This window comes from Andreprevotia lacus DSM 23236 (genome assembly GCF_900176275.1).
Taxonomy (GTDB): domain Bacteria; phylum Pseudomonadota; class Gammaproteobacteria; order Burkholderiales; family Chitinibacteraceae; genus Andreprevotia; species Andreprevotia lacus.
The window spans coordinates 1-46412 of the sequence record NZ_FWXD01000029.1; the positions used below are offsets into that span (position 1 = coordinate 1).

General features: G+C 63.6%; 56 protein-coding genes. 21 read left to right on the forward strand and 35 right to left on the reverse strand.

The features are described from left to right. Positions 1 to 77: 77 nt before the first annotated feature. The 13 genes from B9A19_RS17860 to B9A19_RS17920 form a co-directional block, all read right to left on the reverse strand. Positions 78 to 1268 carry a hypothetical protein gene (locus tag B9A19_RS17860; protein ID WP_084092522.1) on the reverse strand — a complete coding sequence of 397 codons (1191 nt, stop codon included), beginning with the start codon at positions 1266 to 1268 and terminating at the stop codon, positions 78 to 80. Then, positions 1265 to 2488 carry a hypothetical protein gene (locus tag B9A19_RS17865; protein WP_139798947.1) on the reverse strand — a complete coding sequence of 408 codons (1224 nt, stop codon included), beginning with the start codon at positions 2486 to 2488 and terminating at the stop codon, positions 1265 to 1267. Before B9A19_RS17865 ends, B9A19_RS17860 begins: the two co-directional genes overlap by 4 nt. After that, positions 2485 to 3693 (reverse strand): hypothetical protein, encoded by a 1209-nt coding sequence (locus tag B9A19_RS17870; protein WP_084092524.1) that lies wholly within the window; start codon positions 3691 to 3693, stop codon positions 2485 to 2487. Before B9A19_RS17870 ends, B9A19_RS17865 begins: the two co-directional genes overlap by 4 nt. Positions 3694 to 3716: 23 nt before the next feature. Continuing rightward, positions 3717 to 3986, reverse strand: coding sequence for a hypothetical protein (locus B9A19_RS17875; protein ID WP_139798948.1), 270 nt, complete (start codon positions 3984 to 3986; stop codon positions 3717 to 3719). Positions 3987 to 4018: 32 nt separating this feature from the next. After that, the gene (locus tag B9A19_RS17880) at positions 4019 to 5209 is read right to left on the reverse strand and encodes a hypothetical protein (protein ID WP_084092526.1); all 1191 of its coding nucleotides are present in this window, start codon (positions 5207 to 5209) and stop codon (positions 4019 to 4021) included. 70 nt (positions 5210 to 5279) lie between these two features. Beyond that, entirely contained in the window at positions 5280 to 5852 is a 573-nt protein-coding gene (locus B9A19_RS17885) for a hypothetical protein (protein WP_139798949.1), read from the reverse strand. After that, positions 5849 to 7042, reverse strand: coding sequence for a hypothetical protein (locus tag B9A19_RS17890; protein ID WP_139798950.1), 1194 nt, complete (start codon positions 7040 to 7042; stop codon positions 5849 to 5851). Before B9A19_RS17890 ends, B9A19_RS17885 begins: the two co-directional genes overlap by 4 nt. Positions 7043 to 7106: 64 nt before the next feature. Further along, positions 7107 to 7949, reverse strand: a complete 843-nt coding sequence (locus B9A19_RS17895; RefSeq protein ID WP_176217006.1) for an ADP-ribosylglycohydrolase family protein — start codon at positions 7947 to 7949, stop codon at positions 7107 to 7109. 39 nt (positions 7950 to 7988) lie between these two features. Then, positions 7989 to 8411, reverse strand: a complete 423-nt coding sequence (locus B9A19_RS17900; protein WP_084092530.1) for a hypothetical protein — start codon at positions 8409 to 8411, stop codon at positions 7989 to 7991. A 147-nt stretch (positions 8412 to 8558) separates the two neighbouring features. Beyond that, positions 8559 to 9683: a hypothetical protein gene (locus B9A19_RS17905; RefSeq protein ID WP_139798951.1), complete on the reverse strand. Its 1125-nt coding sequence runs from the start codon at positions 9681 to 9683 to the stop codon at positions 8559 to 8561. Next, positions 9680 to 11584, reverse strand: a complete 1905-nt coding sequence (locus tag B9A19_RS17910; protein ID WP_139798952.1) for a hypothetical protein — start codon at positions 11582 to 11584, stop codon at positions 9680 to 9682. Before B9A19_RS17910 ends, B9A19_RS17905 begins: the two co-directional genes overlap by 4 nt. A 141-nt stretch (positions 11585 to 11725) precedes the next feature. Beyond that, entirely contained in the window at positions 11726 to 12277 is a 552-nt protein-coding gene (locus B9A19_RS17915) for a PH domain-containing protein (RefSeq protein WP_084092533.1), read from the reverse strand. An 82-nt stretch (positions 12278 to 12359) separates the two neighbouring features. Then, positions 12360 to 13115: a type 1 glutamine amidotransferase gene (locus tag B9A19_RS17920; protein ID WP_084092574.1), complete on the reverse strand. Its 756-nt coding sequence runs from the start codon at positions 13113 to 13115 to the stop codon at positions 12360 to 12362. 184 nt (positions 13116 to 13299) lie between these two features. On the opposite strand from B9A19_RS17920, the gene B9A19_RS17925 reads away from it, so the two are divergent. Then, the gene (locus B9A19_RS17925; protein ID WP_084092534.1) at positions 13300 to 13794 is read left to right on the forward strand and encodes a hypothetical protein; all 495 of its coding nucleotides are present in this window, start codon (positions 13300 to 13302) and stop codon (positions 13792 to 13794) included. On the opposite strand, the gene B9A19_RS17930 is transcribed toward B9A19_RS17925, so the two are convergent. The 5 genes from B9A19_RS17930 to B9A19_RS17950 all read right to left on the reverse strand — a co-directional run bounded on the left by B9A19_RS17930 (position 13773) and on the right by B9A19_RS17950 (position 18097). After that, positions 13773 to 15257 carry a hypothetical protein gene (locus tag B9A19_RS17930; RefSeq protein WP_139798953.1) on the reverse strand — a complete coding sequence of 495 codons (1485 nt, stop codon included), beginning with the start codon at positions 15255 to 15257 and terminating at the stop codon, positions 13773 to 13775. The genes B9A19_RS17925 and B9A19_RS17930 overlap by 22 nt on opposite strands. A 152-nt stretch (positions 15258 to 15409) precedes the next feature. After that, complete coding sequence (locus tag B9A19_RS17935) at positions 15410 to 16192, reverse strand: hypothetical protein (RefSeq protein WP_139798954.1); 783 nt, start codon at positions 16190 to 16192, stop codon at positions 15410 to 15412. 45 nt (positions 16193 to 16237) lie between these two features. Further along, positions 16238 to 16972 carry a hypothetical protein gene (locus B9A19_RS22815; RefSeq protein ID WP_217807109.1) on the reverse strand — a complete coding sequence of 245 codons (735 nt, stop codon included), beginning with the start codon at positions 16970 to 16972 and terminating at the stop codon, positions 16238 to 16240. Positions 16973 to 17166: 194 nt separating this feature from the next. Then, positions 17167 to 17610: an SRPBCC family protein gene (locus B9A19_RS17945; protein WP_084092537.1), complete on the reverse strand. Its 444-nt coding sequence runs from the start codon at positions 17608 to 17610 to the stop codon at positions 17167 to 17169. 127 nt (positions 17611 to 17737) lie between these two features. Next, positions 17738 to 18097, reverse strand: coding sequence for a VOC family protein (locus B9A19_RS17950; protein ID WP_084092538.1), 360 nt, complete (start codon positions 18095 to 18097; stop codon positions 17738 to 17740). Positions 18098 to 18342: 245 nt separating this feature from the next. Between B9A19_RS17950 and B9A19_RS17955 the strand changes: the two genes are divergently transcribed. Next, on the forward strand, positions 18343 to 19065 hold the full coding sequence (locus tag B9A19_RS17955) for a hypothetical protein (RefSeq protein WP_139798955.1): 723 nt from the start codon (positions 18343 to 18345) through the stop codon (positions 19063 to 19065). Here the strand turns inward: B9A19_RS17955 and B9A19_RS22260 are convergent. Further along, positions 19059 to 19307, reverse strand: a complete 249-nt coding sequence (locus B9A19_RS22260) for a hypothetical protein (protein ID WP_139798956.1) — start codon at positions 19305 to 19307, stop codon at positions 19059 to 19061. The genes B9A19_RS17955 and B9A19_RS22260 overlap by 7 nt on opposite strands. Here B9A19_RS22260 and B9A19_RS17960 point away from each other — a divergent pair. Both B9A19_RS17960 and B9A19_RS17965 read left to right on the forward strand, forming a co-directional pair. Then, entirely contained in the window at positions 19306 to 20037 is a 732-nt protein-coding gene (locus B9A19_RS17960) for a hypothetical protein (RefSeq protein WP_084092540.1), read from the forward strand. The genes B9A19_RS22260 and B9A19_RS17960 overlap by 2 nt on opposite strands. A gap of 269 nt (positions 20038 to 20306) precedes the next feature. Next, on the forward strand, positions 20307 to 20873 hold the full coding sequence (locus B9A19_RS17965; RefSeq protein ID WP_084092541.1) for a YdeI/OmpD-associated family protein: 567 nt from the start codon (positions 20307 to 20309) through the stop codon (positions 20871 to 20873). A gap of 70 nt (positions 20874 to 20943) precedes the next feature. On the opposite strand, the gene B9A19_RS17970 is transcribed toward B9A19_RS17965, so the two are convergent. From B9A19_RS17970 to B9A19_RS17985, 4 genes are all read right to left on the reverse strand, one after another. Further along, complete coding sequence (locus B9A19_RS17970) at positions 20944 to 21315, reverse strand: hypothetical protein (RefSeq protein ID WP_084092542.1); 372 nt, start codon at positions 21313 to 21315, stop codon at positions 20944 to 20946. A gap of 47 nt (positions 21316 to 21362) precedes the next feature. Next, positions 21363 to 22085, reverse strand: coding sequence for a hypothetical protein (locus tag B9A19_RS17975; RefSeq protein WP_084092543.1), 723 nt, complete (start codon positions 22083 to 22085; stop codon positions 21363 to 21365). Positions 22086 to 22220: 135 nt separating this feature from the next. Beyond that, positions 22221 to 23084, reverse strand: a complete 864-nt coding sequence (locus B9A19_RS17980; RefSeq protein ID WP_139798957.1) for a hypothetical protein — start codon at positions 23082 to 23084, stop codon at positions 22221 to 22223. Further along, a complete protein-coding gene (locus tag B9A19_RS17985; protein ID WP_084092545.1) occupies positions 23081 to 23386 on the reverse strand; it encodes a hypothetical protein in 306 nt (101 codons plus the stop codon). The genes B9A19_RS17980 and B9A19_RS17985 overlap by 4 nt, the downstream gene beginning before the upstream one ends. 214 nt (positions 23387 to 23600) lie before the next feature. Between B9A19_RS17985 and B9A19_RS17990 the strand changes: the two genes are divergently transcribed. The 5 genes from B9A19_RS17990 (at position 23601) to B9A19_RS18010 (ending at position 25466) form a co-directional block, all read left to right on the forward strand. Continuing rightward, positions 23601 to 23990: a VOC family protein gene (locus B9A19_RS17990; RefSeq protein WP_084092546.1), complete on the forward strand. Its 390-nt coding sequence runs from the start codon at positions 23601 to 23603 to the stop codon at positions 23988 to 23990. A gap of 81 nt (positions 23991 to 24071) precedes the next feature. Continuing rightward, a complete protein-coding gene (locus B9A19_RS17995; protein WP_084092547.1) occupies positions 24072 to 24272 on the forward strand; it encodes a hypothetical protein in 201 nt (66 codons plus the stop codon). A 5-nt stretch (positions 24273 to 24277) separates the two neighbouring features. Next, positions 24278 to 24586: a ferredoxin gene (locus tag B9A19_RS18000; RefSeq protein WP_084092548.1), complete on the forward strand. Its 309-nt coding sequence runs from the start codon at positions 24278 to 24280 to the stop codon at positions 24584 to 24586. A gap of 15 nt (positions 24587 to 24601) precedes the next feature. Beyond that, a complete protein-coding gene (locus B9A19_RS18005) occupies positions 24602 to 25144 on the forward strand; it encodes a DUF6985 domain-containing protein (protein WP_084092549.1) in 543 nt (180 codons plus the stop codon). Further along, positions 25137 to 25466 carry a hypothetical protein gene (locus tag B9A19_RS18010; RefSeq protein WP_084092550.1) on the forward strand — a complete coding sequence of 110 codons (330 nt, stop codon included), beginning with the start codon at positions 25137 to 25139 and terminating at the stop codon, positions 25464 to 25466. Before B9A19_RS18005 ends, B9A19_RS18010 begins: the two co-directional genes overlap by 8 nt. Here the strand turns inward: B9A19_RS18010 and B9A19_RS18015 are convergent. The 6 genes from B9A19_RS18015 to B9A19_RS18040 form a co-directional block, all read right to left on the reverse strand. Continuing rightward, on the reverse strand, positions 25429 to 25956 hold the full coding sequence (locus tag B9A19_RS18015) for a hypothetical protein (protein WP_084092551.1): 528 nt from the start codon (positions 25954 to 25956) through the stop codon (positions 25429 to 25431). The two genes, B9A19_RS18010 and B9A19_RS18015, sit on opposite strands and share 38 nt — an antisense overlap. Before the next feature lie 12 nt (positions 25957 to 25968). Then, positions 25969 to 26319 carry a ribonuclease E inhibitor RraB gene (locus B9A19_RS18020; protein WP_084092552.1) on the reverse strand — a complete coding sequence of 117 codons (351 nt, stop codon included), beginning with the start codon at positions 26317 to 26319 and terminating at the stop codon, positions 25969 to 25971. An 85-nt stretch (positions 26320 to 26404) separates the two neighbouring features. After that, positions 26405 to 26893: an HIT domain-containing protein gene (locus tag B9A19_RS18025; protein WP_245804379.1), complete on the reverse strand. Its 489-nt coding sequence runs from the start codon at positions 26891 to 26893 to the stop codon at positions 26405 to 26407. Between the two features lie 68 nt (positions 26894 to 26961). Then, positions 26962 to 27876, reverse strand: coding sequence for a leucine-rich repeat domain-containing protein (locus B9A19_RS18030; protein WP_084092554.1), 915 nt, complete (start codon positions 27874 to 27876; stop codon positions 26962 to 26964). 172 nt (positions 27877 to 28048) lie between these two features. Next, positions 28049 to 28543, reverse strand: a complete 495-nt coding sequence (locus B9A19_RS18035; RefSeq protein ID WP_139798958.1) for a T6SS amidase immunity protein Tai4 family protein — start codon at positions 28541 to 28543, stop codon at positions 28049 to 28051. Positions 28544 to 28574: 31 nt separating this feature from the next. Continuing rightward, positions 28575 to 29669, reverse strand: coding sequence for a serine hydrolase domain-containing protein (locus B9A19_RS18040; protein ID WP_176217007.1), 1095 nt, complete (start codon positions 29667 to 29669; stop codon positions 28575 to 28577). Positions 29670 to 29793: 124 nt separating this feature from the next. Between B9A19_RS18040 and B9A19_RS18045 the strand changes: the two genes are divergently transcribed. The 3 genes from B9A19_RS18045 (at position 29794) to B9A19_RS18055 (ending at position 31839) form a co-directional block, all read left to right on the forward strand. After that, positions 29794 to 30006, forward strand: coding sequence for a hypothetical protein (locus B9A19_RS18045; RefSeq protein WP_139798959.1), 213 nt, complete (start codon positions 29794 to 29796; stop codon positions 30004 to 30006). After that, positions 30003 to 31181, forward strand: a complete 1179-nt coding sequence (locus tag B9A19_RS18050) for a hypothetical protein (protein WP_084092558.1) — start codon at positions 30003 to 30005, stop codon at positions 31179 to 31181. Before B9A19_RS18045 ends, B9A19_RS18050 begins: the two co-directional genes overlap by 4 nt. Positions 31182 to 31374: 193 nt before the next feature. Further along, positions 31375 to 31839 (forward strand): hypothetical protein, encoded by a 465-nt coding sequence (locus tag B9A19_RS18055; RefSeq protein WP_084092559.1) that lies wholly within the window; start codon positions 31375 to 31377, stop codon positions 31837 to 31839. Positions 31840 to 31987: 148 nt separating this feature from the next. On the opposite strand, the gene B9A19_RS18060 is transcribed toward B9A19_RS18055, so the two are convergent. From B9A19_RS18060 to B9A19_RS18070, 3 genes are all read right to left on the reverse strand, one after another. After that, positions 31988 to 32476, reverse strand: a complete 489-nt coding sequence (locus B9A19_RS18060; protein ID WP_139798960.1) for a hypothetical protein — start codon at positions 32474 to 32476, stop codon at positions 31988 to 31990. A gap of 157 nt (positions 32477 to 32633) precedes the next feature. After that, positions 32634 to 33518: an SMI1/KNR4 family protein gene (locus B9A19_RS18065; protein WP_084092560.1), complete on the reverse strand. Its 885-nt coding sequence runs from the start codon at positions 33516 to 33518 to the stop codon at positions 32634 to 32636. Continuing rightward, positions 33515 to 34357, reverse strand: a complete 843-nt coding sequence (locus tag B9A19_RS18070) for an SMI1/KNR4 family protein (RefSeq protein WP_139798961.1) — start codon at positions 34355 to 34357, stop codon at positions 33515 to 33517. Before B9A19_RS18070 ends, B9A19_RS18065 begins: the two co-directional genes overlap by 4 nt. 440 nt (positions 34358 to 34797) lie before the next feature. On the opposite strand from B9A19_RS18070, the gene B9A19_RS18075 reads away from it, so the two are divergent. Further along, positions 34798 to 36501 carry a hypothetical protein gene (locus B9A19_RS18075; RefSeq protein ID WP_139798962.1) on the forward strand — a complete coding sequence of 568 codons (1704 nt, stop codon included), beginning with the start codon at positions 34798 to 34800 and terminating at the stop codon, positions 36499 to 36501. Between the two features lie 65 nt (positions 36502 to 36566). Here the strand turns inward: B9A19_RS18075 and B9A19_RS18080 are convergent, their stop codons facing one another. Beyond that, positions 36567 to 37037 (reverse strand): hypothetical protein, encoded by a 471-nt coding sequence (locus B9A19_RS18080; RefSeq protein WP_139798963.1) that lies wholly within the window; start codon positions 37035 to 37037, stop codon positions 36567 to 36569. Between the two features lie 112 nt (positions 37038 to 37149). Here B9A19_RS18080 and B9A19_RS18085 point away from each other — a divergent pair, with 112 nt between their 5' ends. The 8 genes from B9A19_RS18085 to B9A19_RS18120 all read left to right on the forward strand — a co-directional run bounded on the left by B9A19_RS18085 (position 37150) and on the right by B9A19_RS18120 (position 44043). After that, positions 37150 to 37950, forward strand: coding sequence for a DUF4261 domain-containing protein (locus B9A19_RS18085; RefSeq protein ID WP_084092564.1), 801 nt, complete (start codon positions 37150 to 37152; stop codon positions 37948 to 37950). 148 nt (positions 37951 to 38098) lie between these two features. After that, complete coding sequence (locus B9A19_RS18090; protein ID WP_139798964.1) at positions 38099 to 38728, forward strand: hypothetical protein; 630 nt, start codon at positions 38099 to 38101, stop codon at positions 38726 to 38728. 245 nt (positions 38729 to 38973) lie between these two features. Then, the gene (locus B9A19_RS18095) at positions 38974 to 40554 is read left to right on the forward strand and encodes a hypothetical protein (RefSeq protein WP_084092566.1); all 1581 of its coding nucleotides are present in this window, start codon (positions 38974 to 38976) and stop codon (positions 40552 to 40554) included. Between the two features lie 70 nt (positions 40555 to 40624). Then, positions 40625 to 41026 carry a hypothetical protein gene (locus B9A19_RS18100; RefSeq protein ID WP_084092567.1) on the forward strand — a complete coding sequence of 134 codons (402 nt, stop codon included), beginning with the start codon at positions 40625 to 40627 and terminating at the stop codon, positions 41024 to 41026. 72 nt (positions 41027 to 41098) lie between these two features. After that, positions 41099 to 42091 (forward strand): lysozyme inhibitor LprI family protein, encoded by a 993-nt coding sequence (locus B9A19_RS18105; protein WP_176217008.1) that lies wholly within the window; start codon positions 41099 to 41101, stop codon positions 42089 to 42091. Between the two features lie 87 nt (positions 42092 to 42178). Further along, entirely contained in the window at positions 42179 to 42739 is a 561-nt protein-coding gene (locus B9A19_RS18110; protein ID WP_084092569.1) for a hypothetical protein, read from the forward strand. A 274-nt stretch (positions 42740 to 43013) separates the two neighbouring features. Then, a complete protein-coding gene (locus B9A19_RS18115) occupies positions 43014 to 43481 on the forward strand; it encodes a hypothetical protein (RefSeq protein WP_084092570.1) in 468 nt (155 codons plus the stop codon). A gap of 28 nt (positions 43482 to 43509) precedes the next feature. After that, positions 43510 to 44043 carry a hypothetical protein gene (locus B9A19_RS18120; RefSeq protein WP_084092571.1) on the forward strand — a complete coding sequence of 178 codons (534 nt, stop codon included), beginning with the start codon at positions 43510 to 43512 and terminating at the stop codon, positions 44041 to 44043. Between the two features lie 31 nt (positions 44044 to 44074). Here B9A19_RS18120 and B9A19_RS18125 read toward each other — a convergent pair whose 3' ends face one another. Both B9A19_RS18125 and B9A19_RS18130 read right to left on the reverse strand, forming a co-directional pair. Next, positions 44075 to 45004, reverse strand: coding sequence for a GFA family protein (locus B9A19_RS18125; RefSeq protein WP_084092572.1), 930 nt, complete (start codon positions 45002 to 45004; stop codon positions 44075 to 44077). Positions 45005 to 45178: 174 nt separating this feature from the next. Continuing rightward, the gene (locus B9A19_RS18130) at positions 45179 to 46159 is read right to left on the reverse strand and encodes a ribonuclease T2 family protein (protein ID WP_084092573.1); all 981 of its coding nucleotides are present in this window, start codon (positions 46157 to 46159) and stop codon (positions 45179 to 45181) included. Between the last annotated feature and the right edge of the window lie 253 nt (positions 46160 to 46412).

The following is a 46412-nucleotide window of genomic DNA, read 5'->3' on the forward strand; positions in this document are numbered from 1 at the left end:
GTAAACGATCGTCGGGTATTGTTCATCGTGACACCTGTGTGCGGTGGTGTGAGGACCACCTTAGTTGGTGTCCAGAATCATTGAACCACATCAAACCCGCATTCCCCCGCCGGCCTTACCTCATACCACTTCATCCCCAGCATGGTGCGATGTTGCTGCACGCAGGCCGTTTGCCCGGCCGCCAGCCGCTGGTTGGCGGGGTTAAGCAGGGTGACGGTGACGGGGCCGGTGGGCAGGTTGAGCGTCACCTTGGGGCAACGGGTGGCTGCGCATGGTAAGGCCAGGGCGCCGATGCTGATGACTTGTGGTGCCGCTGCGGGGGTGGCTGCAAGCTGCGGGGTCAGTTGCAGCAGCATGCCGCCGCTCACCATGCTCAGGACCAGCCACAAGCCGGCCAGCCGCAACATGCGCGTGCTGCGGCTGGCATCGGGCCAGCAGCGTAACTGGGCTGGGGCGAGCAGCACACAGCCGAGCAGGCCAAGCGTGAAGGCGCACAGCAGCGTGGGCAGCCAGTCGAACAGCACGGGTGGTTTGAGCGGACTGAGGATGATCAGGAAGGTGGCACACGCCATGAGCAGTTGCAGGGTCTGCCTTTGCAGCGGCGGGCTGTTTTTCTGGTCGGCAGCGCTGCTCCAGCCAAGCTGCAGCATGGCCAACTGTACCAAGATCAGCGGCGCCACCAGCAGCCACAGCCATTCGGGCAGAAACAGTCCGGCCAGCGCCACCAGTAAATACGCAATACGCAGCCCCAGGTCCAGCCGCTGCGCGCGTAGCAGGGTATGCACGCGTGCGGCGGTGTCGCTGCCCAGCCGGCGGTCCTCGGCCACGTCCGGATGCAGTTCGGGCAGGCCTTGCTGCACGGGCAGCTCGCCCAGCCAGCCGGGCAAGGGCTGCTGGCTGGCGCCGGGCAGTTTGACTTCAGCCAGCAGTTTTTCGGCTGCATCGAGCAATTGCAGGCGACGTCCGGCCACATCGGGTTGGCTGCGCAGTGCGTGCACTTGCTCGCGCGCCAGCCAGCGGAAGCGGCCCAACCCGGTACGCAGCTGCAGGCCGTCATCCAGCAAGCGCAACTGTGGCGTGCGCACCATCAGCCACAACATGCCGCCAGCCAGTGCCAGGAACAGCACTGCAACCACCTCGCCACCGGCCGACCAGGATGACAGCCAGCCGACCACCCACGCGGCAGTGATTGCAAGTACGGCAATGAACAGCAGCACCAGCCGGTCGCCCAATGGCAGGGGCAGGGTACGGCGGGGTGTGGTGCTCATGGTTTGCTCGCAGAAGAATCGGGTGGTGCATGGCCAGCGTTGGCAGGATGCGTGCCTACGCAGTCATAGCGCGGCACGGCCTCCAGCCAGTCCATGCCCAGCCCGCCCGGATGGTGGCGCAGGCATAGGCCATGCTGCGTCAGCAGCGGCCCGGCTTGCGTGGCGACCAGGCGCCGGCTGCTGCCGTCGGCCAGCGTGATGCACTGGGCCAGCAGGCAATCGCGCGCCTCGCCCTGCGTGGCATGCAACACGGGCGCGGCGGGGCGGTCCAGTATGGTGTTCAGCGCCAGCGCGGCAGCGCCGCCGTGCAAGGCCAGCAACAGTGCCAGCCCGGCCAGCTTGCGCTGCTGTTCGTCGGCGTCTGGCCAGCGGCGTTGCGCGCCGCCGCGCAGCCCCAGCCAGGCAGCACCGCCTGCCAGCAGGGTGGCCAGCAGCGCCGGCCACAGCGTGTGCAGCGCCGGCAGCGCAAGAAGCGGGTAGATCAGCAGTGACAGCAGATTGATCAGCCCCAGCAAAGTCAGATCAATCCGCCCGCCGCGTGCCAGTACCTGCGCCTCGTCATTGATGAAAGAGTTGAATGGCGCATGCAGCAGATCCAGCCAGCCGCGCCGCCATAGCCACAGCAGCGGCAAGGGCAGCAGCAGCCGCGCGGCCAGCTGGGCGTGCTGCGTATATGGTAGGCCGAATGCAGGGCGCGCATAAATCAGCCATGCCAGCAGTGCAACGCAACACAGTGTCCAGAAATAACGCCGCCGCAACAGGCGCAGCTGCTCGGTGCGGCTGCGGCCGGGTGGCAGGTCTTCAGTACGCACCCACTGCATGGGGCGGACTTCGGGCAGGCCGGCCAACCAGTCCAGCAGCGCAGCGCGCGCGGCCCCCTGCAGCCGCAGCGTCAGCAGCGGGCGGCCGCTGTCCGGCGGCAGCGCCGCATACAGGGCAATGGCGCCGCCGGCACCGTGCGCAAAGCAGGCAATGTTGATACGCGCAATGCGCTTGCGGCGCAGCAGGCTGGTGTCGCAAATGGCGTGTTCATCCAGCAGCAGCGCTGGCGGCCACCACGGCGCGGTCAGCAGCAACAAGCCCGGCAGCATGAACAGCAGTGCCGCAACGGTGTGCTGCTCCAGCAGGGCCAGCCCCGGCAGGGTCAGCAGCAGCCCCAGCAGCGCGGCCACCCAGTGCTGGCCGCGTGAATGCGGATAGCGCTGCGACGTGGTGCTCACGCGCTCGGCTCTGGCTTGCTGCTGCCGCACTCTGCTGCGGGCACGGCTTGCAGCCAGTCCATGCCCAGCATGCCGTGGTGCGCCTGCAGGCAATAGCGCGTGGTGTCGCTTGGCACGCCGAGCAACATGGCGCGCGCGCTGGCTGGCGTCAGCCCGTCGTTGAAGTGCAGGGTGCACACGCCGCCGATCCAGCAATCGTCGGATGCCTGCGTGCTGCGCCATTGCGGCGGCGCGCTGCCAGCCAGCAGGCGGTTGATTTCCACCGCGCCACCCAACCCGTACAGTGCCAGCAGCAAGGCCAGCCCACCCAGCCGCAACGCGCGACCAACGGGGCCGATGTGCTGCCAGGTTTGCCGCAGCGCCGGTGCCAGCCAGCCGGTGATGCTGGCCGAAAACATCAGCCCCAGCACGGCCGCCGGCCACCAGCTTGCCAGCGTGCCGATATGCAATGCCGCTAGCACCATCAGGATCAGCGCACAGTTCAGCAGCAAGAGCGACGCATCCGGGCGGCCGGCCTCCAGCCAGGCTTTGTTCTCGAACAGGGTGGCCCAGCCGCTGCGCAGCAACAGCAAAGGTAGCGGCATGAGCAGCAGCGCCAGCACGATTTGCACGGTGACGAACGCACTGCCCAGTTGCATCCATTGTGGGCTCAGCAGCAGGAAACTCAGCATGGATACGGCATACACCACCCGGCGTAGACGCTTGAGTGTGCGTTCGCGCACGGCAGTGTCGCCACCCAGGCGCGGGTCATCCACCGTGGCGGCATCCAACAGGGTGGCCTGCTCGATGCGCGGCACGCCCTCCAGCCAGCGCAACAGCGCGGGCCGCAAGGCCGGCTCGACCATCAGGGTGAGCAAGGGCTTGCCATTGGCCGGCTGCAACGCGCCATACAGGCTGAAGCGCACCTCATGCGCCTGCTGGTAGCAGACCACACTGCTGCGCGCCACCGTGCGCGTGCCCAGCACGTGGCCGGTATCGTAGATCAGGCTGTCACTGAACTTGAGCTTTGCCGCCCGCCGCGCATGCAGCACCAGCGCCAGCCCGGCCACCAGCAACGGCAACCCCAGCAAGGCCAGCGGCACCGGGCCGAGGGTAATGAACATCGCTGTCGCCAGCCCCAGCGGCAGCAAGGCCACCAGCACCATGGCAATGCGCATGCCGGGGGCGATGGGGTAGATACGCAGCGTCGGGTCGGTATGGGTCATGATTGCTTGTCGATGGAAGTGGTTCAGATATCTGGCTGGTCGGGTTTTTTGAACGCGACGATGTGCTCCACAGCACGCATCACTGCACGCATCACTGCACGCATCACAGCACGCATCATAAGCAGCCAGATCAGGTTGACGATCAATGCCCCTACCGCATCGTTCACCCAAGCCTGCGGCCCCATGCAGAAACATTGCGGCCTCAGCCACAGGGTGATCAGCACCGCCAGGCCCGCCGCCGGCCAGGCCCACACCCGCCGCCGGCCCAGTTGCAGCAGGGCGGCCAGCAGCATTGGCGTGGCCAGCCAGATCAGGTCAGCGGGCTTCACGGCCGCGCTCCAGCGCTTGGGGCGCAGGCGCTGCCCGGTTTCAGCTCGAACCAGTCCATGCCCAGCGCGCCGTAATGCGCCTGGATGCAGACCGGCTCGTCGGGGGCCAGATGGTAAGGCGGGCGGGCAATCAACAGCAGCGCACCTTGCGGGGCAGGGGCAGCAAACTGCACCAGCAGTTGCCCGTCATCATGGTTCACGCTGCGCACTTGCCAATAGGCGGGGGCCGGGCTGTGGGCGAAGTAGGCGTTGTAATTGAAGGTCATCTGGAAGCCGATCTCCTCTAGTAAAACGGTCAACAACGCCAGTTGGCCCAGCCGCTGCCAGATGGGGGCCGCTGGCCAGCTCAACCAAAGCGGGCGGGCCAGCAGCGCCAGCCCGAGCAACGCCAATGCGACGCCGGCATACCGGCTGGGTTGCCCATGCAGCACATCCATCATGCGCAGGGGTTTGCTCAGCACCAGCCCTTGAAGGAGCATCAACAGCAGCACGCCGCCCGTAATCCGCCTTACCGTAATCGTTTTGCTGGTGGTAAAGAGGTCTGCCCAGCCGCGTTGCAGCAGCCACAACAACACGGCGAGGATCAGCGCGGCCGGGATCACCGTCCACGCCGGCTGGAAAAATGAGGCAATCCACATGCCCAGCATGCCGCCATAGACCAACAAACCAGACCAGCGCGTTACGCGCCGCAAGCCTGCCAGCCGCTGTGCGGGCGAAGCGCCCAGCCGCGCGTCCAGCAGCGGCGAATCTGCCGGCAGCGCCGGGTCGGGCCGGCGCGGAATGTCGCCCAGCCAGTGCAGCAGCAGCGGCTGTTCGCGCTCGCCCAGCGGCAGGTTGAGCAGCTCCGCGCCATCGCGGCCATACAGCGTCAGGCACTCGGGACTGAATTCCGGCCACAGGCTCCAGCCTGCGACCTCGGCGCGTTGCAGTTGCACCCGGGGCATGGTATCGGCGTGCAAACGGTCGCCGCGCAGCGTCAGCTGCGTATTGGTCCAGCCCACCCACACCAGCGCGGCCCCGATGGCGCCAAACAGCAGCGTAAAGGCGACGCCCAGCAAGTTCCAATGGCCCAGATGTTGCAAGCTCAATGGCCAGAACAGCATGACCGCCAGGCCAAGGCCGGCGACCACCAGACGCCACGTCAGCGGGTAGAGCAAGCGATGTTCTGCAGGGGCGGTGGCTGTCATTGTGGCTTGGGTCGGGTCAGGGTTTCGAAAGGCAGGATAGCATGGTGCATGAGACTTGCCGCTGGCAAGGCTATGCAGTCCAGATGGCAAACCAATCGGTGTCCCAGGCAATCAGGCCTGCCTTGGCATCGTCATACAGGCCATAGCTGAATTCATTGAACAGCGTGTCGAGGTCGAGCAGCGGCTGGTTCTCGATTTCATACCAGCCTATGGCCTGCAGCATGGCTGTGGCCTGCTTGCGGCATTCGGCCAGTGTTTTTACCCAATCCAGCGGCGCGTTGGCGAGCAGGGCGGTGCGCAAGGTGGTGTCGTCTCCTTCCGGCCACAACGTTTGCAGCATGTCGTGGATGGCGGTAAATCCCTCTTTTATTCCGGGCAGGTCTTCACTGGGCAGGCAGAATTCGTCCCAACACCGGCCTGGACTGATGCAACTGCGGCAGACGCCTAGCCAAGCGTGCATCGAAGTTGAGACCAGCACACATCCCCCAAATTCAAACGGAATGGTGGGGAAGGGCGGCGGCAGGGCCGTCACCAGCGCAGCCGGGCTGAGCGCCAGCCACTGCAGGCCGGCAATGGCGTAGTCATACGGCCAGGGATCGTAGCCATCGCCGCCGCAATGAACCGGTTCGCGTGAGTAGCTCAACGCGGCGGGCACTCCGGCCCCGGCGTGGCGGCATACCATGCCATGCCCAGCACACCGCGCCGCTGCGTCAGGCAGACGGGCTGGCCAACCTGCAGTGGATAGCGCCAGTTTGTGTAGGCATACAGCGGCTGGGCGATGCCTTCCACCGTCAGGCGGTTGCAGTGCTCCGCACCGCAATTGGCCTCTACCTGCAAGGTATGGCGCTGCGCACTGACGATCTCGGCTGGCCATTGCAGATTGATCTGGAAGGCCAGCTGCAGCAGAAACGCGGGCAGCGCAAACAGGGGCAACACGGCATTGAAGTCGGCGTCCAGATCCAGGTTTTCGCCATTGCGGCGGCGGCTGCGCCAGGCCAGCAGCACCAGCGGCAGCGTGCCGACCAGCGCCAGCAGCATGGCGGGCCACCAGCTATCCAGCAAGATGGGGGACACCGGCTGCAGCATGAACTGCATGAACACTGCCGCGTAGAGCAGCAGGCCCACACTGGGCCGCGCCACGCCGGGCAACGGCGTAGCCATGCCAGCCCGGCCGCGCCACAGCATGCCCAGCGCGACGAGTACCATCAGCAGCGGCGGTAGCCACAGCCAGGCACGGGCCGCAATCAGGAAAAACAAGTTCGCTGGCATTGCCAGTCCAACCAGAAAGGTCATCAGCCACGTGGCGCGCAGCACCGTGCGCTCGCGCTCGGCCGGCGTGGCGCCCAGGCGCGCATCGGCGCTGACCGTCGGGTCCACGGCCGGTGGCCCGGCTTGCTCCGGCAGGCCATCCAGCCAGGAGCGGACCGCCGGCAGGTGCTCTGCCTCCAGCAGCACGCTGATCACCGGCTTGATCAGCCCCTTGCTTTCATTCTGCAAGCGGTAAGCGATGTGCAGCTGCAGCAAGGCGCCGCTGGCGCAGGGCGACAGGCTGTAAGCGGTGATATCCGCGCGCCGGATGCGCCCGCGTGCACCAGCTGTAACCGCGATCTGCGAGCCATCCTGCCACAGCGTCAGCACGGCATGTCGCCGCCAGCTCCATGCGGCCATCAGGCCGCACAGCAACGTGATGGGCAGCTGCCACAGCGCGTTGTCTGCCAGGCTGCCGGGCACCAGCCAGCACAGCGCCGCGATGGCGAGCAGCAGCGCCATCAGCACGCCGCGTGTTGCGCGGGGGTGGAGCAGGCGTTGCGGTTTGGGGGCGTTGATCGCCAAGTTCATGCTCCTGCTGTAATGCTGCGGCTAGGGCAGGTGCGGGCCCGCACGATGATTGGTGTGCTCATCGTTCCTCCGCTGCCCTAATCTGCTCGTCCAGCCCGGCCAGATAGCTGCGGCCATAGTGGCCATCCTCCAGCCCCTCGATCAGCAAGGGTGGCAGGTCGTTGCGGATGGCAGGCGTGAGCGAGGCCAGCCCCAGCGCAATCGCCGCCACGCTGTCCACATCGCCGCCAAACGCGACCGCATCGCGCAGCAGCGCCGTCATCGATCTATTGCGCAGCAGCACCGTGGCCACTGCGTGCACCGTCTGCAGGCCGTCGCACTCTACCCAGCCGGCCCAGTCACGCTTGATGCTCAGTCCGGCCAGCTGCTCGGCACGCGCCACTGCATCGGGCAGCGGCAGTGCGTGGCGCAGCAGAAAATGGCTGACCAGCGCCACAAAGGCGGCCGAGCCCAATCCCTCCGGCGTGTTATGCGTGACCGAGGCCTGAGCATGCGCCGCCGCCAGTACATGCTGCGTATCGCCATCCAGCAGGCCCAGCGGCACCGCACGCATGGCCGCGCCATTGCGCGTGCTGTCGTTGCGGATGCGCGCCAGCAGCTCGGCGCCGCTCTGGCACTCGTCCAGCAGGGCACGGAAACCCTTGGCATAGCCGGGGCGCGCATCGCGCCGATAGCAGCGCACAAAGGCCTCGGCATACGCCGCGCGCGAGCCGGCCTCGCCCGCCAGCACCACCTCCAGCACCGCCAGGCTCATCTGCGTATCGTCGGTATAACAGCCCGCCGGCACGCCGTTATCACTGGCCGGATAGCCGTTGGCGTGATTGAGCGCCGCCACCTTCTCGGCGCTGGAAAACTCGAAACACGAACCATAGGCATCGCCCAGGGCAATTTCGATCAGCAAATTGATACTCCTTCATGGTATTCAGCCCCAAAGCAGGGGTCAGTGCGTTGCTTGGTGCTGCACCGTGGGTGCTTGGGTGAACGCAGCAGCAACAGCTGGCCAATCTTGGTCCGGGTGCAGGCCGATTCGTGTCAGGAAACCAGACATCTCGCCGTAGAGGGCCTCGGGTTCGGGCCCCAGGTCATTGCGCCAGATGAGTTGGCTGCAAATGAAGCAGATGACCAGTTTGCTGTGCAATTGATTGCCACGGTAGAAGTGCAGTGTATGGTGCGGGTTGATCACGCAAGCTGCAGCCATGTGGGCCGTGCCATCCGGCATGGCTTCGATGCTGGCGAGCAGGTCTGCCTGCTGCGCGGTGCTGAGTGTCACGGTACGGTACACGGGTAAATCGGAAGATTTCTTTTCCAGGGGATAGAAGTCTTCTGCGCTGGCGTGTTCGCTGACTTCGATACGGCTGGCCAACCGTATTTCCTCTGCCAGCGAGCGCCGATATGCTGAGCCACTACGCTCAAGCAGCAATACAGCAACGACAAGGAGTAACAACACGGCGGCTAGCCAGCGGATGCGGCGCGATTTCAGTAAAGGCATAAGATAAGTTGACAAGGAAGTTCAGCGTTTGAAGGTCTGCTCCGCCAGCGCCTGCCAATTGCGCTCCGGATGCAGTCCGAGTTGCGGCAGCATCTGCGCTACCGCATCGAAAAAGCCAGTTGGCGGGCTACCGGGACTGTTGCCCCAATCCACGCCTACGCAGCTCAGGCAGACATCAATGCTGCTGTGCAGCGTATTGCCGCGATAAAAATCGATGCGGTGATGCGGGTTGAAGCAGCCTGCCACTGCGTCGGGCGGGGTGGTAGGCATGGCGTCGATCAGCGCTTGCCATTGCGTGCGCTGCACCGGGGTGAGGGGCACGCTGGCGTAGTCCGGGCGTTTGATCGGTTGTTCCGGCAGATCATCCGGACCGATATGCTCGCTGATGATGATGCGTGTGGCCAGGCGGGATTCTTCCTGCATGGCTTGCTTGAAGGCTACTGCAGCTGAATGTTCCGCAGCCCAGTGCGGATTGCACGCTGCAACGGGCGCCACCGCATCCCAATCCAGCCCCAGCAAGCCGTGCTGGCGCTGCAAACAGAGCAGCTCGCCGGTATGCACTGACGGATATTTGGCCAAGGCGAGCGTGGCACTTGTTTGCGTATCTTGCTGCAGTGTTACTTCTTGCCAGCGCCCCCAGATGCCGGGTTCCACACTGATGACCTGCGCGATGCGGGCATTGGTGGGCGCGCCGGCAAAACCGGTGTTCAGCCATGCCAGCACGCTGAGGAAGGCCAGCCCCAGCAGCAGGGCGGTGGCGGTCAGGTTGGCGCCACGGCGCAGGCGGCTGCCGGGCCACTCGTTGCGCAGCGCGGGTAGCAGATAGCAGGTGGCCAGCACGCCACACAGCAGCGACAGCAAGGGGAGTACGGCTGCACGGTGCAACAGCGGGTAGTTGGCGATATTGCCGGTATTGGCAATCCACAGCAGCAACATCAACAAGGCCAGCGCAACCGGTGCTGCCTTGCCGCGTGCCGGCTTGTATTCCAGCCGCAGCCAGCCCCGCCGCACCAGCCACAGATTGAGCAGCAGCAACAGCAGGGTGGGTACGCTCAGCCAGGCCGGCAACAGCGCCATGCAGCCGGCGGACAAAAAGGTAAGCAGATAGATCGCAGTGATCGCCTTCTGCACGCGGATGTGCATCACCGCCGGCCTCCCAAGCCCAGCCAGCCCAGCAGCTGTTGCCACCATGGGCTGGCGGGCGCATAAATGCCGCCATTGGCGCGTACTTTCAACAGTTGCTGCTGGATTTCCGCCTTGATCAGGCGCGAAAACGCCGCATGGTGCCGCACGTGCATGCCCAGCACCTCGTCCTCGGTGATGCCGTCCTGCTCATAGGCGCGTTGCTTGTTGCGCTGCATCTGGTTTTCCAGCTCGGCCAGCCGGGCCAGACCGTCAATTGGCGTGACCTGCAGCTGCGGGTCTTGCGCCAGCTGCACGGCCAGGTGGGCGCGGTGCAGCGCCAGCATGCTGGTGGTGCTCATTTCACGCGGGGTGGTGATCAGTGCCGTGCCGTGGCCTGCCCGCCAGAATCCGCGCCCGGCCGTATCGGCGGTCAGCAGCAGGGTGCCGTCGCTGAGCTGGCTGAAGATACGCCGCAGTCGGTTCTGCGTGCCGACGGCGGTATCCAGCGTCAGCGCACAGCGCTGCGTCGGCTCCAGCCACAGTTCGCTCTGGCTTTGTTTGCCCAGTGCCTTGTTGGTCCACAGGTTCTCGAAAAACACATTGCGCTGCAGGCCCAGCGCCAGCAACTCTGCCGCATGCTCGGCAAACCAGGGCAGCGGGCCATCGGGCGCGCTGGCGGGGTCCAGTGGCCGCAGCACTACTTCCGGCGTGAAAATCACACTGAGTGTGTTGCCGGCCAGGCGCCGGGCAGTTTTGCGCAGCGTGGCCAGCTCCTCCGCATTGGGGCCTTGCAGGCGTTGCGCCACTTCCTTGCGCAGAGTGACGGCCAGATCGGCCATCGATTGATCGAGATCGTGCGTCAGCGCGCCATCCAGCGTTTCTGCGCCGGGGGCGTCGCCCACTTTGCTCCAGCTCGACAAGTCTGCCGTGAAGCGGGCCATGCTGGCCTGCATGGCCTCGATGCTGGCTTGCATTTGCGCCAGGTGCAGGTTAGCCACGCCTTCCAGCCCGCGCTGGCAGGCTGCGGCTTGAGTGCGCAGGCGGATGATGCGTTCTTGCTGAACCTCGGCTGCGTCTGCATCGGCCGGGTCGGTCGGCTGGCTGCCCAGCCAGTCGGCATGGCGGCTGCGCAGTGCGGCGGCGGCCGGGTAATCGCTGGTGGTTTCCAGCAGATCGCCCAGCGTGTCGAACAATTCGTCATCGCCCTGCTCGTCCAGCAGCGCCTCGATCAGCTCGCGTACTTCGGCCAGCTTGAGTGCACTCCAGCGTGCGCCGGAATAGGTTTCCAGATAGCCGGCCGGGGCTGTATCGCCGTCACCGCCGCCTTCGCCCGCCAGCTCGTAGCGCTGCAATGCCTCGGCCTTGCGCAGTGCAAAATCGCGCGGGTGATGCGATCGCGCGTTCAGGATCTGCGTATAGCGCTGCCAGCCGTCACGCGCGGTGAGCGGCCATTGCGCCAGCACGTCCTGCACAAAGGCCGGGTCGTTGCTGTGCGCGGCCAGCAGGGCTTCCAGCCGGGCCAGTGCATCCTGCTTCAACCAGTTTTCGCCATCGGCCCTGTGCTGCGGCCAGTCCAGCAGCGTGGCCATTTGCTGCCAGCGCGCATGGGCATCGGGATTATTGAAGGTCTCGGGGCTGGCATCCAGCGCCGTCACCAGCCGGAAGGCCCACTGGTACTGGTTCAGCGCCAGCTCCAACGCTGCTGTGCGGTCGGTGGGCGTGAGGGCCAGCAATTGATACAGGTCGCGCCAGGCAGCCGGAGCCTTGCCGATGCCCTGCAGCAGCTTGATCCGCAGCCGATACCATTGCGGGTCATCCGGGGCCTGCCTGATTTGCGCAGTGAGTGCGGCCAGCGTGCCTTGCACATCGGCTTCGTCGCGCAGGGCGAGCTCGGTTTGTTCGTACAAGGGGTGCTGGCTCATGGTCGCATCCTGATCGGGGCAAGGTGGGGCAGCAATGATGGCAGGCAATTGCTGAATGCAAATGAAAGCATTTGCCATGCCCATCAGGCAACCCGGCTTGCTACTGCGTTGCGGATATGCCGCGCAGCGCGCCCCGCCTGCTCAGTGCTGCACCGGCCGCTGCACATCCTGGATCAGGTTGTACACCCGCCGTGCATCGGCAATCAGCTCAAAACCGGGCGTTTGTTGCTGGCCAGGCCAGCCGGCCATGCCGTTGAAGCGGGTGGCTGGCGCGGGGCCGAAGTTGATGCTGCCTTCGTCGCGGCGGCCTTCGGTCAGGATCAGGTCGGGCAGGCGGGTAAGGGGCAGCGAGCGCACCTCGCGCTTGAACAGGCCGGAGACGATGAGCACGCGCTGGTCGGTGACGGCATAGCGGGTGTGGGCGCGCAGACGGGCATCGACAAAAAAGCGGCCGATGATGATGTACAGCCCTACCAGCACAAAGGGGATGCCCCACAGCACGAAGAACGGTGGTGCATTGGTGGCGATCACGCTGCTCTCCCAGAACAGCGCGAAACCGCCCCACAGCAGACTGAACGGTATGGCATAGGCATCGGAGGCGCGCAGCAGCAGGCCCTGGCGCGGCTGACCGCTCCACAGCAAGTGTTCGTCGGCAGCCAGCTGGCTTTTGATATCGGGGGCGTGGGTATGCATGGTGGACTTTCCTCAAACAGGCGCGTACGCGCCGGCCGGGTTGCAGCCGGCGCCGATGGGAAAGGGGGGCGCTGACAGGCGATCAGCCCGACAGCGCCATGCCCCAGCCGGGGCCGCCTTGTGGGCGTGTGGCGGCCAGCGCGGGGCTGAGCGCCTGTATCCAGCGCGTGTACACGCGGTCGGCCAGTTGGTGCAGCAGCGCCAGCCGTTCGTCCAGCCGGTGCATGATCTGCGCCTCGGTCTGCACCGACGGGCCGGCATGATCCAGCAGCTCGTGCCCGTCCAGCGCACACCAGTCGCGGATGCTCTCGGCCGTTACTTCCAGGTGCGATTGCAGCCCCAGATGCGGGCCATAGGCAAAGCCCTTGTTCAGGCAGTAGTGGCCAAACAGCACGCGGGTGGCGCGGCGCGGAATGCCGAAGGTATCGAAGTGCCAGTGAAACAGCGCCAGCTCGCGCAGCGGGCCAAACCAGCGTTTGGCATCGGCATGCTGGGTGACCTGCACCTTGCCCCAGCCGATCTGCGGCACCGGGTTGCGCCGCACCGGCGCGCCCAGCACATGCGCCAGCAACTGCCCGCCAAAGCAATGCCCCAGCACCGGCTTGTTGCGCTCCAGCGCATCCTGCACCAGTAGCGCCTCGCGCCTGATCCAGCTGGCGCCATCGTTCACGCTGGCCGGCGAGCCAAGGATGACCACTCCGCTATAGTCCTGCATGCCGGTGGGCGTGCCGTCCTCCAGCCGGAACAGCCGCCACGGCAGCGCCCGCTGGTTGAGGAAATCAAGCAGATACCCCGGCCCCTGGGCGGGGTGATGCTGGCAGATGGCAATGGGTTTCATACGGGCCTTGCAAGTGATGAACACCATGCAAATCTAGTCTTGCCCTCATCAAAACCCGGTAAAAAGCGCAGCTGGCGGCATAAAGAAGGTATAAAAACGCCTTTGCCCTGATACAGGCCCCACGACGCGTGTCAGCTAACGCGGGGCAGGGCCGATTGATTCCAGCTGAGGAGCGCAGACCAGCATGACCATCAACCCCTACGAGGCCACGGCCGTCGCCGGCATTGCCCCCCTCGACGTGCCGGCCGAAAAAGCCCGCCGGCCGATTTCGGTGTGGTTGCTGGAGGCGCTGCTGCTTGTGGTGTTGGTACTGACGACGATAGGTCTGCTGCAGAGCTTGCGCATGGCTATTCTCTACCCCGCCATTGCCAGGCAGGTGCTTGGGGTGTTTGTTGCAGAAACTGTTGCGCGCTTTGCGATCGGTACCGCACAGCTGCTGGCGCTTCGGTCTATCCATCTGCGCAAGCCGGGTGGCCGCTGGCTGGGCATGCTGTTCTTGCTGGTGCTGGTGGTGCTGGTGTTCATGCTGCCGGACACCACTACCTTTGCCAGCGACGCCGAGCGGGGTGGTGGCTGGTTAGCCCGTCATGTTTTTATTCCGGGGCTGCTGCTGTGGTGGTGCTACGCCGCCACTTTTTCACGCAAGGCCAGGCGCTATTACGGCACCACAGCCGGTTGAGCCACACCGCGTGGTGCGTGCTGGGGCTGGTCCAGGCCAAGCACGCCACCGCTTAGCGTCAGCACGCCGCCTTTGCCGGCTACCTGCAGCAGCGTGCCGTGTGCATGCATGGTGGTGGGGGCAAAACCGGACACATCGCTGAAGCGGATGAGCTGCTGCATGATGGGGCGATCATGCAGCGGCCACAGCTCGTATACGCCATCCGGGCCGAGCACCTGCAGGCTGTCGCCACTGGCCGTGGCCTGCAGGGGCGGGAAGGGCAGCAGCGTGATCAACGCCGGCACGTGCTGGTGGCGATAGTCGACAATGCGGTAGATGCTGCCATGTGACGATGACAGGTGGCTCAGCCCGCAGAGCACATACAAATCATCGCCCACTACCAGCAACTGACGAATGTTTTCCTCAAGCAGCCGGGTGCTTTGCCCGGCCTGCTGCCATACCAGCCCATGGCCGAATTCGCCGCGATCAGTGGCAACATAGCTGCCATTGCCGGTACGCAGCCACTGGTAGCTGTGATCCGGCAGACATTGATTTTCGGTGTTTCCAAGCTCAGAGACTACGCCACTGGCCGAAATGCAATACCAGCTTGCGTACTCATGCACCTTGAGCAGCGCTGGGACGGGTGTCGCAGCGGGCTCGACGCTGCCGGACGCCGTGTAAAGCACCGTGTCATCCCCCGTCATGCGTATATTGGCATAGTGGCGTGATACCAGCGCCACCCCGCCCCGGCCACCCACCAGCCATTGCTCGCCCACCTGCTGCAGGGTGGCCGCCTTGAAGCCGGGCAAGTCATCCAGATCGTAAAACCGTTGCAGATCGACTTCGCCATTGTATTCACCCAGCAAATAAATGCCCCAAGGCGCGAGCAGCCGCAGCCCGAATTTTTCGACAATGGCATCACGTGGCATATAGGGCAGCAGGGTGATCAGCTCAGGCTCGTGCGCATGGCGGTAATCGGCAATGCGATACACCTTGCCCCAGTCCAGCTTGCCTTGCGCCTGTCCCACCAGCACCCACAGCGCGCCTGCCTGCGGCAGCAGAAAACGCACCGGCTCGCTCAGCAAACGGGTGTGCTCGCTGCCTTGCTGCCAATCCAGCCCGCCATCGGCGGCCAGCACGAACTGCCCGTCTTTCCCCGCCAGCGGTGTCACCGTGGGTAGGGCGCAGGGCGTTGTTGCCACGGTCAGCTGGTCGCCACGCAGGCAATACCACGGTGCCGCCTCAGCAACCCGTGACGCTGCGGCAACCGGCGCCAGCCCCAGCTTCTTCAATCGCTGCTTGGCCGTGGGGGCTGCTTCGTCCAGCGTATAGACCGGGCTTTGCCCTGTTCGCATCACCCGTGGCGCAATCGGCAAGGGCTTGCCAGTCGGCGCCGGATCAGGCGTGCCCGCCCATGTCAGGCCAGGCAGCAGGCAGACCAGCACCAGCCAGTGCGCCAGACGATGCAGCAGGGACATACGCATGGGGTAGCCCACCAGATGAAGGGGAATGCTGGCAGTGTAATGAGGGCGGTGGGCTGCTGCAGGGCATGGGTGATGCGCGTCACGCTGTCGGCGTGGTGTTCTGTTTGCGTCGGGTTTTCAGTTGGCTGGTGGTAATACCGGCACTGGCAGCTTCATTGCGACCACTCAGCCAGCGTCCCGGCATGCGGATAAAACTTCACCACTTCTGCGCAGCTACCATCGCAAGATGGGAGTTGCAGCAGTTCCGGTACCCCGTCGCCATCCAGATCGTCCAGCAGGTAAAGGTGGTCGGTGCGGCTTGTAAAAACACGTTGGGGTTTGCCGTTGTGCTCAAGAAAGACCCCGTAATACAGCTCGTCGCAATATTCGCCATCCGGGGCACAGCCCCGATCGTGTATGTAAACATAAGGCAGGATCACGAATTTGCGTTGGGGCTGAGTGGTCTCTACCACCGTGACATGGCGCCGGATCAGCTCGGCCTTGCGGATTTTGCCCTGCAATCTGGACCAGCTGCTGTAACGCGCGAACTCTTCCGGGCTGGCCATGTGCGACTGCCAATGCTGGGCCGGCAGCGGTTGCGTGCTGATCACCCCCCAGAAACTGTCTGCATGCGAGTAGCGCGCGGAAGAAGGTTGCTGTGGTCGCGGGGGTTGAAAGTGGATGATGAGGTGCGTGTAGGCTTCGTCACCTTTGCTCTGGCTGCGGCAATTGAACGCACGTGCGATGCCATGTATCCAGAACTGGCCATGAGTACGGCATAACTGCTGCCAATAGTGCTGGTCTTCCGCGTTGAGTTGCTCGAGCACAAACTCGTTATTCGGATCGGTGTCAAAGTTACGTACCAGGTACAGGTTGCTCGGTGCTGCGTTTGCCGCGAGCTGGGTGAATATCAGCCCGCCAAGCAAAATGGCCATCAGGCGCTGGTTTAATCGCATGGGGTTCTCGTCCGAGTTGGCATGGGATTGCCGCCTGTGCGGCATCTACTCGCGCGCATCCGTTTCTGCTGCTGGCTCTGCCTGCACGGCACCCGCCGCCAGCAGCGCCTTGCGGCGCCACAGGAACACGATGGCGCCCAGCGGCAGCGCTACGGTCAGGATCACCGGCGAATAGGGGCTGGCGCGGACGAAGCCGGCGCCCAGCAGCTGCAGGAACAAGGGCTGGAAGGCCCATCCGCCGGTGCTCCAGTTCAGCTGCAGCTGCATCAGACCCAGCGCGATGAACAGCAGCCAGGCCCATTTGCGGCGCAGCGGCGTGCGGATGCAGCGCACCAGCGCATAGATGATGAGCAGCGGCACCAGCATGGCCAGCGCCAGTACCAGATAATGCAGCGCCGGTTTGCCGGTCAGCTCAAAGCGGTTGCTGTCCTGCAGTGCCGCGGGTAGGCGTTGTACCTGCAAGCCCTGCAACACCAGCTTGTCTTGCTCGCGGCGCAGGTTCACCGATGCCAGCAGCCAGTGGCCGGGGTAGCTGTATTGATAGGTGAGCGCATAGTTGCCCACGCCGTTGATGATGTTGGTGTGCGCACCCACTACCTCGATCTTGGGTTCGCCGGCCGGAAACAGCTTGCCCAGCTGCTGCAGCATGCTCAGCGATTGCGGCGTGCGCAGTGGCTGCTCCAGCTCGGCCCATACCGTCTGCGCATCGCCATGCGCCAGCGATGCCAGCAATTGTCTGGCGTGTGCCGACTCGGCTTGCGGCGTCAGTTTGTCGATCATGGCCTGCTGGTCGCAAGCACAAAGCAGCAAGGCGAAAACAAGGGCAAACAGCGAGCGCATGGTAATCCGACAGCGATGATCAGGCTGCCAGTGTAGTCCTGCCCCCCGGTGCGGGGCACGCCGGGCTGTGGCCGGCGTTGTGCGCAACCGACGCCCCCGCATTGCGGTCTGCAGGGGGCTGCAGGCAAGCCGAATTACTCGCGAATCTCCGGCTCTACCAGCTGCGCCAGCTGCAGCAGCGATTCCTGCCAGCCCAGATAGCACATCTCCAGCGGAATCACATCCGGCAGACCGGCCTGTTCGATGCGCAGCTCGGTGCCGCACAGCACCGGTTTCAGCTGCACGGTTACTTCGATCACGCCGGGCAGATTGGGGTCGTCAAACTGGTCGGTGTAGCGGATCAGCGTATCGGGCACCAGCTCGAGGTACTCACCGCCAAAGTGGTGTTGCTCACCGGTGGTGAAGTTGGTGAACGACATCCTGAAACGCCCGCCCACATGCGCCTCCAGCTGCTGCACGCTGGCAGTAAAGCCGTAGGGCGGCAGCCATTTGGCCAGCGCGCCGGCATCAAGAAAGGCGCGGTAGAGCTTGTCCGGCGTGGTGCGCAGCACGCGATGCAGATGAACGGTATTGGGCATGATGGTGGCTCCGGTCACGGCGGATTTGCCCGCCAGGTTTGGATGATGGCGGTGGAAGTTGCCGCCGACGCATTTTGCTGATTGCTTTGCCGCAGCGGGTGGCGCGGCGCCTGACTGTACTGCCGGCTCAGTGGCTCCGGACCGGGTCGAGGTCGGCCCGGTCCGGCTGGCTGGGCACATAGAACATCCAGGTGAAGAATTCCTTCGGTTTGCCGTTCTCCAGTTGCGGCTGGTAGTGCTTGCGCAGCACTTGCGCTTTTGCGGCTGCCACATATTCTGCCGGCAGCGGTATGTTCAGGATGGTTCGGTTTTTATCGCGTGGGTCCATCACCCCGGTTGCCCGAAACCCGACAAGATTGCCCGATGCATCAATGGTGATGCCGAAAGTCGCTGCATAGAACTGTTCGGCCGCGTAGAGCGGCGCTGCAAACAACATCGTGCTGAGCAGCAAAGCGGTACGCACCAAGCGTTGGCACTGCGTGGTCATGTCTTTCTCCATGGTATAGAGGGGGGTGAACCGGCATGTGCCGTTGCGACGAAGGCGCCAGGGCCCCGCAGAAAAATATAGCAAATTGCCTCAATACACTGACAATACTTTGCTTTATATTTCGCCCTAATATTTCACATCAAGAAAGATGTTTGTCGAAGACGCAGGCAGGGTCGCAAGGACGCCTTGCTTGCCAGTTTGCTGAGTCGGCAGGCGATACTTGCGGATAGACAGGAGAACACTGCATGGCAGCAAGGACATGGGGCTGGATCGCAACCGGCGTGATCGCGTTTTTTCCCGCCAACTGGTTGCGTTTGCTGTTGATCAACCAGCTGCCCTACGGTGCCAGCAAATCGGGTTTCGTGATCAATATCCTGATCGGCTTTTCGGTGGTGGCCCTGTTGGTGAAATGGCTGTTGTGGCTGGGCCGGCGCGAGCGCGAGCGCTTGCAACACCGCGCTGCCGCACTGCAAGCCGAAATGGCGCAACCGCTGCAGCCCATCAATGCCGGGCGGCTGATGCGGCAGGACGGCGAAGAGGTGTATGCCGTGTTGCCCGCGCAATTGATGAGCCTGCGCACCACTGGCCATCGCACCAGCAGCAGTACCAGCAGCCATCGGCATGACCACATATTCAGCGATGACGAAGTGCACCGCACCACCACCAGCAGTACCACGGCCATTCAGAACTGGGTGCCGGTTGCCAATGGCGAGCTGGCACTCACCAACGAACGTGTGGTGTTTGCCGGCGATGCCGATTCCTTTGCCATTGCGCTCGACAAGCTGCTCAACATTACGCCCTATGCCAACAGTTTTGGCTTTAATGATCAGCACAACAACTACATGGTGAATACCGGTGGCGGCAATGACCACGCGCGCTTCCATATCGCGTTGTGCAAACTGCTGCGTGAGCGCATGCCCGGCCTGCCGGGGCCTGATCTGAATACACTGGGTGTGCTGGATCACTGAGTGCGGGCAAGGCCACCCTGTTTGTCAGTAAATAATGGCTGCACACAGCGATATCGTATGGCGCTGGTCTTTTTCTTACAAAAAATTGAAATTGGCAAATTGTTTATTTCATACGGAGAAAGATTGTTGCTAAAAACGCTGGCATAATCGCCCTGCCGCACCAGCCCTGCCTGCCTGTGTGCCGGCTTGGGTTGGCTGTCGCCGTGGTGGTGCTGGCGCCCGTCACTGGGAGTATGCGGCATGTTCAAACCACTCAAGACACTGGCAGCGCTGGCTGTCGCCGGACTGCTGGCCTCGCCGCTGGCCTACGCCGCGCCTGAATCGGGCTGGTGGTGGAATGCCGCAGAAGGCGGCCGTGGTTTTGCGATTGAAGTGCAGAACGGCAAGATGTTCATCGCCGGCTTCATGTATGACGATGCCGGCCGGGCCACCTGGCATGTTTCCGGCCCCACGCCCATGGTCAACGACACCACCTACCAGGGCAACTGGATGCAGTACGGCGGCGGCCAGACCCTGACCGGCTCCTTCAAGCCGGCCAACGTGGTCAACAACAATACCGGCAGCCTCACCATCAAGTTCCCCACGCCCACCACGGCGACCATGACGCTGCCCAACGGCAACCAGATTGCGCTGACCCGCTTCGCCTTCGGCGGTGCATCCAACACGGTCGGCAATGTTTGCACTCCCGCCAACCTCACCGCACAGCATTACGATGCCATTGCCTATGGCATGACCATGGCACAGGTCAAGCAAACCATCGGGTGTGATTACGATCCGACCGCCACGCTGATGCTCAACAACGGCGCCATGTCGTACTACACCTGGCGCGTGCTGATCCCCGGCACCAGTGCCTCGTATTACGTGATCAACGTCTTTTTTGACCCCAGCGGCAGCATCGTGAGCGATGTGTATGGCGGCAAGTACCCGGGCAAGGAGTACTTCAAGACCTCGTCGCTGAATCTGGTGCGCTGAGCGCGTCTGCCAACCGCTGGCGATCGCTGCGGATGATGCAGTCACAAGACCCCGGGCTATCCGGGGTCTTGTTGCTTCTGCTGGCGACGGCTGCATTAGGCTCGCAGTGTAGCCACGCGCCCAGGTTGCCCAGCCGCGTGGGCTACGCGGCAGCGACCGAGTCGCACGAACGAAGGCTGGATCAGCGACTTCCCATGGTGGCAGCAGCCAAGCGGCTTGACCCACCACCACAGCGGCCACAGACTGCCCACAACACGCGGAGGGCGCCCATGGACGAGCAGATACTCACCTTTGCCACAGAGACCGACTGGGCAAGCTGGCTGATGCAGCACGGCACCGGCAACAACGGCATCTGGCTGCGGCTGGCCAAGCAGGGCGCGCCGCACGCCACGCTCAGCTATGCTCAGGCGCTGGAGGTGGCGCTGTGCCACGGCTGGATCGACGGGCAAAAGCGCGCCGACGATGCCCACCACTGGCTGCAGCGCTTCACCCCGCGCCGCGCGCGCAGCGTGTGGTCACAAATCAACCGCGACAAGGCCCAGGCGCTGATCGACAGCGGCCGCATGCAGCCCGCCGGGCTGCAGCAGGTGCACGCCGCGCAGCAGGACGGCCGCTGGGACGCCGCCTATGCCCCGGCCAGCAAAGCCACCGTGCCGGACGACCTGCAAGCCGCGCTCGACGCCACCCCGCAGGCAGCTGCCTTCTTCGCCACCCTCAGCAGCGCCAACCGCTACGCCATCCTCTACCGCCTGCAGCAATGCAAAACCCCGCAGAAACGCGCCGAGAAACTGGCGCTGATGCTGGGCATGTTGCTGCGGGGGGAGACGTTTCACTGACTCGCGGATCAATCCAGTCTGCTTTGCCCTATCAGGGCCGGCGCACGCAGGCGGTTCATGAGGGCAAAGACTACGCCGGTGCGACGCTTGCCCGGCCGCGATGGAAGTGCCAGCACAGCACATAGCCCGGAAAATAGAGGGCACTAAAGCCAACTAGCAGCAGTAGTTCGAATAGCGACCGCCCGGGCTCCAGCCACCATATGCCAAATCCGCATACGCAAGTCGCTGCCAAAGCCAGCACCAGGGTCAGCAACGCGCGCCGCCGCCACTGCCGCCGCGCGCCGCTGGCCCGCTGAAATACCCATAGATAGGGCAGCAACTGCAGGAAAATGGCCAGCCCGATATAGCCCCATTGCGTCATGCTCATGGGGCTTTCGTCAATACATCCGCAGGCAAAGGATGGCGTGACGATCAGAATCAGCAGTGCGAGCAGGAGTGGCATGTCTTCAATCCAGGCAGGTATGGGGTGGGGGTGGATTGATAAAGCCGCTATGCCGCCGCAATGGCCGCCGGCACCGCAATGTCCGCGCCACAGTCCGGGCAGCTGGTGTGTCCGAACAGATGCAGCAGCCAGTTGGCGATCTGCGGGTGTTGCCGCGATTGCGCATACAGCCATTGCCCTGTGCCATCCAGCGTGGCGACATCTGCGGGCAGGATGGGCGTGCGTGCCACCTCGGGCCGGTTGCTCCAGTCTTCGCTGGTGGCAAAGCAGCCATACTCGCCAATGGCCAGATACAGCTCGGTGTCGCAGGCCGGGCAGATGCCGCTGAACTCGCCCTCCAGCAAACGGCCCAGCGTGTTGCCCCACAGCGGGTCGCCACGCAGCGCCAGTGCGGCTTCCAGCATATAAACGTGGTCGTTTTCATTCAGCAGACCGCTGGCAAGCGTGTCGGCTGCCAGCGCCTGCAGTTGCGCCACGGTGCCGCCCAACGCCTCCAGCGCAGCGGCCTGCCCCTGCGCGTGCGCGCCGATCACGATGCAGCCAGCCAGGCAGAGCGGCATGCTTCGTTGCGCGGCCGGCCAGCTCGCCGCCAGCGCCTGCAGTATGGGCAGGGCAGGGAAGCTGGCGCTGTACACCGTGCCCTGATGGCAGATGCGCGACCAGACGTCGCCCCAGACCCCGGCTTCGGGGTCTGGCGTCAGCGCCTGCAACAGTGCCGGCAGGTCATCGGCCGGGCCATAGGCGTGTTCAAGATCATGCCATGCGGTCATGGGTGGCTCCGTTGCGCAAGAGGGCAGACAGTGAGTCTCATCACGTCGCCGGATGGTATGAACGGCGTTTAAATCCGCTGAGCCCCTCGCAGCCAGAACGTAAACAGGTTCTCAGCCATTGTGGTGCATGGCTGCCTATTTCTGACCAGCCTCGGCGGCTTTGCGCAGCAAGCTGGCGACATGGTCATCGCAGCGTGCTTCCTCTGCGATGGCCTGCAGTGTCGCCACTGTGGCCTGGTCATACCGCTGATAGTCGGTGTTGGTATAATGCATATATGCGCCGATTGGATCGTAGCTGAACTTGCCGCTGGTACTGCCACCTGACCGCAGCAACTGTGCAAGCATGCCTGCACGGCAGTAGTGCACTGCATTTGCCAGTGCCTCCTGGTCGGCTCTGGCGCCGTTGCGCAACAACGTCTGCACCAGCTTTTGCTCTCCGTTGTAGACGTTGTTCGCCGACAGAATCAACAGGTGCTGACGCTGGGCTGGCGACATTTGCTGAACTTGCAATGCCAGTACCTTCCAGGCCTTTTTCTCAATGCTCTTGTCTACCCGCTCTGCATTTGCATTTTCATAGTTGCAGCGCGCTGCACAGCGGTCGATGCCGTCTGCATAGGCCTCCGGATCATCTTGTTCCATGGCCCGGTAGGCGGCATTGCTTCCTCGCTCTTCGCGGCTGGGCATCGCCGCCAGCACAAGCAGCAAAAACGGCAGGACCAAAAACAGCAGCACTTTTACAATCAATCGTGCTTTGGCGCTAAAGCGATGCAGATTTTCGAGCGCGCCAACATAAACGCTGAGCAAGCCCCCGGCTCCCAGTGCCTGCCACCACATCCCGCCGAATTCCCGGTAGGTGTTTTCGGGGCGCATGCCGACTACGCCGCTAACATAGACGGTGACAAAGCCGATAAGCAGCAACAGCAGCAAAATCGCAGCAAACAGCGCCATCGCGCCCTTGAAACGCAATTCGCGTAGTGGCGGGAAGTCGCGATCTGTCACATCAACTCCGGGTGTTTCGTCGTTCTGGCCTTGCCCTCCGCACTGCACCTGCCATGGTTCAGCATCGCTTTGTCCGATATATGCCATTTCCTGTTGGCAAAATGCGGATACTGCAAGGGCTGACCACGGGTACCGGTCGCGGTGCTACCGCTGATCAAGGGCCGTGTGACGGCCTGTGCTACTCCGCTCAGCGCGATGGCATCGACGCGCGTGATCACCAGCCCATTGCCTCGGCCGTTGCCGCCCGGCAGCACCGCTTCCATCAATACGCCCGGCGCTCGTTTGCATTGCACGGTGATCATGCCGCTTTTGTCTCCATGAGGTGGCCAAGCTGACCGCCAGAAACACGATTATATTTGAAAGATTTTTGTCATTGAATTGTGTGTTGTAATTTTGCTATTTCAGTGATAGCCATGCAATTCCTTTCTTGAAGGTTGTTTTATTGTTTCTGGGCTAGTTGGCAATGCCCGCCGGTGGTATAAACGGCAACATCCCCACCCGCGCCCGGAGCCCGCCATGGCCAGCTACAAACCCGCCCAGCACAACGCCGTCTCGCCCTATCTCGTCGTCAACGACGCCCCCGCCACGCTGGCCTTTCTGGCCAATGTGTTCGAGGGTATCGAGCGCTACCGCATGGAAGACGAGCACGGCAGCATCCGCCATGCCGAGGTGCAGATCGACGACTCCATCATCATGGTGTGCGAGCGCCCGGGCGGCGAGATTGCCACCGTCGGCTCGGTGCACGTCTACGTGCCCGACGTCGATGCCTGTTACGCCCGCGCGCTGGCTGCCGGTGCCACCAGCCTGGTCGAGCCGCAAGACCAGCACTATGGCGACCGCAGCGCCGGCGTGCAGGACGCGCAAGGCAATGTGTGGTGGCTGGGTACGCATCTGAATCTGAGCTGATCTGCCCAGACCCGCGTGGTGCGCCCGGCCGCAACGGGCGGCGCCACGCCACCTTGTGCCATGCCCGCGTCGCGGTGTTCAATGACGGCCACCGCCATCGTGAGCGGCAAGACCGGAGCCAACCCCATGTCACAATTCGGCAGCAGCCGTCTGCGCCAGCAGGCCAGCGAACAAGTCGCACAACTGGAACGCGAGGTCGAACAGGCCCGCAACACACTGGCCGAGCTGGAAACCGCACTGCGCGAAGCGCGCGAGCGGCTGGAGATACTGGGCGGCGAATAGGCACCATGCGCAAGACCATCCCCATTCATCCCCACCCGCTCAACGCCCCCGGCGATTTCTATGTGCAGGATGGCTGCCGCATCACTTGCACGGTGCCCATGGACAGCGCCCCCGGCCTGTTGGTGTTCGACGATGCCGTTGGCCACTGCCATGTACAGCGCCAGCCCGCCAACCCCGCCGAGCAGCAGCAAATGATCGAAGCCATGCAGGTGGCCGAGGTCAACTGCATCCACTATCGCGGGCAGGATGCAGCGGTGGTCAGGGCACTGCGTGCCTGTGGCGAGCTGGCGCAGTGGGATGGAACAAATCATTAGTCATAGGGACACCCCATGGATTTCCCCCTGCTGGGCGAGCTGGAATACGACGAAGGCCATGAGGCCTGGGTGAGCGATGCGCTGCCGCTGCCACTGTGCCAAGGCAGTGAGTGCAGCTTGGTGCTGATGGAGTATGAGGACGACGCGCAGCCGGCCGATTTTCACGTGGCGGTCGCCAATCTGCTGGCCGCACCGTTTGCCGTACTGCAGGCGGTCGAAGCGGATATCTATCGCTACTACCAGGACATCCACAGCTATTGGGAGCCGGGTGAGGAGGGCTATCTGGCCATCGCCAGCCCGGCCGATGTCTGGCAGCACATTACGTTTGGCTACGAGCCGGTGGTGGAGCGCCGCCATGACGGCGATCAAGCCGTCTATGTTTCGCTCACCTGCAATTGCGACTGGGACAGAGAGCACGGCCTGCAGATCGTGCTGCGCAATGGTGAACAGGTGGTGAAGATCGGCCCCTACGACGGCCACCTCACTCACGGTGATGCCTATGACGACCCGACACTGGAAGCGGTGATTTACCCCGGCAGGGCAGCAAGCAATGCCTGATCGTAAGGACGAGCCGCTGCACTATCCGCTGCCTTCCCATCGCAACGGCCGTTTCTATCCTGCCAAGGGCTGCGGCTGGTGTGGCTGCGGGCTGGACGGACGCTTTGTGACGCTCAATTTTACGGCACGGGCGTCAGCCGGGGGCGCCGCAAGCGTGGCCGCCGAGGTGCAAACCAGTTGGAGCCTGCTCGATCACGGCGTGACCGCCAGCGGCCGCCCGTTGATCATTTTCCAGGACGTGGAGGACGCCTATTTCTGCTCCCCCGCCTGCTTGCGGGCATTCTTCAATCAAGTGGTGACGGATTTTGAGCAGGCAAGCTGAGTAAAGTGCCTTGCCCGGCCACTGTCGCCAGCGGGTTGCCCGGGCAGCGCTTTGCCACCTGCTGGGCATCGAACATGGGCAGGCTGAACAGCAAATAAAACAACCACGGCGTGATCAGCAGCATCAGCGCGGCGCCGCTGGCTTGCTTCCATGCCTGCCAGCGGATTTCCGGCCAGCCTTTGACCCGGGTGGGGCGCAGCAGCCAGTTGCCGCGCAGCGGCCAGCGGCGGTGGCGGAACATCAGCCAGGCACTGTGGGCCAGCGAGAGCGAGAACAGCAGGGGCATGCAGACTGGCAGCAACAGCAAGCCCTGCGCCCAGAGCAGTTGCCGGCAAACGGGCAGCGTGCCCAGCCGGGCCAGTAGCGGCTGGCGGGCCAGGGCCAGCACGGTGACCAAGGCCACGCCCAGCAGCAGCAAGGCCCAGTTGCGCCAGCGCTGGCGCGGCGTGGGGGCCAGCCAGGTGTCCTGTGCGCTGCCGGGGTCAGCCATGGCGGCCTGCGTTCAAACTGCGGCTACCGGCTGCACCAGCGCGCCACAGCCTTCAAAGCGCAGCTCGTGCTCGGTGGCGAGGGCGGTATAGCTCAGGCATTGCGCGTCCAGCTCGGCCAGTGTCCACAGCCGGTGCAGGGTGGCCTTGACCACCCAGCCCTTGAAAATGATCAGCGTGCGCTCGGACTTTTTCTCCACCGCCGCGCCCAGCTCGCGCAGCCGCGCCTCCAGGCGTTCTGCATCGCGCTGGTTGACCGCGTAAAAGCGGAAATCCACCGCAAACGGCTGGCTGCTGTCCAGGCCCAGCTTCAGCCAGACCGCCCACAAATCGGCATTGCGCGTCGGGTCCACGTTCTGGCTCATGGCCTCTCCTTGTTGATGATTTGTGTAGGCAAGGAGTTAGTATAGCGTAAAGTTATTTGTTGTGCTGGTTACAGTGATGTACTGCTCACTGTTGCCATGGCGCAGTGCAATACGGTACCGCCAGCGTGCGCAAGCGGGTAATTTCCGCCGCCTGTGCGGCGGCTTCGGCGGGGCTGAGGTCGCGCTCGCAATACGCGCGGCTGAGGTAAAGGATGGCGTCGTTGCCATCCGGTGTATCGCTATAGGCCGGGTGGGCGACGATGGCGTGCAGCAGCGCCTCGGTCACCGGCACGACGTGAAAGTGGCAGTGAAAGCCGCTGCTGAACCCCAGCTTGTAGTGCATCACCTTGCACGGCGCATATGCCGCCTGCAGCAAGCGCTCTGCTGTTTGCAATGCCGGGCCGAGTGCCGCCAGTGCGGCTGCATCCAGTTCATGCAGATCGGCCACCGGCTGCCGCGCGGCCAGCAGCAGATAACCGGGGTAACGCGCATCGCGCCGGTAGCGCAGCTGCCAGTGCCGGGTGTGGGCGATCAGGTGGGGGTCGAGGTCGAACATGGCGTCAGGGGTGGTCAAAATCAAAGTGATCGAAAAACGCGATGTAGACCCACAGCGGCAGCTTGTGGGTTCTAAGCGCAGCGCGGTTATTGAGGTGTTGACTCGCCAACCCCCTGCCGCGCCTGCGTCGCCGCCACCACCGCATCAAACTTCGCCACATGCTGCGCCAGTTTGTCGGCCTGGCAGTGGCTGCACAGGTCGCGGCCGCTGCCCTTGCCGGTGAGCATGACCATGGTTTTTTGCTGGCAGCGTTTGCACAGGCCCAGCTCGCCGTTGCCCCAGTCGACATAGCGCCAGTAGGGGTGCAGCCAGCGGCATTGCACCTTGGGTAGCAGGGCGGCCAGCTCGGCGTAGTCGGCCATCGGGCGGATGTTGTTGAGGGTCAGCTCGGCCAGTTGCGGCAGGGCGGCCAGCGGCAGCAGGCTGTCCACATGGCTGACGTCGAGCAGCAGCTCGCGCAGCTTTTCCAGCCGGGTAAACGCTTGCAGGCTGCCGGGGGCGTCGGCGCTGTACATCTCGCAGGCCAGCCACAGCGATTCCAGCTCGCTCAGCTCGGCCAGCGGGGTGTAGTCGCGTATCTGCTTGAACTCGGTCAGCTTCAGGTGGCGCAGCTGCGCCAGCGTGGCAAGCGGCGCTATGGCTTCGACCTTGCCGGAGGTACCGATGTCCAGATAGCGCAAGCGCTGCAGCCGGCTGATCGGCCCCAGCTGTTGTACCGTGCTGTATTTGATCTGCAGGCATTCCAGCTGCGGCAGCTCGCACAGCGCCTCGAACAACGGCGGCGCGGTGCGTGACCACACGCTCAGCCAGCGCAGCTGGGTCAGCCCGGGCAGGCGTGCACACCACGTCTTGATGACCGCTTTGCGTTCCTGGTCGCTGTTGGCGCCGAAGTCCCACTCCAGCACCAGCCGGTCGCTGCCGTCGTAGTCATCCGGGTGCAGGATGGCGCGCGGCCAGTTGGCGCGGTGGAAGGGGTTGGGGTGGGCCAGGGGGCTGGTCATGACGGGGCTCGCAGATGGGGAGGCTGATGCGCAGTGCGAAAAACGATGGCCAAGTGTGCAACAGATATGCGCGCATCGACCATCCGCGATAGGCAATGTAACCGGGCTGGATGCAGGTTCCAAAGCGAAAGCCGACTCAATGGCAGCTTCATGGTTTTACGCCGGATCAAGCTTATCTATCCCTACTGCTGGGCGGCACATGCTTCTTGACGATCCGATCCAGCTCGGCACTGTGATACAGGTCGATGCACTTCATCGTGTTCCATTCGCCCTCGACGGATCCGCTGTATTCAAGATGTGCGTACTTGATGGCCAACTGGCGCACCTGGTCAAATGCCGCATCAGGCGCGTTGCTGAATTCGAAATAGCCGCTGGCCGAGATGCCGGCATCATCTGCAGCTGCTTGTGCTTGCGGGCGCTTGTCCCATGCTGCGCCAAGGCAAACCGACAGCGCCCAGTTCTTCAGTAGCTGGCGCTGCGTGTAATGTTCAACCGGTTGCGCCTTGCCCTTGGCCGCTGCAGCGGTGCCCATTGCCAGCAACATCACCAGCGCGCAGCAGATCACCTGTAACAGCCCGGGCCTGCCAGTGTGGTGGTGTCGGGACCAAATGGCGCACGGCCAGTTGGCGCGGTGGCAGGGGTTGGGTTGGGCCAGCAAGGCGGTCATGCTGGCGTCCAGCAATCAGGGGGCGTGTTCATCAACGCAGCATCCAGAAATCAAACACGCGGTGGGTATCGGGCAGGATATGGTTGGCTAGCGGTTCGACCAGGCGCAGGCCGTTTTCGCTGTTGGTCAGCAGCACGAAGCCGTCACCGCTGGCCGGGGCGAGCATGACGAAGGCGCGGTAGCCGGGGTTGTTGCCGGGCTGCCACAGATAGCTGGCGTGCGCGGTCTTTTCTATGCCCCAGCCCTGGCCCCAGCTCAGGCCGAGGGTGTCGTCCACCCGCCCCGGCGCATCGCTGATGCGCGCCAGCGTGTCGGCGTCGTTCAACAGCGTGGCAAGAAAGCGGGCGTAGTCGCTGGCGCTGGTGTACAGCGTGCCGGCGGCCAGCGGCACGGCCTGCACCACGCCGCGCGGGCTGCCGTCGGCCGCCTGGCCGGCCTGCAGCGTGGCATCCAGCTGCGGCTGCCAGACAAAGCTGCTGTGCAGCATGCCCAGTGACGGCAGCACTTGCCCGGCCATCCACTGATCCAGCGGCTGGCCGGTGATGCGCTCCACCGCGCGTTGCAGCAGCACATAGCCCTCGCCCGAGTAACGCCAGCCGCTGCCGGGCGCAGCGCTGAAGGTCAGCGGCCCGCGCGCCCACAGCGGCAGCCCGCTACGGTGCGACAGCGCCATGCGCACGGTGACGGCGGCCAGCTGCGGATCGCTCACCCGCTCGGTCGGGCCGTCGGCGGCAAAGGGGTTGAGGCGGCGCACATAGCCCTCGGGCAGATAGCGCATGATCGGCGCATCCAGCGCCAGTTTACCCTGCGCCACCAGCTTGAGCACGCCATAGGCAAACAGCGGCTTGCTGAGCGATGCTGCCTGGAACAGGCTGTCACCATTCAACGGTGGCGCGCCCTTGCAGCCGGGCGTGGTCAGAATGCGCTCGACCTTGCGCTGCCGGATCACCGCCAGCGCAGCAGCACACACATCGCGCTGGCGTGCGGTTTGTTCCAGCAGGGTTTGCAGCCGGTCTGCCGCAGCCGGTGCCGAGGCCGCCGCGCTGGCGGCGGGTGGGGCGGCTGCCTGAATGGTGATGCTGGCCAGCAGACAGGCAAGGGCGGCGAGGGCGGCAAGGCGCGGCATGGTGGCACTCCGGGGCGATGGCTGCATCATGCTTGCAACAGACTGACTTTTCAAACAATGCCGTGCGGGTGTGGCGCGACTGGCGCGCTGCTATGCTGAAAGCCCCAATCCTGCCGGAGCCGGCATGCGTAGTTTGTTACTCTTGCTGCTGGCGCTGGGCGCCAGTGCCCACGCCGAAACCGAACGCGAGGCGTGCATACGCCGCGTGCACAACACCGAGAAATACGCCTATCACGGCAAGGCCGGCATCGAGCGCGGCATTCAGGAGCAATGCGGTGACGCCCCCGCCAGCGCCCCTGCCAGCGCGCCGGCCAGTGCACCGGTCGAACAGCCGTGAGCGGCGGCTGGGGGCCGGCGCAGGAGGATGCTGCCGACTGGCAGGCCGCGCTGCCAAGGCGTTATGGGCCGTCGGTTGCCATGCAGGTCGTGCAGGTGCTGCTTGCGGTGGCCAGCGGGCTTGTCGCATTGGGGGCACTGCTGCTGTGCATTGTGCCGGTCGGGGCCACCAGTCCGGCCAGTTCGGCAGGTTATTTGATCCTGTACGCTGTGGCTGCACTGGCTTTGGCATGGCGCTGCTGCAACGATGCGGTTTATTCGCAGGTCACCTTGCTGCCGCAGGGCATCTGCCAGCGTACCTTCCGTGGCGAGCGTCAGCTTGATTGCCGGGATATAGCCGGGTTTCGCTACGTAACCGGTAAAGGCCGCTGGCTGGAACTATATGCCCCCACCGGCAAGGTGTTGATGACCATTCCGATCACATTCAAGCCCGATGCAACATTCGAGCAATGGCTGGCTGCGTTGCCGTCTGGCATGCCGATCGCCAAGCCAATCACGGATACATCGCTGCTGGTGGCCCTGCTGATCTACCTGCTGCCCGCGCTGGGCGTTGCCGCAGCGTTTTCGTCCGTACTAATGCAGCAGCTGCTGTTCGCGCCGCTGGCGCTGTTACCCGGCGTAGCGCTGTTGCTGGCGCGGTGCTGGCCAGTGCATTTCCAGCTGGCCGGCAGGGAAGGCAGCGGCCGGGCCGAGCTGGCGCCCGCCATGCTGTTGTCCGGCGGGCTGGCCTGCACCCTGCTTTTGGTGACCCCCTATCCCGGCCTGGCCTGGTACTGGCTGGCTGCCGCCGCACTGCTGCCCACGCTGCTGTTGATTGCGCTGGCCGCCGCGCTGTTGCCCGAAGTGCGCCGCATCGGTGGCATTGCACTGCTGCTGGCCAGCTTGCTGCCGTATTGCACTGCATTGCTGATCCAGGCCAACGTGATCTTTGCCAGTGGCACGCCGCAGCTTTACCCGGTGACGGTGGACAATACCTATCTGCAGCACAGCCGGGGCGTGCATGTGCGCCTGGTGCTCGGCGCGTGGGGCAGTGAGCCAGCCGGCGACGATCTGGCCATGCCGCGCGAGCTGATCGGCAATGTCGGGCCGGGCGACAAGCTGTGCGTGGCGCAATATCAGGGCGCGCTGGGGCTGGGCTGGTATGAGGCAGGGCGCGTTTGCGCCAGTGACCGTTAGCCGCTGCACTACCGTTGCAGTGTGTTGTGCGGCAACACGGTGCCGCTTGGGCCTGATCTTCTGCCCTGCGCAGGGAGCGGCCCTGCACGGCGGGGGCGTTGCAATTTCATTGATTTTGTTACGCTTTCTTGCGCCGGTCGGCGCAGATGAAATTTATATTGCAGCCTACGATCACCGGCACACAGGATAACGCATGGATGGCTCGATCAACGTCATTGCCGGCACGGCCATTTATGGTGCGGCCAAGGTGCTGGGCTACAGCTGGTGGTGCCATGTTGGTCTGGCCCGGCTCCGCACAGATCTGCCACCCGAACAGCGCACCCCGCTCGCCATCAAACTGGGGCTGATCCGCCTTGGCATCGGCTTTGTGGTCGGCATTCCCATGGCGCTGGTGTTCGGGCTGATTGCCAGCATCACGTGGTTTTTCCCGCCGCTGGGCTACCTGCTCACCTATGTGCCGGTGCGCTGGTTTGAATGGGGCATCATGATCTGGCTGATCGACCCGCCCGCGCGCAGCATGCGCCAACTGCTGCGCAGCTGCAGCCCGGCCGAACGGCGCTGGCGCCTGCAGGGCATTGTGGTGTCCTGCTTGCTGGATATCGTGTTCTTCCTCTGCGTGGCGCTTGGCCTGCAGGGCATGGGGCGGGTGTTTTGCTAGCCCAGCGCATCCCGGCGTGGCAGCTGGTATGTGCGGCGGTCATCGGCGTAATACAACGCAATAATCAGGCCGGATAGCGCACCGGCGATGGTGGCCGGCGGTACGATGGCCCGTCAGCCCCCGGCCTTGCAGCCGGGGATGACCGCAATCAATGGTTGCCGGTGCGGCAGGGCCACAGGTAGCAGTATTCCTGGCTGCCTTCCAGATTGGCGCTCACGCTGCCGTCGGCGTTGATTTTGTGCACCCAGCCGTCGGCCTGGCCGCGTTGCGGTTTGCAGCCGCAGTTGGTGTGCACGTAGTGGATGCCGCCGGGGTAGGTCACGCCACACAGTTCGATGTTGTCGCCCACTTGCAAGGTGTTGAGCGGGGCGGGCACGGCGTCGCCGGCGATGTCGTAGCCCTGCGCGAACACGTTGTCGATGGCGGCCTGATACTGCTTGCCGTCGGCGTTGCTGGTGAAGTTGAGCTTGGTGTGGCTCAGCTCGACATTGCGCATTTCCTTGCCGCCCACCCATACCGGGGCAGAGGAGACAACGCCGCTCATATAGCTGCCGCCAGCGGCCTTGCAGTCTGTCGCGCTATCGGCCAGCGCGCCGTGGGCTGCTGCGGCCAGCAGCAGGGTGATGATCCATTTCATGTCTTGCATCCTTTGGTGTTTGTTTCTTGCGTTGAGCTTTCGCAAGCCACACTACCCGCTTGTCATGTACTTGTGCAGGGCGGCAGGATTTGCTGCAGGCCAAGTGGCTGATTTGGCGTTGGATTTTGCTGTGGCGGCTTTGCGACAGGGGCGGTGGCTATTGCACCATGCCCACGCCGTATTTCTGCTGCCACTCGGCATCCAGATCCCACAGCTCCAGATTGTGGCAATCGTCGCGACAGACTGCTTCCAGCAAGGCATACAGCGAGCGGTAGCGAACGGCGCCGGGGTATTTGGGCGAAAAGTCCCAGACTTCCATTTCGCCATCAGGAAAGACGATGTGCGGGTTCAGCAGATAGACGCCGCCATCGACCACATTGCTGATGGCTACAATGCGCTGCAGGTATTCAACGCGAAGCAGCTCTGGCGCCTGCTGCGGGCCATAAACGTTGTAATCGCTGTCCGGCACCGGGTCGCGCTGTCTGGTCCAGATGTCCACCAGTTCCTTGTTCACCCGGTGCAGCCAGTCAAACCTTGCACAGTGCTGCAGGGTCAATTCACTCCCCGGATCATGGCTGCTACAGCAATCGATCACGTCCTTGATGCCATCACTGCGCGCCAGCAGGGCCAGCATGCCGGGCGGCAGGCGCAGTTGCAGGCGGTCTTGCACGGCGGCGATGTCGCCTGCGCTGGCAGGTGGGTAGAACAGGCTGCCACTGTGGACGATCTCTTGCTGCAAGGCATCCAGCGGCGTGCGCAGGCGGCGCAGGCGCTGCACCACCTGCGCACTCCAGTAGCGCATGAAGGTGTCCAGCCCGTCGCGGGCGATCATGCCGTCAACGGAAAAGCGCTGAATGGCCGCGACACGGGCATTCCATTCGTCCTGATGCGCAGCCCAGATCGCTTGCTGTTGCCGCGCCTTGTCCAGCCGGGCTTGCTGTGCATCGCTCAACTGTTGGCGGTGCAACGCATACGCACCCGCGCCGAGGGCGGCGAGCAGCGCTGCAGCGCTTTTCAACAGGGTGCGGCGGCGTGGGTTCATGTGCGGGGCGGGATGGGGCCAAGTTGCTGTTTCAGCAGGTAGTCGACGTGCTGCCCGTCCAGCTCCGTGCACTGGTTGCTGCAGTGGATTTCCAGCAAGGGATAGAGCGACTGGTAGCGATTGGCTCCGGGCAGTTTCACCGAAAAATCCCACACTTCCATTTCGCCATCGGCAAAGGTGATCTGCGGGTTGAGCAGATAGACGCCGCCATCGACCACCGGGCTGATGGCAATGCTGTGCTTCATGTAACGGGCGCGAATCTTGACCGAGTCCTGCTTGGGGCCATAGACGCTGTATTCCGCGTCGGTGGCATCAAACCCTTCCTTGTTCCAGATATCGATCAGGCCCTGGTCGATGTGGTTCAGCCAGTCGATTTGCGCACAGCGCAGAAAGTCGAACTTCTCGTTGGCATAATCGCTGGTTGCCTTGATGCCGTTGCTGAGTGCCAGCAGCGCCCGCATGCTGGGCGGCAGCCGCACACCCAGGCGGTCTTGCAGTGCGCCGATGTCACCCGCGCTGGCCGGCGGGTTGAGCACGCTGCCGCTGTGCAGGATGTCACGCTGCTGTCCGTCCAGCGTATAGGGCGCGCGCTGCAGGCGCAGCAACATTTGTGCATCCCAGAAGCGCAGAAAGGCTGCCAGCCCGTCGCGTGCGATCATGCCGTCGGTCTCCGGGGCGGGAAATTGCGCCTGCAGCTTTTGATAAGCATCCTTGCGCGCATCTTGCCATGCCTGGCGCCTGGCGTCGGTACGCAGGCGCGAAACGGCATAAGCCCCCACGCCGAGCGAGGCCAGGGTGGTGGCTGCTGCGATCAACAACAGACGTCGACGGTCATTCATGGGCAACGGGGTGCGTGGTGGATGGATGAAGTTTACACGCAAAGAAAGCAAGGGCGGCAAACCCGCTGTGCGGTGTGGGGGCGGAAACAACAGCACTGCAGCGGTGGACTAGGGCCTGTTAACACTTATTTCGCGCTTGCGCTGGGCCGCAAAGAGGTCAGCTACAAGGCACGCAACGCAGGCAATAACCGGTTATTGCCAAGGCGCGTAACGCCGTAGATGGCCTCTTTGCGGCCCAGCCCTGCGGGTTCGGGGTATTTCGGGCGGTTCGCTGCGTTGCAAACCGCTTGCGGTACCCGTACCGCGGCGCGTTCTGCGCCTTGCGCTCCATCCCGAACTACCCCGAACGCAAGCGTGAAATAAGTGTTAACAGGCCCTAATTTGCCGCGTGGCGTTGCGATGACTTACAATCATGAAAGTTTTTGCTCAAGGTAAACCCCGTGACGTTTCCGCTTTGGCCGCGCCTGTTGTGTGCGCTGGCGTTGTGCAGCAGCCTGGCCCATGCGGCCGATGTTTCTCCGGCCAGTGAGGAGACGGAGGCCGCCGCGCCGGCCGAGGATGCGGCGGTGACGCACGCCTACGAGATTTTGACCCAAGCGCGGGCCGCGTTCGGGGTGGAGGCGTTCCAGAAGCTGGGCAGCTATACGCTCAGCGGCAGCGGTACGCTGCAGCAGGGCAAGCAGAGCACGGCGGTCGAGCGCTTTGATTTGCAGGTGGATGCCCGGCGCGGGATGTTTGTGCAGTCGCTCAAGCCTGCTGGCGTGCCGGCCACGGTGCGCAGCGGTTTTGACGGCTCCAGCTTCTGGATGGTGCCGGGTGACGGTGCCAAGCGCGACGCGAATCTCGCCAGCCTGCACGCGCGCTTGCAGGGGCAGATACGCAGCTATGCGCCGTTGCGCGATGATCCACACTCGCAATACGTGCGCTGGCAGGGTAGCGAGGGCTGTGGCGAGCAGATGTGCGATACCTTGCATTTTGACCCCAGCGGCCAGTCGGCCTTCGAGCTGGCCATCCGCCGCAGCGACCACCGCATTGCCATCCTGCGTGTGCTGGACGAGCAGAACAAGGTGACCTTGCGCGAGGAATACACCGCCTGGCAGACCGTGGCCGGCGTGCAGCTGCCGGCGCGCATGCGCACGGATTTCGGCTCGGGCGTGCTGGACCTGCAGCTCACCGCCACGGTCAGCACCCGCCCGGCCGAGTACAGCACTTTTGCCGCACCGCCGGCCATCCCGCCGTGGCAGTTTGCCGAAGGCACCAAACAGGTGGAACTGCCGATCGAGCTGGTGAACAACCAGATGTTCATCCGCGCCAGGCTCAACGGCCAGGGGCCGTTCCTGCTGATGTTCGATACCGGCGGCAGCCTGATCATCGACCAGGGCATGGCCGAGCAGGTAAAGGTACAGGCAGGTGGCGCGCACGAATTCAAGGGCGGCGGCTGGTCGGCGCAGCGGGGCAGCCTCTCGGTGGTCGATCAGCTGCAGCTGGGCGAGCAGGGCGAGCTGCAGCTCAACCAGTGGCTGGCGCCCATTGTCGACAGCAGGGTGATGTGCGGCCGCACCAAGCTGTCGCTGCCGTGTGCGGGCAGCATCGGCGGCGATCTGCTGCGCTATTTTCCGGTTACGCTGGATTTCGAGCGCAAGGTGTTGATCATCCACAACCGCGATCACTTCACCCCGCCTGAGGGGCAGACCAAACTGGCGGCCACCCTGTACGACAACCATATCCCGCAGGTGGACGGCCAGATCGAGGGCAAGCCGGCGCGCCTGCTGCTGGACAGCGGTTCCGATGTCAATCTGTTCGTCACCGAGCCCTATACCGACAACAGCCGGCTGCTGTACAAGGTACGCACGACGGCGGTTTACTTGATGGGGTGGGGCTATGGCGGCGGCATGCATGGCCGGCTGGCGCGCATGAACGAATTTGGCCCCGGCGAATTCAAGCTCAAGCAACTCAGCGCCGCCTTGCTCTCCACCGCCGACGGCATGCTGGCCAGCAAGGATTTCGACGCCTTGCTGGGGCTGGGGGCGATGCAGCGCTTCAATCTCACCATCGACATGCCGGGCAACGCGGTTTATCTGGAAAAAAACAGCCACTTTGACCAGCCGGACACCAACGAGCTGCGTGATAGCTGGTTGCGCTGAGTGGGGCGCGCCAGTCCGCGATGCGGCCACGGCGGGAGGGGGCCGGCAGCGTGGCGGCCCCGGCGCTACTGCGCCACCTCCAGCCGCACGATCACCTCACCCACATAGGTCACCCGCACCGGCAGGCCGGGCTTGATCGGGCCGCCCATTTCGGCGGTGGCGTGAAAACCGTCGGCCGGGTCGGCCTCGCTGTAGCTGAAGCACTGGCCGTCCACGCAAAACGATTCGCGCGAGCGCTCGTAGCGGAAATCGCGCACCGGGCCGCTGGCCACTCTGGCGTTCAGGTTGTGGCTGGATTCGGTCAGCATGCGGTGGTTGGCGTCGTCGGCCTGATAGGTGCTGAACGCGGCCAGCATCAGCAGGCCGCCCAGCCCCAGCCAGATCGCCAGCGACAGGCGCGTGCCCAGCCAGCCACCCGGCTGGCGGCGGGCCAGCAGCGGCACCAGCAGGACGACCGCGCCGGCCAGCCCCAGCAGCAGCGCCCCGGTGGCGGGGTTGCCGCTGTCGGCAATGTCGTAGACCAGTTGGTAGCTCATGGGCTTGTGCGGCGTGATTGTGTGGCGCGATTGTAAAGCATGCAGAAAGGCGCTTGTAGGCAAGCCCGCCTCGGCTAAGATGACGGCTTTGCCATTCATTGCGGAGTAAACCATGTCGTTGCAGATGTCCGTCGTACTCTGCCAGGGCAGCGGCCTGCTCGATGCCGCCGCGCTGGCCCGGGCGCTGGCGCGCCGTTTTCCCGAGTTGCCGGCGCTGAGCGAGGTCTCGGTCAAGGATGGCATCATCAGCGCCAGCTGGGATGAAGGCATCAATATCGCCGTGTCCAGCACGGCGGCGCCGTGGCCGTGGAGCGATCTGGAAGGGCCGTGTGCCAGCGGTGCGCTGTGGCCGCCGGAAGAGGCCGAAGGCGCGCTGCGTGCACACAGCAGCCACCTTATCGTTACCGTGTTTGGCGAGCTGGAGCCGCTGGCGCTCTGCAGCTTGCTCACCCAGCTGACCACGGCCGTGCTGGACGAAGCCGACGGCGCGCTGGGCGTGTTCTGGGCCAATGCCGCACTGGTCGCCCCCAAGCCGCTGTTCATCGAATTTGCCACCGAGATGATGCCGGAGGATCTGCCGCTGCCGATCTGGGTGGACTTCCGCGTGGGCTGGAGTGGCGAGCGCATCAGCGCCGGCTTCACCTGCGGGCTGGCCAAGCTGGGCCACCGCGAATTCGAAGCGCAGGAAGTGCCGGAAAAACCCTCCGAGCTGCGCGAGCGCCTGTACGACCTGGCCGCCTATGTGCTCAAGCAGGGCCCGGTGCTGAAAGACGGCGACACGCTGGGCCGCGACGAGGAAGAACGCATCCGCGTGGCCTACACCCCGTCGGCCTTCGGCCTGGAAGGCGAAGTGATCACGCTGCAGTACGAGCAGCCCTCGTCGAAAAAACCGTGGTGGAAGCTCTGGCAGTAAGCGCCGACACCTGAATGCCACTGGCCGTCATTTTTGATGGCACGCAATCTGGTGCCCGGACTTTAGCTGGTCAGCCAATGCTATCGATCTGATTTTTAAGCATGCATGGGCTGATCGCAGCCTGATTTGCTCGGTATGGATGTTTGGTGTGGAAGGTCTGCAATTCGGGGGCATAGATTGTTGCCGGGGTTTTAGTGGTTTTTCTATGGCGGCTTTTTGCAGGGTCGGTGCTGAACGCAGGTGCGGGCGATTTGATGGGGGTGTTTTGATGAACCAAGCTGCTTGGCTATGCTGTTTCTTGCTCTTTTTCTGCGGTATCAGCTTCGCGGCCGGAGGATGGGTGCAAACCGTCGATGGCTTTGAATTTGAAATCGCCCCGCCTGAAAACGGCTGGTCTGTCGTTACTGCCCGAGGCGGCCCCTGTGTGAAATATGGCCTCTATGGCATGAAATTCAGGGTTGACGAGATATATTCATATCGTCAAGGCGACTACAAGAATAGCTTTAGCATCAGTTTGTCCTCAACGAATGGCAGGTCGCTTTCGATTACGCCAAGAATTGACTGGAGTGAGGCGGAAGCATCGGCTTTTTTTTCAGGAAATAAGGATCTGCAGGGCGCATATCAGTGTGCCAGGAGATTCCATATGCAATATGCCATGGCCGCAGAAAGCTGGATGTCCAAAAACGAAAAACTGATCATCATGCTGAATCCAAGGCTGAAGCGAGACACGGTTGCTGTATCCGGGTCTACCGCTCAAGCCAAAGTCGCCATCATCTGATCACCACGGATTGTTGAAATGCATGCCTGTCGTTGCGCATGCAGACGTCGCATGCGGGGGCTGTGCCGTCGAACCTGGCCCGCATGATCACTGCCGAGTGAGCGCAGCAGGTCGAATGTGCACAAGACTACTGCCGGTTGCTGGCTGTGCTGTAGCTCACAGGCAACATCAATTTACATACACTGTCTAAGCCATGACGTCGGGTGTTAGATTTTGGGCCTGTGCCACATCGCCCCGTAACACTCGTGCCCAATCTCAGTCAGCAAGCCGCCGAATTCCTTGATTGCTACACCTGTGGCGTGCAGCCCCCGCAAGGCTGGCTGTATGACGCCGCGCTGCGCCAGACCCGGCTGGATTTCACCCCCGACAGCCTCAAGCGCATCGATGCGCTGCTGGCCCAGCTGCGCAGCAAGGTCGCCCCCACGCTGCAGGACATGGAAGCCACGCCACAGGCGTTCAACTTCTGTCTGCTGCTGGCGTTCTACATCGGTGAATACCTGGTGCGCCAGCACGGCATGGTGCTGACCTGGCATCACCACGACGAAGCCGGCGCGGTGCTGGAAACCACGCCGCCGCCAGCGTTCTTCTCGCGCGTGTTCGGCCTGACGGGCGGGCGGCTGTTTCTGCCGCTGGGCTGGCTCAGCGACCACCTGCTGGGCAAGCCCGAGCGCATGAGCGCCACCGACTACGTGGCCAAGCTGGCCACCCGGCCCGAGGCCCCCGGCGAGGCCACGCGCCGCCTGCAGCGCCCGCAAGGCATGCCCGCCGTCACGCTGCCGGCCGGCTGGGCGCCCGCGCTGCGCAATGCCGGCCAGCTGGCCGCTGCCGCGCTCGATCTGCTGGCCGACGGCACCAGCGCCCACCTGCCGGCCCGCTGCGAGCCGGGCGAGGGCGATGCCATCACCATCGTCTCGATGGCCGGCTATGGCGACCCGGACGAAACCGTGGCCCATGGCGAACAGCAACTGGCCAGCAACCCCAAGCAGTTGCCACGCATGGCGCTGTGCTACCCGGTGCATGACCGCGCCGGCAGCGCACCGCGTCTGCTGCTGCTGGTGCGCGTGCGCAGCTATGGCGGCAGCCAGCAGCTGGACAGCACCGTGTACTTTCCCTTCCGCCTGGCCGAACACCCGCAGGGCTTTGCCGTGCTGGGGCTGGAGGTGGACCGCGACATCGCCCCGGCCGATCAGCTGGATGCCGTCGCTGCCGCGCTGTATGCCGGCTTTGACCTGTGGCAGTCCACTCGCCTGCGCTGGGCGAACCCGGACGACGCCGCAACGGCCACGCCGGCAGGGCTGCTGAACGCGCCAGATGCGGCCCCGCAGCCCCCCACACCGCGCAGCGCGGCAGCCGCTGCAGCCGCTGCAGCCTGGCCGCCGGCGCAGGCACCGCAGGGCGGCTGGCCTGGTGCAACGGCATCGCCCCGGCAAAGTGGCGATGCCGGTTTTTCGATGGGCTCGTTGCTCAAGCCACTGGTCGAAAGCGCCGAGCGTGAGTCGGCCAGAGACGTGCGCCTGGTTGGGGTAATCAAGTTTTTTACCGGGATGGTGCTGGCTGCATTAGCCGTGGGTGCCTGCGTGCTGCTGGCATTGCTTCCAGTCCTGTCGATCGGGTTAGTCGTGTTTGCCGTGACGGCGGTGGGGTTTGCCTTGGGTGGTTTGCTGGAAGTGATCACCGGCATCAGCCTGGGCCTCATGGCGCAAGCCGTGAATGCCTTCGCGGAGACCCGATTTGCCAGAATAGCGGCGCTCACCTTTGCAATCACGCTGTTGCTGGTTGCGGCCGGGATGATGATATGGGCCCTATTTGGCGACCATTCCACTTGATGGCCACCCGCATGCCTCGCAACACCTTGCGGCCTGACTATGCGCGTCTCCTTGCCAAGAGTCCGACCCCATGACCAAAACCAGACCCGCCACCAGGCCGTATGACCCACAGCGCCAGGCCAGGCTGGCCGAGCGCAAGGTAACCAACTTCGTGCGCATCATCGGCATGTTCAAGCTGCTGATCTGCGTGCCACTGGCCATTGCGGCGCGGCACAAATACGCGCCGTTTTTCGGGGTTACGCCCTTTATCGCCATCATTCCGATCGGCCTGTGGTTCCTCGCCGTGTGCGGCTTGTTCGAGATGATCACCGCCATCCGTGTCGACGGGCTGATCCGCAAGCGCCACAGCCCTGCGGGTTCGGGGTATTTCGGGCGGTTCGCTGCGTTGCAAACCGCTTGCGGTACCCGTACCGCGGCGCGTTCTGCGCCTTGCGCTCCATCCCGAACTACCCCGAACGCAAGCGTGAAATAAGTGTTAACAGGCCCTAACCCATGCACCCGACCCCGCCCGTTTCCGGCCATCTGCATGAAGCACAAGGACGCAATGCACCAAGCACCCGCGCTTGATCTGCCGCGCCGCCGCACGCGCCACGCCGCACCGGGCTGGCATGCAGCTGCGCGCCGCGCATTGGCCGGCCTGCTGCTGGGCCTGGCGCTGCTGCCTGTGCACGCCATGGACTGCAGCCGCGCCAGCAGCGCCAGCGAAAAGCGCATCTGCGCCGATCCCAAATTGCTGCAGCTGGATGGCGAGCTGAACACGGCCTATACGCAGGCCATGGCAAAGGTGCCGGCGCAGTATCAGGCGCTGTTCAAGCAGCGGCAGCTGGCATGGTTGCAGATGCGCGATACGACCGAGGGTAAGGACGCGTTGGTTGAAGCGCTGGCGGAGCGCATTGCCACACTCAAGCAGCCGGTACGTTCAATCAACCGGCTTTCCTTCCTGTTTCTGGACCATGGCAACACGCCGCCCATCCTGCTGACCAGTCTGCCCGGCACCGCCGGCTATAACGCATGGGCATTGCGGCAGATACGCGTTGCGATCAAGGATGATCACGGCAACGTGCACGGTAACTGCAAACCGCATGATACGGAGTGCGATTTCACTACCGTAAGACATGAGGCCACCTTGTATTTTGCTTCGCCCGAATTACTCAGCATCGGCACCGCTGCTGTTTACGACACGCGCGGTGCGGCACATCCGGGCTGGGAAATCATCGCTTTCAATTTCTGGATGTCGCGCACAGGCCAGGTCAAGGCAAGTGACATCTTCCGTGGTCAGCACTTCCTCAAGGCGATTCGTGCCAAGTTTGAAACAGACAACGAGTGGACCGAGCAGATGAAAGCGGCGGCTGCAGACCCGGTGCACTGGACGATTGGCGATCATGCGTTGTCGGTTGGCGGCGATGCAATGGACTTTGGCATGGGCCGTGGCGGCTTTAGCGTGGAAGTCCCCTGGCGCAACTTCGGCAATGACCTCACCCCTGAATTCCGCCGTGCGCTGGCGGCGGCCAAGGGCGATGTCGCGTCGGGATGGTAGCGTGGTACAGCGCGGACACCGGGGCCTGACCATACCCACCGGGCTGGTCGGTTTTTTCATTCATCCTGCACGTGGCGGAGTACCTGTGTGAACCATAAAGAAAAACCAGCACAGCAGTGGCCCGAGCCGCAAGCTCACTTCGAGGTGCTGTTTGCCCCGGCCCCGACCGGCAGGCTGCGCATCATCGGCGCCCTGGCGTGCATCACCTTTACCCTGCTGGCCGGTTTGACCGGGCTACTGGTCTGGCAGGTCGGCCACCGGGGCGAGGTATCGGCGCTGTTGCGCGATCTGCCGCTGGCGTTCGGCGCGCTGGCCGTGGCCGGCCTGATCGGCTTTCTCACTGATGTGCCGTTCGGGTTGGTCGAATGTGATCTGTGCAGGCCCAGCTTGGACCGTGCGCCCCCCGCCAGCGCCGTGCGCCTGCTTGGCGCGCTGGAATGCGTGGCGATGTTGACCCTGGCCACCTTGGTGGGCGGGGTCGGCTATGAGGACCAGCGTGTGGGATTCTTTGCCGTATTCATCGCGGCGACATTCATCGCCCTGTCCGCAGCCGGCTTGATCCAGTTCGTCAGCGGCGTTCCGTTCAGACGCATCAATGGCAGTGGCCGCAGCGCGACGCGCCAAACCATGCTACCGCCGCAAGACTGACCCTGAACGTATTGATCGGCTTGGCCGATGGCCGGCTGTGTGTGGTGCAGCCAAGGTCCATAACAGTCGGCTGCGCCAGGCCGCATGCGATCACAATACTGGTCGCGGGCCCACGCCGGCGCTTAGAGCCGCTAACAAAACCCTGCTGGCGGCGTTACGCTCACTTGCCGTACGCCTTGTACTGTCTGCGTTTCGCGTGCCTTGCCAGCACCGCTTCACTGGGTTTTGTTAGCGGCGCTTATTCAAAACCGCCAAACCAGCTCGGGAGCACGGCATGGTAGAGCAGGATGCACTGCACCCGAGAAGTGCGGCGGCGTGGCAGACACTCTCGTTTCTGGCGGCCGATGCCGGCCTGCAGCTGGGCCACCTGGGCGAGTGCAGCCATGACTGGCACGCCGGCAGGGCGGGACGAGCGCCTGCGCATGCCTTTTTGCACGGCATGTATCTCGTCTACCTGTACACCTATCGCATGCTGGAAGAGGAGTGCGAGCTACCATATGGTGGCTTGATGCAGACACTGCGCGATCAGCTCGACTGGATGGATGAAGAAGGTTTGCACGGCCGGCAGGCGTTGTGGCAGCCCGAGGCCGTCAGCAGCCATGCGGCATGGCAAACGCTGCGCCAGCTGGCGGCCGACGTGCTGGTCGCTGCCGGCCTGCCGATGAATTTCCCCGCTACGCCGCTGTGCGTGGAAGACTGGGTGGAGCCGCCGATAGATCCAGCCTGGCTGGAATGGCTGTAGCCCTGACAATGCCAAGGAGACCGACTGCATGCTCTGGCCCGTACGCCTCGCCCATCCCCTTGGCGACCCTGCTGCCACGTGCTGGCAGGTGGATGACCATGTGGTTTTTCCCTGCTGCCTGTACCGTGACCTGCCGCAGCGTGGACCGGGTTATGGGCTGACGCTGGATGGCGGTCCGCAATCCCATCTCAGCCTGCAATGGCGCGACGGGCGACTGGAGGGGCTGAGTGCCTTGGCGCTGGGCGGCCCGCTGCGCCAGCACCATGCCGCACCGTATTCGCAAGTGCTGCCCGAACTGGCCGACGAGCCCTTGCTGGTGTTGCAGCCGCTGGATGGCCCGGCGCCGCGCGTGCAGGCGCGGGCAGTGCAGCAGCCGATCAAATTCGGCGTGACCAGTTATCAGGATGCCGCGCTGATCTGGTTTGCCCCGTTCACACCTCACTGGCAGGCTCCGGCTGGCGTTGGTCTGCAGTTGCTGCTGGACGAGCAGGGTGCGCTGGCAGGCCTGCTGTGGCGGGGCGATGCCGCAGCCGACTTGCGCCGGGCCGCAGGGCTATCTTAGGAAAAAATAACGTGTAGCGTTCCAGCTGGCTTCATTTCTCGCTGGTTCCAGAAGACGAGTTCGGTAGTTGCCCTGCAGCTACTGTCTGTACCCGCGCAGCAAGCTTGTGCAGAAAAGTGATATCTGCGGTTAGGTTTTCGCTGCCTTCACAAGCGTATCGCCATTTCTCGAAAGCCTTATCGTGTGTCTTAAGAACATCCAAAAATGTTCGAGGTGGATCGAAGTGAGGATAGGAGGGAACTGGGACAGTGGACTCAATTGCATCTTTTAATTTGGAACTGAGTTTATTGAACAGTTTCTTTAGCTCATGCCCCTTCGTCTTGGCCTGCTGTTCTGAGATGTAAATAGCCTTTAGCCCAAGTTCGATTGCGAAAGCTACGCACACGATGGCTGGTATCGTTGCATGCTCAAAAGCACCTTCATTAACCTTTACTTCCCCAGCGCGCTCAGACGCCACAAGAAATTGTTTCGACATTTTCAAGAATCCTAGCGCTAATGCCTCCGCTTCTTCACGGGTCACGAGCTTCTCGTTCTCTGTCAATTTGGACTCCGAAGATGGGCCAAACTGCTTCTTTGGAACATCGGGATTCATGACATCCCATACTGCGGCGCTGGCGACGTGGAAGTCGAGCAGCGGCGCATAGCGGGTGGTGTCGTCCAGCGTGCCGGCCTTGATGCCCAGCAGGCCGGGCATGTTGCTGAAGCGGGCGAACAGCTGCGCGCCGCAGTGGGGGCAGAAGCCGCGGCTGTGGGTGTTGCCGCTGTCGGATTGCGTGGCAAAGTATCTGGCGCTGCCGCTGATCTGTACGGCAGGCTCGGGGAAAATCATGGCGGGGATGAAGGCGCTACCCGAGCTGCGCTGGCAGTCCCTGCAGTGGCAGTTGCCGGCAAACAGCGGCTCGGCATCGACCGAATAGCGGATTTCGCCACACAGACACTGCCCGGTGTATTTTGCACTCATGGTTGGCTCCGGTTGGGGGTGAATAGCATCTTGATGCAGCCACCGATTGGTGGAAACTTGCAGGTAAGTGATTTTGCCCGCCAGGCGGGGCGCATGGCTGCGAGTGGGCGCGTATGGGTGCGTAAATGGGGGGGGCGCGTTGCCGCGCCCCCGTGTCATGCAGGCCGGTGGCGCTTACTTGCCGCTGGCTTCCACGCTGATGCTTTCACCACATTCGCTGCTGTCGCTGGCGCGGCTGGCAGCGTAAACGCCGTTGATGGCGTCCTTGATGCTGGCGGTGCTGCGGATGTCCTTCGGCAGCGTCACGCGGATTTCCTGCAGATAGCCGCTGCTGCAGGTTAGCAGGAAGTTGTTCTGCGCCTTGGTGGTGCCAAAGTAGCTGGCCACGGTGCTGTAGAACTGCGCCTTGGAGATCTTGCCGCCGCTGTGGCTGTCGATGTACTGGCCCATCGGCGAGGCATCCAGCGCCTTCACCAGATCGACTGCCTGGCGGAAGTAGCCATCGTCATCCAGCTTGGTCTGGCAAACGCCGTGCTTGCTCCATTCGTGGTCGCCCAGGTCCTGGCTGTAATAGAAGTTGGGCATCCACGGCGCGATGTAGCTGACGGTGGCCGACGACAGGTTCAGCGCCTTGGTGCTGCAGGTGTCATAGCCGATGCCGCACGATGCCTTGTTCGGCCACAGGCCGTGCAGGGTCAGGTGCTTCATCACCAGCGAGCCATTGCTCATGGCCTGGCATTCCGGCTTGGTCGGGCCGGCCGAGGTGTGCTCACAGAAACCCGGCTGCCAGCTGCTGGCCAGCACGAAGTTGTCGAACACGTCGGCAGTGTGGCAAGTGCCGCCGGTGGCGCCGCCGCTCGGATCGGTGTTGCCCATGCTCAGCGGCGTGCCGCACTGCGCCGATACCCAGCGCAGGCCGGCAGTGCCGTCGATGTACACGCGATACCACTCGGCCGCGCTGGTGTTGATCTCGTGGATTTCGTACTTGGTGCCCGGCACGGTGTACACCGAACCCGGGTTGGTGCCCTTGTTGAAGGACTGATACGCCTCGCAGCGCTGGGCGGCAAGGAATTCACCGGTAGCGGTTTCGCTGGCAGCGGCAAAGGGCGCGGCAAAACAGGCCAGCAGCGCGGCAAACGGCAGGAACTTGGACATGAGGACTCCGAAAGCAGGTTTGTTATGGGAGGCACGACAGCCCGGCGGGCCGAAGGCGCGGCCATCAAACCATATGTATGTTTCCGTATGCTTTCGTCATGCTTGAGAATTGTTTCAATCCGCGTCACATTGCGCCGGGAGGGTGGCATACCCCGTGGGCCGCATTAGGGCCTGTTAACACTTATTTCGCGCTTGCGCTGGGCCGCAAAGAGGTCAGCTACAAGGCACGCAACGCAGGCAATAACCGGTTATT

Coding starts and splice junctions, on each gene's coding strand:
- B9A19_RS17860 (WP_084092522.1), bottom strand. CDS start 1,268: ATGAGCACCACACCCCGCCGTACCCTGCCCCTGCCATTGGGCGACCGG.
- B9A19_RS17870 (WP_084092524.1), bottom strand. CDS start 3,693: ATGACCCATACCGACCCGACGCTGCGTATCTACCCCATCGCCCCCGGC.
- B9A19_RS17875 (WP_139798948.1), bottom strand. CDS start 3,986: ATGCTGCTGGCCGCCCTGCTGCAACTGGGCCGGCGGCGGGTGTGGGCC.
- B9A19_RS17880 (WP_084092526.1), bottom strand. CDS start 5,209: ATGACAGCCACCGCCCCTGCAGAACATCGCTTGCTCTACCCGCTGACG.
- B9A19_RS17910 (WP_139798952.1), bottom strand. CDS start 11,584: ATGAGCCAGCACCCCTTGTACGAACAAACCGAGCTCGCCCTGCGCGAC.
- B9A19_RS17915 (WP_084092533.1), bottom strand. CDS start 12,277: ATGCATACCCACGCCCCCGATATCAAAAGCCAGCTGGCTGCCGACGAA.
- B9A19_RS17920 (WP_084092574.1), bottom strand. CDS start 13,115: ATGAAACCCATTGCCATCTGCCAGCATCACCCCGCCCAGGGGCCGGGG.
- B9A19_RS17925 (WP_084092534.1), top strand. CDS start 13,300: ATGACCATCAACCCCTACGAGGCCACGGCCGTCGCCGGCATTGCCCCC.
- B9A19_RS17930 (WP_139798953.1), bottom strand. CDS start 15,257: ATGCGTATGTCCCTGCTGCATCGTCTGGCGCACTGGCTGGTGCTGGTC.
- B9A19_RS17935 (WP_139798954.1), bottom strand. CDS start 16,192: ATGCGATTAAACCAGCGCCTGATGGCCATTTTGCTTGGCGGGCTGATA.
- B9A19_RS22815 (WP_217807109.1), bottom strand. CDS start 16,972: ATGATCGACAAACTGACGCCGCAAGCCGAGTCGGCACACGCCAGACAA.
- B9A19_RS17945 (WP_084092537.1), bottom strand. CDS start 17,610: ATGCCCAATACCGTTCATCTGCATCGCGTGCTGCGCACCACGCCGGAC.
- B9A19_RS17950 (WP_084092538.1), bottom strand. CDS start 18,097: ATGACCACGCAGTGCCAACGCTTGGTGCGTACCGCTTTGCTGCTCAGC.
- B9A19_RS17955 (WP_139798955.1), top strand. CDS start 18,343: ATGGCAGCAAGGACATGGGGCTGGATCGCAACCGGCGTGATCGCGTTT.
- B9A19_RS17960 (WP_084092540.1), top strand. CDS start 19,306: ATGTTCAAACCACTCAAGACACTGGCAGCGCTGGCTGTCGCCGGACTG.
- B9A19_RS22260 (WP_139798956.1), bottom strand. CDS start 19,307: ATGCCGCATACTCCCAGTGACGGGCGCCAGCACCACCACGGCGACAGC.
- B9A19_RS17965 (WP_084092541.1), top strand. CDS start 20,307: ATGGACGAGCAGATACTCACCTTTGCCACAGAGACCGACTGGGCAAGC.
- B9A19_RS17970 (WP_084092542.1), bottom strand. CDS start 21,315: ATGCCACTCCTGCTCGCACTGCTGATTCTGATCGTCACGCCATCCTTT.
- B9A19_RS17975 (WP_084092543.1), bottom strand. CDS start 22,085: ATGACCGCATGGCATGATCTTGAACACGCCTATGGCCCGGCCGATGAC.
- B9A19_RS17985 (WP_084092545.1), bottom strand. CDS start 23,386: ATGATCACCGTGCAATGCAAACGAGCGCCGGGCGTATTGATGGAAGCG.
- B9A19_RS17990 (WP_084092546.1), top strand. CDS start 23,601: ATGGCCAGCTACAAACCCGCCCAGCACAACGCCGTCTCGCCCTATCTC.
- B9A19_RS17995 (WP_084092547.1), top strand. CDS start 24,072: ATGACGGCCACCGCCATCGTGAGCGGCAAGACCGGAGCCAACCCCATG.
- B9A19_RS18000 (WP_084092548.1), top strand. CDS start 24,278: ATGCGCAAGACCATCCCCATTCATCCCCACCCGCTCAACGCCCCCGGC.
- B9A19_RS18005 (WP_084092549.1), top strand. CDS start 24,602: ATGGATTTCCCCCTGCTGGGCGAGCTGGAATACGACGAAGGCCATGAG.
- B9A19_RS18010 (WP_084092550.1), top strand. CDS start 25,137: ATGCCTGATCGTAAGGACGAGCCGCTGCACTATCCGCTGCCTTCCCAT.
- B9A19_RS18015 (WP_084092551.1), bottom strand. CDS start 25,956: ATGGCTGACCCCGGCAGCGCACAGGACACCTGGCTGGCCCCCACGCCG.
- B9A19_RS18020 (WP_084092552.1), bottom strand. CDS start 26,319: ATGAGCCAGAACGTGGACCCGACGCGCAATGCCGATTTGTGGGCGGTC.
- B9A19_RS18030 (WP_084092554.1), bottom strand. CDS start 27,876: ATGACCAGCCCCCTGGCCCACCCCAACCCCTTCCACCGCGCCAACTGG.
- B9A19_RS18035 (WP_139798958.1), bottom strand. CDS start 28,543: ATGACCGCCTTGCTGGCCCAACCCAACCCCTGCCACCGCGCCAACTGG.
- B9A19_RS18040 (WP_176217007.1), bottom strand. CDS start 29,669: ATGCCGCGCCTTGCCGCCCTCGCCGCCCTTGCCTGTCTGCTGGCCAGC.
- B9A19_RS18045 (WP_139798959.1), top strand. CDS start 29,794: ATGCGTAGTTTGTTACTCTTGCTGCTGGCGCTGGGCGCCAGTGCCCAC.
- B9A19_RS18055 (WP_084092559.1), top strand. CDS start 31,375: ATGGATGGCTCGATCAACGTCATTGCCGGCACGGCCATTTATGGTGCG.
- B9A19_RS18060 (WP_139798960.1), bottom strand. CDS start 32,476: ATGAAATGGATCATCACCCTGCTGCTGGCCGCAGCAGCCCACGGCGCG.
- B9A19_RS18065 (WP_084092560.1), bottom strand. CDS start 33,518: ATGAACCCACGCCGCCGCACCCTGTTGAAAAGCGCTGCAGCGCTGCTC.
- B9A19_RS18070 (WP_139798961.1), bottom strand. CDS start 34,357: ATGAATGACCGTCGACGTCTGTTGTTGATCGCAGCAGCCACCACCCTG.
- B9A19_RS18080 (WP_139798963.1), bottom strand. CDS start 37,037: ATGAGCTACCAACTGGTCTACGACATTGCCGACAGCGGCAACCCCGCC.
- B9A19_RS18085 (WP_084092564.1), top strand. CDS start 37,150: ATGTCGTTGCAGATGTCCGTCGTACTCTGCCAGGGCAGCGGCCTGCTC.
- B9A19_RS18100 (WP_084092567.1), top strand. CDS start 40,625: ATGACCAAAACCAGACCCGCCACCAGGCCGTATGACCCACAGCGCCAG.
- B9A19_RS18105 (WP_176217008.1), top strand. CDS start 41,099: ATGCACCAAGCACCCGCGCTTGATCTGCCGCGCCGCCGCACGCGCCAC.
- B9A19_RS18115 (WP_084092570.1), top strand. CDS start 43,014: ATGGTAGAGCAGGATGCACTGCACCCGAGAAGTGCGGCGGCGTGGCAG.
- B9A19_RS18120 (WP_084092571.1), top strand. CDS start 43,510: ATGCTCTGGCCCGTACGCCTCGCCCATCCCCTTGGCGACCCTGCTGCC.
- B9A19_RS18125 (WP_084092572.1), bottom strand. CDS start 45,004: ATGAGTGCAAAATACACCGGGCAGTGTCTGTGTGGCGAAATCCGCTAT.
- B9A19_RS18130 (WP_084092573.1), bottom strand. CDS start 46,159: ATGTCCAAGTTCCTGCCGTTTGCCGCGCTGCTGGCCTGTTTTGCCGCG.